This window comes from Petroclostridium xylanilyticum (assembly GCF_002252565.1).
Classification (GTDB): Bacteria; Bacillota; Clostridia; order SK-Y3; family SK-Y3; genus Petroclostridium; species Petroclostridium xylanilyticum.
On the sequence record NZ_NPML01000013.1, the window covers coordinates 288,357 to 346,027 of the forward strand.

46 protein-coding genes, 3 tRNA genes, 2 pseudogenes and 1 riboswitch (2 of these 52 cut by a window edge) are annotated in these 57,671 nt (G+C 37.3%); of the genes and pseudogenes, 6 read left to right on the forward strand and 45 right to left on the reverse strand.

The annotated features are described in order from the left end of the window. The 20 genes from flgK to CIB29_RS09230 form a co-directional block, all read right to left on the reverse strand. Nucleotides 1-648 carry the 5' end (the start) of a flagellar hook-associated protein FlgK gene (gene flgK / locus CIB29_RS09135; protein ID WP_157910260.1) on the reverse strand. It extends 879 nt beyond the left edge of the window, so the window shows 648 of its 1,527 coding nt (coding positions 1-648); the start codon lies at nt 646-648; its stop codon lies off the left edge, out of view. A gap of 57 nt (nt 649-705) precedes the next feature. Continuing rightward, nucleotides 706-1,206: a flagellar protein FlgN gene (locus CIB29_RS09140; RefSeq protein ID WP_094548941.1), complete on the reverse strand. Its 501-nt coding sequence runs from the start codon at nt 1,204-1,206 to the stop codon at nt 706-708. A 131-nt stretch (nt 1,207-1,337) separates the two neighbouring features. Then, nucleotides 1,338-1,625, reverse strand: a complete 288-nt coding sequence (flgM, locus tag CIB29_RS09145) for a flagellar biosynthesis anti-sigma factor FlgM (protein WP_094548943.1) — start codon at nt 1,623-1,625, stop codon at nt 1,338-1,340. Nucleotides 1,626-1,748: 123 nt separating this feature from the next. Continuing rightward, nucleotides 1,749-2,171 carry a hypothetical protein gene (locus CIB29_RS09150; protein ID WP_094548945.1) on the reverse strand — a complete coding sequence of 141 codons (423 nt, stop codon included), beginning with the start codon at nt 2,169-2,171 and terminating at the stop codon, nt 1,749-1,751. 16 nt (nt 2,172-2,187) lie between these two features. After that, nucleotides 2,188-2,937 (reverse strand): ComF family protein, encoded by a 750-nt coding sequence (locus CIB29_RS09155; RefSeq protein WP_157910261.1) that lies wholly within the window; start codon nt 2,935-2,937, stop codon nt 2,188-2,190. Between the two features lie 99 nt (nt 2,938-3,036). Next, nucleotides 3,037-5,241, reverse strand: a complete 2,205-nt coding sequence (gene recD2 / locus CIB29_RS09160; RefSeq protein WP_094548949.1) for an SF1B family DNA helicase RecD2 — start codon at nt 5,239-5,241, stop codon at nt 3,037-3,039. 175 nt (nt 5,242-5,416) lie between these two features. Continuing rightward, nucleotides 5,417-6,631 (reverse strand): RNA-guided endonuclease InsQ/TnpB family protein, encoded by a 1,215-nt coding sequence (locus tag CIB29_RS09165; protein WP_094546563.1) that lies wholly within the window; start codon nt 6,629-6,631, stop codon nt 5,417-5,419. Next, the gene (locus tag CIB29_RS09170; protein WP_094548951.1) at nt 6,615-7,001 is read right to left on the reverse strand and encodes a MerR family DNA-binding transcriptional regulator; all 387 of its coding nucleotides are present in this window, start codon (nt 6,999-7,001) and stop codon (nt 6,615-6,617) included. The genes CIB29_RS09165 and CIB29_RS09170 overlap by 17 nt, the downstream gene beginning before the upstream one ends. Nucleotides 7,002-7,356: 355 nt before the next feature. Further along, nucleotides 7,357-7,710, reverse strand: coding sequence for a glycosyltransferase (locus tag CIB29_RS09175; protein ID WP_094548953.1), 354 nt, complete (start codon nt 7,708-7,710; stop codon nt 7,357-7,359). A 204-nt stretch (nt 7,711-7,914) separates the two neighbouring features. Further along, the gene (metK, locus tag CIB29_RS09180; RefSeq protein ID WP_094548955.1) at nt 7,915-9,105 is read right to left on the reverse strand and encodes a methionine adenosyltransferase; all 1,191 of its coding nucleotides are present in this window, start codon (nt 9,103-9,105) and stop codon (nt 7,915-7,917) included. 75 nt (nt 9,106-9,180) lie between these two features. Then, nucleotides 9,181-9,282: riboswitch (SAM riboswitch) on the reverse strand. 61 nt (nt 9,283-9,343) lie between these two features. Beyond that, nucleotides 9,344-9,814, reverse strand: a complete 471-nt coding sequence (locus tag CIB29_RS09185) for a COG2426 family protein (RefSeq protein ID WP_094548957.1) — start codon at nt 9,812-9,814, stop codon at nt 9,344-9,346. Between the two features lie 268 nt (nt 9,815-10,082). Further along, complete coding sequence (gene phoU, locus CIB29_RS09190) at nt 10,083-10,742, reverse strand: phosphate signaling complex protein PhoU (RefSeq protein ID WP_094548959.1); 660 nt, start codon at nt 10,740-10,742, stop codon at nt 10,083-10,085. 34 nt (nt 10,743-10,776) lie between these two features. Beyond that, a complete protein-coding gene (pnpS, locus tag CIB29_RS09195; protein WP_198543815.1) occupies nt 10,777-12,537 on the reverse strand; it encodes a two-component system histidine kinase PnpS in 1,761 nt (586 codons plus the stop codon). 13 nt (nt 12,538-12,550) lie between these two features. Then, nucleotides 12,551-13,246, reverse strand: a complete 696-nt coding sequence (locus CIB29_RS09200; protein WP_094548962.1) for a response regulator transcription factor — start codon at nt 13,244-13,246, stop codon at nt 12,551-12,553. A gap of 128 nt (nt 13,247-13,374) precedes the next feature. Next, entirely contained in the window at nt 13,375-13,797 is a 423-nt protein-coding gene (locus tag CIB29_RS09205; protein WP_094548964.1) for a GtrA family protein, read from the reverse strand. Further along, on the reverse strand, nt 13,766-14,764 hold the full coding sequence (locus CIB29_RS09210; RefSeq protein WP_094548966.1) for a glycosyltransferase family 2 protein: 999 nt from the start codon (nt 14,762-14,764) through the stop codon (nt 13,766-13,768). Before CIB29_RS09210 ends, CIB29_RS09205 begins: the two co-directional genes overlap by 32 nt. Before the next feature lie 76 nt (nt 14,765-14,840). Then, nucleotides 14,841-17,441 carry a glycosyltransferase family 39 protein gene (locus tag CIB29_RS09215; RefSeq protein ID WP_094548968.1) on the reverse strand — a complete coding sequence of 867 codons (2,601 nt, stop codon included), beginning with the start codon at nt 17,439-17,441 and terminating at the stop codon, nt 14,841-14,843. Between the two features lie 125 nt (nt 17,442-17,566). Continuing rightward, nucleotides 17,567-18,379 carry a sugar phosphate isomerase/epimerase family protein gene (locus CIB29_RS09220; protein WP_094548970.1) on the reverse strand — a complete coding sequence of 271 codons (813 nt, stop codon included), beginning with the start codon at nt 18,377-18,379 and terminating at the stop codon, nt 17,567-17,569. Between the two features lie 593 nt (nt 18,380-18,972). Beyond that, nucleotides 18,973-20,337 carry a DDE-type integrase/transposase/recombinase gene (locus tag CIB29_RS09225; protein ID WP_207653086.1) on the reverse strand — a complete coding sequence of 455 codons (1,365 nt, stop codon included), beginning with the start codon at nt 20,335-20,337 and terminating at the stop codon, nt 18,973-18,975. Between the two features lie 431 nt (nt 20,338-20,768). Then, complete coding sequence (locus CIB29_RS09230) at nt 20,769-22,058, reverse strand: IS110 family RNA-guided transposase (RefSeq protein ID WP_094548431.1); 1,290 nt, start codon at nt 22,056-22,058, stop codon at nt 20,769-20,771. 465 nt (nt 22,059-22,523) lie between these two features. Between CIB29_RS09230 and CIB29_RS09235 the strand changes: the two genes are divergently transcribed. Further along, on the forward strand, nt 22,524-23,681 hold the full coding sequence (locus tag CIB29_RS09235; protein WP_094548974.1) for a copper amine oxidase N-terminal domain-containing protein: 1,158 nt from the start codon (nt 22,524-22,526) through the stop codon (nt 23,679-23,681). Nucleotides 23,682-23,750: 69 nt separating this feature from the next. Here the strand turns inward: CIB29_RS09235 and guaB are convergent, their stop codons facing one another. Next, nucleotides 23,751-25,211 carry an IMP dehydrogenase gene (gene guaB / locus CIB29_RS09240; protein ID WP_094549197.1) on the reverse strand — a complete coding sequence of 487 codons (1,461 nt, stop codon included), beginning with the start codon at nt 25,209-25,211 and terminating at the stop codon, nt 23,751-23,753. Nucleotides 25,212-25,421: 210 nt separating this feature from the next. Beyond that, nucleotides 25,422-26,387, reverse strand: a complete 966-nt coding sequence (gene dusB / locus CIB29_RS09245) for a tRNA dihydrouridine synthase DusB (RefSeq protein ID WP_094548976.1) — start codon at nt 26,385-26,387, stop codon at nt 25,422-25,424. A gap of 157 nt (nt 26,388-26,544) precedes the next feature. On the opposite strand from dusB, the pseudogene CIB29_RS19205 reads away from it, so the two are divergent. Beyond that, nucleotides 26,545-26,640, forward strand: a pseudogene (locus CIB29_RS19205) (CDIF630_02480 family spore surface protein); the annotation flags it as partial. A gap of 1 nt (nt 26,641) precedes the next feature. On the opposite strand, the pseudogene nifJ (CIB29_RS09255) reads toward CIB29_RS19205, so the two are convergent. Both nifJ (CIB29_RS09255) and CIB29_RS09260 read right to left on the reverse strand, forming a co-directional pair. Then, nucleotides 26,642-28,870 (reverse strand): annotated as a pseudogene (gene nifJ / locus CIB29_RS09255) (pyruvate:ferredoxin (flavodoxin) oxidoreductase); the annotation flags it as partial. Between the two features lie 599 nt (nt 28,871-29,469). Beyond that, nucleotides 29,470-29,844 (reverse strand): hypothetical protein, encoded by a 375-nt coding sequence (locus CIB29_RS09260; RefSeq protein ID WP_094548980.1) that lies wholly within the window; start codon nt 29,842-29,844, stop codon nt 29,470-29,472. A gap of 247 nt (nt 29,845-30,091) precedes the next feature. Between CIB29_RS09260 and CIB29_RS09265 the strand changes: the two genes are divergently transcribed. Continuing rightward, nucleotides 30,092-31,336, forward strand: coding sequence for an HlyC/CorC family transporter (locus tag CIB29_RS09265; protein WP_094548982.1), 1,245 nt, complete (start codon nt 30,092-30,094; stop codon nt 31,334-31,336). A 177-nt stretch (nt 31,337-31,513) separates the two neighbouring features. Here CIB29_RS09265 and CIB29_RS09270 read toward each other — a convergent pair whose 3' ends face one another. Then, entirely contained in the window at nt 31,514-32,062 is a 549-nt protein-coding gene (locus CIB29_RS09270) for an NADH peroxidase (RefSeq protein WP_094548984.1), read from the reverse strand. Between the two features lie 321 nt (nt 32,063-32,383). On the opposite strand from CIB29_RS09270, the gene nifJ (CIB29_RS09275) reads away from it, so the two are divergent. Beyond that, nucleotides 32,384-35,923 (forward strand): pyruvate:ferredoxin (flavodoxin) oxidoreductase, encoded by a 3,540-nt coding sequence (nifJ, locus tag CIB29_RS09275; protein ID WP_094548986.1) that lies wholly within the window; start codon nt 32,384-32,386, stop codon nt 35,921-35,923. A gap of 264 nt (nt 35,924-36,187) precedes the next feature. On the opposite strand, the gene CIB29_RS09280 is transcribed toward nifJ (CIB29_RS09275), so the two are convergent. Further along, nucleotides 36,188-36,397 (reverse strand): DUF5317 family protein, encoded by a 210-nt coding sequence (locus tag CIB29_RS09280; protein WP_094548988.1) that lies wholly within the window; start codon nt 36,395-36,397, stop codon nt 36,188-36,190. A 17-nt stretch (nt 36,398-36,414) separates the two neighbouring features. Further along, a complete protein-coding gene (locus CIB29_RS09285; protein ID WP_094548990.1) occupies nt 36,415-36,627 on the reverse strand; it encodes a hypothetical protein in 213 nt (70 codons plus the stop codon). A gap of 499 nt (nt 36,628-37,126) precedes the next feature. Here CIB29_RS09285 and CIB29_RS09295 point away from each other — a divergent pair, with 499 nt between their 5' ends. Next, a complete protein-coding gene (locus tag CIB29_RS09295) occupies nt 37,127-37,504 on the forward strand; it encodes a L,D-transpeptidase (RefSeq protein WP_423241297.1) in 378 nt (125 codons plus the stop codon). A 359-nt stretch (nt 37,505-37,863) separates the two neighbouring features. Here CIB29_RS09295 and CIB29_RS09300 read toward each other — a convergent pair whose 3' ends face one another. The 11 genes from CIB29_RS09300 to garR all read right to left on the reverse strand — a co-directional run bounded on the left by CIB29_RS09300 (nt 37,864) and on the right by garR (nt 51,677). Further along, the gene (locus CIB29_RS09300; RefSeq protein ID WP_094548992.1) at nt 37,864-38,787 is read right to left on the reverse strand and encodes an AEC family transporter; all 924 of its coding nucleotides are present in this window, start codon (nt 38,785-38,787) and stop codon (nt 37,864-37,866) included. A gap of 121 nt (nt 38,788-38,908) precedes the next feature. Then, nucleotides 38,909-40,411, reverse strand: coding sequence for a tripartite tricarboxylate transporter permease (locus CIB29_RS09305; RefSeq protein WP_094549201.1), 1,503 nt, complete (start codon nt 40,409-40,411; stop codon nt 38,909-38,911). A gap of 21 nt (nt 40,412-40,432) precedes the next feature. Continuing rightward, on the reverse strand, nt 40,433-40,918 hold the full coding sequence (locus CIB29_RS09310; protein WP_157910263.1) for a tripartite tricarboxylate transporter TctB family protein: 486 nt from the start codon (nt 40,916-40,918) through the stop codon (nt 40,433-40,435). 337 nt (nt 40,919-41,255) lie between these two features. Then, complete coding sequence (gene dapA / locus CIB29_RS09315; RefSeq protein WP_198543816.1) at nt 41,256-42,146, reverse strand: 4-hydroxy-tetrahydrodipicolinate synthase; 891 nt, start codon at nt 42,144-42,146, stop codon at nt 41,256-41,258. Between the two features lie 180 nt (nt 42,147-42,326). Next, nucleotides 42,327-43,598, reverse strand: a complete 1,272-nt coding sequence (locus CIB29_RS09320; RefSeq protein WP_094548998.1) for a nickel pincer cofactor-dependent isomerase, group 22 — start codon at nt 43,596-43,598, stop codon at nt 42,327-42,329. Nucleotides 43,599-43,616: 18 nt separating this feature from the next. Beyond that, entirely contained in the window at nt 43,617-44,582 is a 966-nt protein-coding gene (locus CIB29_RS09325) for a hydroxyacid dehydrogenase (protein ID WP_094549000.1), read from the reverse strand. Nucleotides 44,583-44,695: 113 nt separating this feature from the next. Then, nucleotides 44,696-45,460: an HpcH/HpaI aldolase family protein gene (locus CIB29_RS09330; protein ID WP_094549002.1), complete on the reverse strand. Its 765-nt coding sequence runs from the start codon at nt 45,458-45,460 to the stop codon at nt 44,696-44,698. Nucleotides 45,461-45,922: 462 nt separating this feature from the next. Further along, nucleotides 45,923-47,872, reverse strand: a complete 1,950-nt coding sequence (locus CIB29_RS09335) for a sigma 54-interacting transcriptional regulator (protein ID WP_094549004.1) — start codon at nt 47,870-47,872, stop codon at nt 45,923-45,925. A gap of 186 nt (nt 47,873-48,058) precedes the next feature. Continuing rightward, nucleotides 48,059-49,153, reverse strand: coding sequence for a uroporphyrinogen decarboxylase/cobalamine-independent methonine synthase family protein (locus tag CIB29_RS09340; protein WP_094549006.1), 1,095 nt, complete (start codon nt 49,151-49,153; stop codon nt 48,059-48,061). 109 nt (nt 49,154-49,262) lie between these two features. Continuing rightward, on the reverse strand, nt 49,263-50,339 hold the full coding sequence (locus CIB29_RS09345; RefSeq protein WP_094549008.1) for a tripartite tricarboxylate transporter substrate binding protein: 1,077 nt from the start codon (nt 50,337-50,339) through the stop codon (nt 49,263-49,265). 441 nt (nt 50,340-50,780) lie between these two features. After that, a complete protein-coding gene (garR, locus tag CIB29_RS09350; protein WP_094549010.1) occupies nt 50,781-51,677 on the reverse strand; it encodes a 2-hydroxy-3-oxopropionate reductase in 897 nt (298 codons plus the stop codon). A gap of 299 nt (nt 51,678-51,976) precedes the next feature. On the opposite strand from garR, the gene CIB29_RS09355 reads away from it, so the two are divergent. Further along, the gene (locus CIB29_RS09355; protein WP_094549203.1) at nt 51,977-52,420 is read left to right on the forward strand and encodes a YaiI/YqxD family protein; all 444 of its coding nucleotides are present in this window, start codon (nt 51,977-51,979) and stop codon (nt 52,418-52,420) included. A 34-nt stretch (nt 52,421-52,454) separates the two neighbouring features. Here the strand turns inward: CIB29_RS09355 and CIB29_RS09360 are convergent, their stop codons facing one another. The 7 genes from CIB29_RS09360 to CIB29_RS09390 all read right to left on the reverse strand — a co-directional run. After that, entirely contained in the window at nt 52,455-52,799 is a 345-nt protein-coding gene (locus CIB29_RS09360) for a hypothetical protein (RefSeq protein ID WP_094549012.1), read from the reverse strand. 78 nt (nt 52,800-52,877) lie between these two features. After that, complete coding sequence (gene spoIIE, locus CIB29_RS09365) at nt 52,878-55,280, reverse strand: stage II sporulation protein E (protein ID WP_094549014.1); 2,403 nt, start codon at nt 55,278-55,280, stop codon at nt 52,878-52,880. Nucleotides 55,281-55,737: 457 nt separating this feature from the next. Continuing rightward, nucleotides 55,738-55,813 (reverse strand) — tRNA-Val (locus CIB29_RS09370). 5 nt (nt 55,814-55,818) lie between these two features. Beyond that, nucleotides 55,819-55,893, reverse strand: a tRNA-Glu gene (locus CIB29_RS09375). Nucleotides 55,894-55,898: 5 nt separating this feature from the next. Continuing rightward, nucleotides 55,899-55,975, reverse strand: a tRNA-Met gene (locus CIB29_RS09380). 240 nt (nt 55,976-56,215) lie between these two features. Then, complete coding sequence (locus CIB29_RS09385) at nt 56,216-56,989, reverse strand: REP-associated tyrosine transposase (RefSeq protein ID WP_094549016.1); 774 nt, start codon at nt 56,987-56,989, stop codon at nt 56,216-56,218. Nucleotides 56,990-57,116: 127 nt separating this feature from the next. Continuing rightward, nucleotides 57,117-57,671: the 3' portion of a copper amine oxidase N-terminal domain-containing protein gene (locus tag CIB29_RS09390; RefSeq protein WP_157910264.1), read on the reverse strand. The gene runs 417 nt beyond the window's last position; only the last 555 of its 972 coding nucleotides appear in the window; its start codon lies off the right edge, out of view — the gene reads right to left on this strand; the stop codon is at nt 57,117-57,119.

Consider the following 57,671-nt stretch of genomic DNA (forward strand, 5'->3'; position numbering starts at 1 on the left):
ATTTACTAATTTTGATAAGTCATCCAACAAGAGATTTCTTTGGTCTCTAAGGTCATTTGCTTTGTCTCCGGTTGCTTCATTTTGAGCAATCTGTACATTTAATTGAGCAATTTGTTGTGCAATGGAGTTAATTTCACCTATCTTAATCTTTATTTCATTGTTAATGTCCTGCTGCAACTTGTCTAATTGGGCAGCTATATGGTTGACAGCATTAGTAAATGCAACTCCTCTCTGTCTTACCATTGCACGGACGGTAAGACTCTCCGGGTCTTTTGACAGTTCCTGCCACGATTGAAAAAACTGGTCTATTACTGCATTAAGCCCCATATCAGAAGGCTCGCCAAAAACTGTTTGTACCTCTTCGATTATTTTATTCTTGGCCTCCGAGTAGCCTAACAGCTGGCTCTCATCCCGATACATATTATCAAGGAATTGATCCCTTATCTGCCTCGTCTGCTGTATATACGCTCCTATTCCTACTTGGAAATTGCCTGACTTCATAGGATTGTATTCGGCAATGATTGACTGCTGCCGGACGTACCCCGGCGTATTGACATTCGATATATTATGTCCGGTAGTAAATAAGCCTCTCTGGCTGACATACATACCGGATCTTGCAATTTCATAGCTTGAAAAAGTAGACCCCATAAATAAACCTCCGGTTTTATGAATTGAGAATTGACACTCTCCATTCTCAATTGCCATCTATAGTTTTACATCAAATATACTCTTCGTCCCTCTAGATTCTCTGGTATTTCCTTTACCCTCGTACACATTTCCAGGCACAGATGCATTTGTGATTACATTCATGGAAAATTCTATATATTCCAATGAGTGTTTTATGAGCTTGGCATTTAGATCATTCGTGTTTTTTAACTCATCTAGAATTTTTGTCATCTTCTGCTCGTAGCTTTTTAAAAATTCTTGCTGGGATTTGTCTAAATGTTTCATTAGGGTTGATATGGTCAAACTTTGCTTATCCAGTTTCAATATGGCAGCAATTTTACCGGCAATTACTTCCCTTTGCTGTTCCAGCCGTCCTATTTGCACCACTAATGCCTGCTCTAACTTTACAAGATTCTCGAGTTCAGCAACCTTTCCGGCAACGATTATTTCGGTCTTATCCTTTGACAATTTTAAGATGTTTTCATATACCCGTACCTGCTGTCCAAGAATATCAAACAATTCATTAAGCATATTTTGCATACATAACCACCATATCCTTTATTCTCATCAAATATTTTTCTTTATATGACATATGATGGTCAGTGAATGGCAGACAGCTTATTCTCGACCCACTACCCACTACCCACTACCCGCTATCCACTACCCACGCTTCATACTTTTTTATCTAGAAATTTACTTACTATTTTATCCGCTACATCTTCACTGGAGATATTGTATGTTCCGCTCGAATACTTTTGCTCCATCTCTCTTACCTTTTCTTCCCTTATATCCGGCACTTGACGTACTGCTTTGAGAGCTAACTGGTAGTCCTTTGCCTGGCTGGATATGGATATAGTATCCTTCTTACCTTCTACTCCTTGTATATTATTTGCCTTTTCAATCTTTTTGTTTTTATTATAGACACCTATTATTTTAGAAAAATCACCGGGTATGCGCATAATTTTTCACCTTCTCCACATTGCTTTTATCATGTCAATATTATTATCGGCAGCTAGAGAGAAATAATTTACACAATAATTGCAAAAAAAGAAAAGCCCTTGGGCTTTCCTTCATTCTTATAATTATCTTATATTATCCCTGCTTAAATATCGCATCTTTTCTGCTTTCTTATATCCATCAGCTTCATCCGGCCGTTTATCCTTTACCTGGCTTGCAACACCCTTTAATTCATCGGCTAATTCCTTGGAACATGCATCACAGTACTGCCCGCTTCTTATAGAAGCCCCACACCTTTCACATTGCAGTACAAAATTTGAATCTTCCATTATTTCTATTCGTCCTTCTTTAAGAAAGCGTTTTAATTTGGATATCGAGATATTCAATGCCTCGGAAACTTCCGTCATGCTGGCTCCCCGATGATCGTATAAATATTCTTTTACTCTTTTAAAGTCCTTTTCATCTTCTTCCCGGCATGCAGGACACAGCGGCGGTCCTGAAAGATGAGCAAACATCTTACCGCACCTTGCACAATTTTTTGCATACATTGATTATCCCCCCGATCTAATATGTACCCTTTCCTATCGCTGCAGTAACAACAAATATTTCTTTTGCGCCTGCTTTTTTTAATAATTTGGAACACTCATTTACCGTCATTCCGGTGGTATATACATCATCTACTAATAGTACTTTCATACCCTGTACTATATTTTTATCACTAATTTGAAAGACATTCTTGATATTTTCTTGTCTTTGCTGCCGGGTTAATTTGCTCTGAGGTAAGGTCTCTTTTACTTTTAAGAGGATATTTTCTCCCAGGCGGCACCCTAACTCCTGTGAAATTATCTCTGCCAGCAGTTTTGCCTGATTGAATCCTCTTTCCGATAATCTTTTCTCATGGAGAGGTGTGTATATAATTATATCAAAAGTCGGTAAATTTGTCATTTGTTTTATTTTTTTCAACATTAATTGACCTAAAGTTTTTGCATAGTGCTTTTTTCCAAAAAATTTGAATTTGACAATTGCCTCTCTTATAATTCCTTTATACTCGCAAGGAGAAATATTCTGCTTGAAATAATGATGTGCATCCCTGCAGTCCATACATTGTTCAGGACCATAGGGAGTATCGATAGGCTGGCTGCATGTATTACAAACTTTTCCCTGGATAAAAGGGATTTTGTCATAGCATTCCATACATATTTCCAGTTCCACACCCGGAGATAGAATAGTATTGCAGAAAATACATTTGGGTGGGAAAATGAGGTCCAAAATAAAGTCAGTAACACGTCTTATGTACGATGCTTCATTCGGCATAGTCTCACACTCCATTTTTTGTGATTGTCCCATCCGCCAGAATTTCAAGGTATAGAATTTCCAAGGCTTGTATCAAATCTTTATCTTTATCTCAAAAAATCAAAGCTGTTTTCTAAGCTTCTCCGCCAACCCCGAATATCTCTTCATCTCTCTATTATTATCTATCATCATCTTGATGGTACCTTCTTTACCCACAAGTACTACAAGCTCCCGGGCCCTGGTGAGGGCGGTGTACAAGAGATTTCTTGACATGAGCATGGGAGGACCTGGGAACATGGGCATTACAACAACCGGGAATTCGCTTCCCTGGCTTTTGTGTACCGTAATTGCATAGGCCAGTTCCAGTTCATCCAGCTGATTGTAGTCGTATTCTACTTTTTTATCATCGTCAAAAATAATGGTCATAGTGCTTTCTTCGTCATTAATCTTCTGGATATACCCTACATCTCCGTTGAATACTCCCGTACCTTCCTCTTGGTCACTTATTCTTTCCCATCTTATATTATAATTGTTTTTAATCTGCATCACCTTGTCGCCTTCACGGAATAGGCAATCACGAAAAACTTTCTCCTTTTTGTCTTTCGACGGAGGATTGAGCACTTTTTGCAGTTCCGCATTTAAATTTATTATGCCCACCGGAGATTTGCGCATAGGAGTAAGTACCTGAATACTCTGGATGGAATCGTAACCGTAAAATGCCGGAAGCCTGTGTTTGCAGAGTTCCACAATGGAAGATACAATTTCCGGTGCAGTATCCCTTGCCATAAAGTAAAAATCCTTGTCTTTTACATTAAGTAGAGGGTAGTCCCCTTTATTAATCCTGTGTGCATTGACAATAATCATGCTTTCCTGGGCCTGCCGGAATATTTCAGTGAGCCTGACAACCTTCACCATACCGCTCTCTATGATATCTCTTAAAACATTTCCAGGTCCAACGGAAGGTAATTGGTCTACATCTCCTACCATGACCAGGCGTGCGCCAGGGGTAATTGCTTTTAAAAGACCATTCATCAAAAGGATATCTACCATGGAAGTTTCATCAATAATCACTACATCTATATCCAGCGGATTGGACTCATCTCTGGCAAACTGCAACTGGTCTCCCTCATCCATATAACCGATCTCCAATAGCCGGTGTATAGTCTTGGCTTCTTTCCCGGTCATTTCTGACATTCTTTTTGATGCTCTCCCTGTGGGAGCTGCCAGCGCAATAGAGTAACCCCTTTTTTCCATCAGTTTAATAATAGTATTAATTGTTGTAGTCTTACCTGTTCCCGGCCCTCCGGTTATTACCAATACACCATTGCACAATGCTTCCTTAACTGCTTCTCTTTGCTGGTCAGCCAGAGTAATACCTATCTCCTGTTCTATATCCGCGATTTCTCTATCAATATCCTGTAATTCTGTTTGCATTTGTGCAAATGCAATATTCATAAGCCGCCGGGCAACACTCATTTCTGCATGATGGAAAGGAGCAAGATATACCGCTTCCATATCCTTCATTTTCTCTACATAAACCGATTTATCCACCATCATGGAAATAATGGCATACTCTATCTCCTGGACTGAGACCTGCAATAACTCTGCCGATAATTGTACAAGGACATTTTTGGGCAGAAATGTGTGGCCTCCAGAGCTATTATTATAGGTAAGTACATACTTTACCCCGGCTTTTACCCGCTCCACATCATTAAGTTCTATTCCCATACTTAATGCAATCTTGTCAGCAGTCTTGAATCCAATCCCGTATATTTCTTCTGATAATATATAGGGGTTCTTTTTGATTTGGTCTATTGCATCGTTACCAAATTTTTTATATACTTTTACCGCATAATTCGGGGTAACCCCATACTGCTGCAAAAACATTACAACCTTGCGGACTTCCCTCTGTTCCCAAAAGCTCTGGCCTATCTCAGCCGCCCTTTTTACACTGATTCCCTTTATCTCCGCCAGACGCTCTGGTTCATTCTCAATAATTTCCAATGTTTTTTCTCCGAACTTGTCCACAATTTTCTGGGCAGTAGCTTCACGAATTCCTTTAATAACCCCGGAAGCCAGATATTTCTGGATCATTGCAACGGTGCACGGCAGCACCCTCTCGTAATATTCTACCTTGAACTGTTCACCATAGTCATGGTGGGTAACCCAGTTTCCTACCAGCTTGACAGTTTCTCCTACACTAAGATAGGGCATATATCCTACAGCAGTGACCAGTTCCTTATTATAGTTAATGTCACACACGGTAAAACCGTTGCCTTCATTTACAAAAACTATCTCTTCTACCGTTGCTTCAATCGTTTCCAATCCTTAGTCCCGTTATAAGAAACTTATAAAAAGTTATAAATTTTATAGCTTTTATGTTCTTTTCCTTATTCCTAGAGTCCGCTTTCGGAATCCTACTTGCGTTTGGTATGACTCTCCAAAGGCTTAAATTCCGATGTAACGACACCGTACATACCAACATAATTCGTTAAGTGAATTATGCTGATTTTCCATATTTCATTAGATTTATAGCTGCATTTATATCTCTGTCATGCATTATTCCACATTCAGGACACACCCATTTTCTTGTTGATAAAGACATCTTATCTAAAATATATCCACATTCACTACATGTCTTGCTTGATGGATAATACCTGTCTGCTACTATAAACCTAATATGATTCCATTTACATTTATATTCCATTATTCTACGAAACTCGCTAAACATTTGTTCTTGTACGGATTTTGCTAATTTATGGTTTTTAACCATACCTTTAATATTTAAATTTTCCATACACACAAACTCTGGCTTGGCTTTCACCAGTTTAGCAGTTTCTTGATGTAAATAATTTGTACGAATGTCTTTTATTTTTTTATGGACTTTACGAATAAGGCACTCCAACTTAATAATGTTTTTAGTTTTCTTATAACGGTTTACACCTCCTTCTTTTTGTTTTTCATATTTTCTTGATAATTTACGTTGGAGTCTTTTTAATTTTTTATTTAATCTTCTTATTTCTTGACTCTTATTAATATTAGGTATTTTTCTACCATCATTAATTACTGCTAAATCTTTAACTCCTAAGTCAATGCCTATTCCATCTGAATACTTTTGGTTGTTGGTAGGTTTATAATCAATACTTACGGTTATAAACCAATTAAAACCATCAAATTTTATTCTTGGATTATAAAATTTTTCCGCTGTTTGTAATTCGATTCTATTTTCAGATAGTTTAATCCATCCTATCTTTTCAAGTTTTACTTTATCACCTTTAAATTTTAAATGTCCTAAATCTTCTCTGTGATAAAACCCTTGTTGTACATCTTTTTTGCTTTTAAATTTTGGATGTCCTTCTAAATCATAAACTGTCAATTGTCTACCTTGTCTTAATGCTTTTTTCTTAGTTTTTTCAGAATAATGTTTATTTTCTATTCTGAAAAAGTTTTTATAAGCTATGCATAAATCCTTTATTGCTTGTTTTGGTATTTGTGCTGAAACTTCATTTAACCAATTATATTCAGGATTTTTCTTTAGTTGTGTTAGTTCCTTTCTTAACTCTTCATCGTTTATAAACTTGCCACCGTTTTTAAAATTTTCTAATTGCTTAGATAAAGCCCAATTATAAGCCCATCGTGCTACATCTGCACATTTCTTTAATAAAGTCTTTTGTTTATTGTTAGGTAATAATTGTACTCTAATTGTCTTTATCATCTTCGGTCAACTCCTCAATCATTTTACGTGCTTTGTTTGCTCTTTTACCTTGAAGTTTACAAGAAAATACAGTTATTATTTGCACTAAATCTTCAACAAGTTCTTGTTGTTCAGTTTTTTCTGTACTATCTATTACTTCAATTTCACATCCATACAGATTAGATATATATTCCACCAATTCAAAACCAAATCTTAACAATCTATCTTTTTTAATATTTAATACTTGTTTTAATTGGTCATGCGAATAATATCTATATCCATTAGCACCTGTATGATGTGGAATAAGTAATCCTTTTTTGTCCCAGTTTCTTAATGTTTGAGGAGTTTTTCCAACTAATTTAGAAAACTCATGTATAGTATAATACTTCACATTAACCACCTCTAATTGTATTAGACTATACTAAATTATAAATGTCAACATTAATTTATGACTTTTTATAACTTTTTATTAACTGTTGTCAATCCCTATAAAACAGGCTTATTTGTTTTAAGTATACATCATTTGAAGGCTGGAGTGAAGGAGTTTTTATATAAATATGAAAATAGTGGGGAGTGAGGAGTAAAACCGAAACCACAAAAAAAGTCCGTTTTAGCAGGAAGAAGGGATGCGACTTGGGGACGGTTCGTCTGTCGAATGCGCTTTTCATGCGACTGAGGAACCGTCCCCATGTCGAAGCCCTGAGCAATCAAGCATATTTTCATCATTATTTGTGCCGTTTACTTTATTAATGTATTATTTTCTGTAGTATTTTCATATACCCTTCACTATCAGTAACCTGAATGAAATCATATTCTCCACAGAGTTTATTCAGTATTTTCAACGTATCGTCGGTTGAACCCATGTCGACTACTAAAATATTGGGTACGGTCCCCCCGTGATGATTATTCAAGCTCCGCCATACAATCGACCGGATGATCCCCTCTATTGTGTCTTGCTGATTTTTAACGGTAACAATTATGTATATATCATCTTTTTTATACTGTATGCCAGTTAAAGTATTATAGATATTAAATCCCATCTGGATTGCACCGTACACAGCAAAGAAACAAACCAGGGATTGAATAAGAATGTCCAGCATGTTGCATCACCCCACTACTACTATATGCGGATGCTGTTGTTTTGGTGAAACCTTGTTTTTTGTACTTTATTTGCAGTATGGGCGTTTGTAAAAAAATAAACAAAAACCTATCATTGGAGTTATCAAAAAAATTCCAATGATAGGCTTAGTTATGTTTCTGAAATTACATGGAACGCACCAAGTATTTTACATATCTCAATTCTATTAAAGGCTTGCTTCCTTCTTAAGTATTTCCGCCTTATCTGTTCTCTCCCATGGAAGATCTACGTCTGTTCTTCCGAAGTGTCCGTAAGCAGCGGTTTGTTTGTATATTGGTCTTCTCAGGTCAAGAGTCTTGATAATGCCGGCAGGTCTCAGGTCAAAATGCTTAACAATGAGCTCTTGGATCTTTTCTTCCGGAATCTTTGCAGTTCCGAAGGTTTCTACCAATACTGAAACAGGCTTTGCTACACCGATAGCATATGCAAGCTGTACTTCACATTTTCTTGCCAATCCGGCAGCTACAACGTTCTTTGCAACATATCTTGCAGCATAGGCAGCAGATCTGTCAACTTTTGTAGGATCTTTTCCTGAGAAAGCGCCGCCTCCGTGACGAGCATATCCACCATAAGTATCTACGATAATCTTTCTTCCTGTTAAGCCTGCATCTCCCTGTGGTCCTCCTACAACAAACCTTCCGGTTGGGTTGATAAAATATTTGGTCTGCGCATCCAATAACTCTGCAGGAACAGAAGGCTTAACTACATGCTCCATGATATCCTTTTCAATTGTATCATGATCCACTTCAGGACTGTGTTGGGTGGATACGACAATTGTATCTATTCTAACAGGTCTGTCATCTTCATATTCAACAGTTACCTGAGTCTTTCCATCCGGACGGAGATATTCAAGAGTACCATTCTTTCTTACTTCAGCCAGTTTTCTTGCCATTCTATGTGCAAGTGCAATAGGCATAGGCATTAATTCAGGGGTTTCATCACAAGCGAAGCCAAACATCATTCCCTGATCTCCTGCACCTATCGCAGCTATCTCTTCTTCACTCATTTCACCTTTTTTAGCTTCCAACGCTCTATCAACCCCCATAGCAATGTCAGGGGATTGCTCGTCTATTGCAGTCAAAACAGCACACGTATCACAGTCAAAGCCATATTTTGCTCTATCATAACCTATTCCACGAATTGTTTCTCTTACGATTTTGGGGATATCTACATAACAGCTGGTGGTAATTTCTCCTGCTACCAATACCAGCCCGGTAGTAACAGATGTTTCGCAGGCTACTCTTGCCATTGGGTCCTTTTCAAATATTGCGTCCAAAACAGCATCAGAAATTTGATCGCAGATTTTATCTGGATGTCCCTCAGTAACAGATTCTGATGTAAATAACTTTCTCGACATATAACGTTCTCTCCTTTTATAAAAATATTAAACCCCTCTTGCTGACAGTAAGAGGGGGTAATTAACCACACTTTCTCCTCATCTCTCAGAACATTTATTCTGAAGGAATTGGCACCTTCGCTGACGCAGGTTGCCGGGTTTCACAGGGCCCTGTCCCTCCACCTCTCTTGATAAGGAAACAATTATTATTAATTTAATTCGAGTATAATATAGCATATATCGACAAAATAGTCAACCATTAAAATATATGATAGCTTATACTCATTACCAAAATACCGGCAGCAATTACCCCTAAGGATATAGCCGGTATCGCATATTTCATTCTCATATCCAGCATCGCTGCTATCATAGCCCCCGTCCATGCCCCGGTACCCGGAAAAGGAATTGCAACAAATATAAACAATCCAAAAGCACTATACTTCATTACCGTTTCAGCTTTCTTCATGGTTCTCTGCTCAATCCGTTGTATTATTCCTTGAAAGTATTTGGTTTTCCTTAAAAATGAGAACAGCGGCCGCATATATATAATAATAAATGGTATTGGTATTAGATTTCCCAACACACTTAATATATATACTACTTTCCAGTCCATATTCATCGCCATACCTACCGGAATGGCTCCTCGCAATTCCAATACAGGCACTGCAGCTATTGCGAGAACTGTTAACTCATTACGTAATTGTCCAAAGATTTCAGAAATAAACTCCATGTACTGTACCTCTTTATAAAATGATAAAAATATTTTTACTATATAAGTATTACTAAGTACTTTACATTGTCTATTTTAGTTCACAGTTCACGGTTCACGGTATTTTCTTGGCTAATTTCTGTGAACTGAGAACTGTGAACCGTGAACAAAATAACAATAATGTAACATACTTAGTGTTATTTATATATTAAACTGTGTAATGATTTCCGCCTATTTTCCCTCACTATTTTAATATATACGCAAATAAAAAGCAAATGTTTATTTAAACTCACGTATTTAAACTCTCATGCCTTCCGGTAATAATATAAATTACCCATTCCCCCAGGTTTGTTGCATGGTCAGCGATTTTTTCTATATATTTGACTATAAATATAAAGGTGGTAGCCTGATTGATATTCTGAGGGTTTTTTCTCATAAGTTCCTGCAAATCGTTAATAATGGACTCAAAATAATTATCTACGGTACTATCCTTGGAACAAACATCCTCTGCCATTTTTATATCATTATTGATGTATGCATCTATAGCGCTCCTAACCATATCACGGGCTACGGATGCCATTTTAGGAATATTTACCAACGGTTTTATATATTCTTCATCTGCAATCTTTAGTATAAGTTCGCTAATATCTGCAGAATGGTCAGCAATTCTCTCCAGGTCAGTGATCATTTTCAATATGGATGTAATCAGTCTTAAATCCTTTGCCAGGGGCTGCTGGGTAGCTATCAACCTGATGCACTTTTTTTCTATGGCTCTTTCCATCTCATCTATTTCGTCATCCTGTTGTATTACCTTTTGTGCCAGTTCTTTATCTTTTTGTTTTAAAGCAAGAATAGCTTCTTCAATAGACTTCTCTACCAAACTTGCCATACGTACAACATCATAGTGCAAATCCCGCAAACTTTCATCAAATCCATGCCTTGTACTCATGCCTTTCCCCCCTTATGCTAAATTTGTTAAATAACTATATCGCAATAGGCAATCTAATTATGAACTCTGTTCCTTTTCCAACTTCACTTTTCACCTGAATATCTCCATTATATAAGTTTACAATATGTTTCACAATCGAAAGACCTAATCCCGTCCCCCCTTGGTTTCTGGAACGCCCTTTGTCTACCCTGTAAAATCTTTCAAACAGTCGTGGAATATGTTCGTTCGCAATTCCTATACCGTTATCACAAACATGAAACTCTATATTTTTGTTGAATCTTTTACATACAATCTGCACTTCGCCACCGGGGTTGTTGTATTTGATTCCATTATCCACAAGGTTAATCAACATTTGTTTTAACCGGTCCCTATTGACATGTACCTGTGAGATGGAGGGTTCCATATCATAATATACCTGTACATTTTTCTTCTCTGCATTCTGCGAAACAATATCAATGACTTCTTTTATAATATCCTCTAAATTGTAATCATCTATGCGTACATCCTGTTTCATTGTTTCTATCTCTGAAAGTTCAAGAATATCCTCAATAAGCACGGTAAGTCTTTCTGCTTCTATGTCAATAATATCAAGAAAGCGCTCTGCAACTTCCTCATCATGTATGGCTCCACTCTTTAAAGTATCAATAAATCCTTTAATAGAAGTGAGAGGAGTTTTTAATTCATGAGTAACGTTAGATACAAATTCACTTCGGATCTGTTCCAATTTTCGGATGTTAGTTACATCCTGTATGATAAAGAGCGTCCCTATAACACTATTTTTTTCTGCTTTGGTTTCTATGGGTGAACGGTAAATCTTATAATATTTATCATCATATTGAATATCAAGAACCTGCTGTTTCTCAGGCGTTAAAACATCACTGTATTCCTTTAGAAATTGATTGAAAGCATGGTTGCGGACTACCAGAAGGATATTTTCTCCTATAATCTTTTTATTTTTAATATTAAACATCTTTATAGCAGTATTGTTTATTAAAATGATGCGATTATCGTTATCTAACGCAATTAATCCACCGATCATGCTGTTAATGATGGTTTCCATTTCAACATTTTTCTGCCATAGTTCCGTAATGGTCTTATCCAGTTCATTCTTCATGTGCATAAAGGAATGCGCAAGTTCACCAATTTCATTGTTGACATCAATGTTTATACTTCCCTTAAAATTTCCCTTTGCAATACTTCTAACAAAGTTTGTTAACTGCTTTACAGGTTTGGTGAATTTATTGGTGAATTGTATTCCCAAAAGACCTGCAATAACAAATGCAACAAAAATTCCCAGGGCAATATAGGAAACCATTTTTTCCCTTATATTGTTGATATCCTCAATAGGAATGGACAACCTAAGCACGATAGGTTCAGGCTCTCCCTCTACTCTTATAGCCACATATTTCAGATAATTTCCTATAGAAGTACTATAGCGGGTACTCTCACCAATGCCATATTCAAAAGCCTCTATAATTTCCGGACGATTTGCATGGTTTTCAAGAGTTGTATAATCTGTAGATGAGTCCCCCAAGACTTCCCCCTGTTTATTAATAAAAGTTACCCGGATTTTTGTTGTTGCTCCATAATCCACAGCAAGCTCATTTAATTTATCTGTATTGCGAGTTCCATTTATCAACTGGACTTCTTTTTTTATCAAATGCCCTACAACCAACAGCTTATTTTCTACTTCGGAGACATAATGTTTTTGGGCTACTTGATAGGAAAATACCCCGGTGATTAGCGTGCCAAGCAATACTATTAGGATATAATTAATCATGATCTTTTTCTGCATGACCATTATTCTCCTATCCCTTCAACTTATAACCAACGCCCCGGACCGTTTCGATATAATTTTCCGCCTCGTCCTCAATCAATTTCCTTAAATGCCTGATATGAACATCTACAGTTCTTGTTTCACCGCAGTAATCATAACCCCAAATCTTATCCAGTAAGACATCCCTGGACAATACATGCCCTTTATTGAGTGCAAGTATTTTCAAAAGTTCAAACTCCTTAAGTGTTAACTGAAGCAGTTTATCCCCTTTGTAAACTTCCCGCTTATTTAGATTAATGGTAATATCCTTTATATGAATGGTTCCCGTTTCAGTCTGCGCCTCCGGTTCATAATTTGTCCTACGAAATACGGCCTTGATTCGTGCGACCAGTTCCCGAACACTAAATGGTTTGGTAATATAATCGTCCGCTCCCATTTCCAGGCCTAAAACCCTGTCAAATTCTTCACTTTTTGCAGTAAGCATAATAATGGGTATGTGCTTGGTTTCATCCATAGAACGCAGTGTCCTGCAAACATCCAACCCGTCCATTCCCGGAAGCATTAGATCCAACAAAATCATATCCGCCGGGCTTTGCTTAAGCTTTTGCAGGAGATCCTCACCCTTTTCAAAGGTAGTTACTTCATAGCCATGCTTTTGAAGATTATATTGAATCAATTCACGAATATGCATTTCATCATCAACTACAAATATTTGTTTTTTATCCATCCTATTCACCTCTAACTTTTAGGTCCCTACTATTTACTTATCATTATTGTAACATAATACCTATACAAACTTAATACTTTTTTTAATAAAACAAGGCTAAGTTCATATTTTCCAGATTCAATACAAACTTAGCCTGAAGGAATACTAAAAACCCAGAACTTACTTCCAAAAAAATTGATTGTCATAGAGAAAAAAGTAGAAATTATTTTGCTGGCTAAAATATTGATACCTGCATAATCCCGAAATATATATAGGAATGCAAGCGATATCCCCAATGATAATAGATTCACTCCTAAAAACTTAAAAATGGTAAAGTGATGTGATATTCCTTTATAATTAAATGTCCAATACCTGTTAAGTATATAGCTGTTCATAATACCGCAGCCGTAAGATATCACCTGGGCATAAATATAAAATACTCCCATTATATTTAAGATAACAAATATTCCAAAATCTACCAATGTATTGGACACACCTACAATATTAAATTTTATAAACTGCCGGATGAATTTTTTGTACTCACTGATGAGTCTCATTATTCCTTTTATCATAATCAAAGCCTACTTTATTTTTTATAATATATAGCGGTCTATCTTTTGATTCATCATAGATTCTCCCTACATATTCACCAATTATTCCTAACACCAATAATATGGCAGCATTAAAAACCAGATTTATCGCTATGGCACCTTTAAAAATCAGGTTTGCCATACCGATAGATACCGATGGCGCCACTGCAGTTTGGACAAATTGCGTCTGATTAAACACAATCATCAGATAAAGAAAACTTGTAATACCCAGCGTTAGCCCTAGATAGGTTGCAGCCTTTAAAGGCTTATAGGAAAAGGATGTTATGGCATCCAGGGCAAACCGTATCATCTTTTTCAGGGGATATTTTGTTTCTCCTGCCCACCTTTCCTCTCTTATATATTCAACTGCTGCCTGGCGAAATCCTACCCAACTTACCAATCCTCGTACATATCTATTTTTTTCTTTTAATCCTTTCATCACATCACATACCCTGCGGTCAATCAATCTAAAGTCACCCGTATCAACAGGAATATCAACATTGGTTAAGCTCCTGAGCAGCCTGTAAAAAACAACTGCTGTAAATTTCTTAAAAAAGCTCTCACCTTTTCTTTTCATTCTCTTGCCATATACAACCTCATAACCCTGTTTCCACTTTTCTGCCATCTTAAGAATCACTTCAGGGGGGTCCTGTAAGTCTGCATCAATTACTACAACAGCCCGCCCTGCTGCATTGTCCATCCCCGCACTAATCGCAATCTGGTGTCCAAAGTTTCTTGAAAAATTTATAAGCTTGACATTTGTGTCTTTCCTGCATAAATCCTGTATGATTTGGGCAGTATCATCCTTGCTGCCGTCATTTATAAAAATCAACTCATAACTTTCACCGGTAGTATCCATGACTTGCTTTAATCTTTTATATGTCTCGTTAACTACCTTCTCTTCATTATACACTGGAATAATGATTGAATATTGTATATCTGATTTCATCTAAATTACCTCCTTTTTTAGTTCATAGTCCGTAGTTTGTAGTTCATGGAATTTGCCGAAACTGCTGAAAAAGTGCCTAATAGAATATCCAACTCGGCAGCCATCTCAAAAATCTTGTTACGTAGGCTTTGTCTACTACTGTACCCGATAGAACGGGATAGAACATGACAAACACACCAAGCACTACAGTCATGTATCCGTAAATTATATATCCATAATGGGGATACCTTTCTTTTATTCTCATAATTACATACGCTATACACAGAATAACAAAAGGCACACTGGCAAAAAAATGATACATAAATGTCAGCCTCGGCACCAGCACCCATGGTATGTATTGTGAAGCAAGCCCTACCAATACAATATACATACGGCTATCCCTATTTTTCATACTCATAACCGCTGCTGCAAATACTGCCGGAATACCTGTCCACCAAATTGCCGGATTTCCCATTGCCACAATACTGGACATCTTATCTGCGCCTAAATGTTCCTGCCCTCCATAATACCATACAGGCCTTATAATAAGCGGCCACTGCCACCATGGGGAAGAAAACGGATGGCTCGCCTTCAGCGTTTTATGATAGTTATACATATGTATCTGGTAGGTTACTACATCCATAGGCCCGTGGCCTGGTCCCGGTACTATCATAAAGGGTATATAGGATAAAAAGTAAATGATGAATGGTATCACGATAAAAAACAACATGCACCATAGTATAGTATTTCTACTATATGATGGAAATATTCTTACGACATATCTTAATCTTTCTACAGCCGGCTTGCCTGCTTTTACAGAAGCATCTCTCAAGCGTCGCTTTGCATAGCTGTATTCTTTATATCTTTTATATAGTGTTGTGAAAAATATGAGCGCCAACCCTACTCCCCCATAAAGACAAATCCATTTACTTGCTATCCCTAAACCAAAAGACAAGCCTGAAAGTCCCAAAGGAATTAAAGTCCTCCTGAATTCAATACTGTAAAAGTTCATATGAAAATAGTGAGGAGTAAATAGTGGGGAGTGGGGAGTAAAACCCGTGAAGCCGCTGCTCAAACTATTTTCATTATTATTTGTGATATATAGAAACAGTTCTTGGCAGTTCATATAATAATATCTGTACATAAAATAATACATTAATATAATAAAAAATACCCCGTATACATCTATAGTCGCAATTCTTGTCTGGGTAAAATGCATAAAATCAAAAGCCATTAAAAATGCTGCAAAAAAGGCATATTCAGTTTTATTAAAAAGTTCTTTTGCAAACACATACATCAGGGGAATCATCCCTATTCCGAATAAGGTACCGACAACCCTCCACCCCAAGGGGGTCATTCCAAACAAAGCGATGCCAATAGCAATAAAAATTTTACCAAGAGGTGGATGGGTTGATTCATAAGGTTCAATTTGATACAGATGCTCATAAGCTGTTCTCGCATGATATATCTCATCAAAATACATCCCGTTCATGAATGATGGTTCATATGTAACTGTATTCTGCTCATCAAATAGTTTTCCAGGATTCCCTGCAGTTGTCGGGTCTGTATCTGTTATTATAATAGACTTAACTTCTAAAGGCTTGCGGCTATTCTTTTCAAAAAAAACAAGCTCATTAAGCCTGGCCCCTGCTTCTGTAACTGTCAACTTTACATATCTTGCACGAAAGCTTTTCTTTAAAATATTCCAAATATATATTTTTGAATCTTCATGATAGATATTCGTAATATTCTCCCATATTCGAGCATCTTCCGAAAAATCAACTTCATACTTTCCCTTTCCAATGCCTCCAAAATAGTAGACCCTTTCAATATTTTTTGTTTCTCCGAAATCAACATAAAAACTCTCTCCCATCCTGGCCGGCTTCCAAAAGGTTTGAGGAGCTCTAAAGGAACCCAGGTTATAAAATGCTATGACTGAATATATTAGAGTGAGAATTCCCAATAATAAAAAATCCTTTCTATTAAGTATCCCTCTTTGTTTTTCTCTCTTTTCTACAAAATTAGTATCCAAAATCAGGTACTTTCGTTTTATATAAATATCTAATCCTACTTTAGCCATGCAGGCCAAAAAAATTACATTCACCGCTGATATAAACATCAGTACACCATCAAACCGTGGAATCTGGTAAACCCCTTTTGCATTGCATAGCAGCACATAAGCTACATTTACAAAATGGGTAAAACTAAGTCCAGCTAGTAAGTATAAAATCCTCTTATCCCTTGTATATATATAGGTTATAACAGCAAGTACTACTGCAGGGAACAGATAGCGTTCGTGCATCTTTGCTATTATGACAAATACAGCAGTAATAATAAACATACTTATAAAATAAAACCTGGATACATCTTCACTTTTGAAATAGATATATAAAGAAAAAGCAACGATTCCTACTATAAATATGTAGCCCCATATCTCATAGGAGAGAAACATCACTTTTGTAGAGCCGGACACCCAGTTTCCACCAAACAACGCAAATAAATTAAACGCATTGACAGTAGCATAGGGATAGGATGCCTTAGATAATCCTACTGATGCTGCATGGTTTGCCCATGATTTAAATTTAAAACAGTAAATATCTGTAGGATGGCCTTGAATAACAGGTGCTATTAATAACCTCAGAAAAAATGCAGATAGAAGGATGTATACCAGTTTCCATTTATTCTTTATTATCTTCATATATTTTCAGCAGCTTCCTTTAAATAGTAATAATATATATACACATCTATATTCATTTTATTAGTATAACCCGTAACCTCTTCTTTTATTGCATAAAAAATGGATGCGCTGCGCGCACCCATTTTTTAGATTTGATTCCACATGTCTCTTATATAGTTTTCAAACTGCATAAATACGATACCCGGTTCTTCAAGGTCTGCATACCATCGCTTTACCCACTCAAGGGAGATAAATCCTCCATACCCGTCTCTCTTCAACAGGGTCAGGCACTCCTTTATAGGGATATCCCCTTGTCCCATCATCTTATACTGTATCTTTCCTTGCCGGACAATGGAATCCTTGATATGTATATGCTTAATATATTCTTTTAACGTATTATAGGTTTGTTCTAAAGGTTCATTCATAAACCTATAGGGGTGATGGATGTCCCACAGTACTCCCACGCCATCGTTATTTACTTTCTGCACAACCTCTTTCAATACATCTGAACTGGCAAAAACACCATTGGTCTCTATGAGTACCATAACCTTCTTTGATAATCCGTACTCTCCAATCTCTTTTAATGCTGCAATAACACCTTGAACATCAACATTTTCTCCCGGCTGAGGGTCTGTGTCGCCTAACACTCTTACATAAGGTGCGCTAAGCTGTGCAGCGAGGTCTATGTATTCCTTTGCTTCATGAATATACTGTTCCCTTTTTTCACTGACGTGCAAATAACAGGACGAGGTAATGCAGGATATACTCAATCCCAGTTCATCAAGATGTTTTTTAGTACCCGCAAGTTCACCGGGTAAAAAAGGTTTTGCTTTAGGAACATAAAGCTCTTTTTCGATACCTCTAACTTCAATACCATCATAGCCAAAATCTTTAGCAGTGGCTACAATATCCTCCCAGGACCACTCAGGACAACCTAATGTAGAAAAACTAATCTTCATGCTCATGCCCCCAATTTATAAAATTGAGAATGCAGAATGGAAAATGCAGAATTTTTAATTCTCTTAAATTAACAATAAAATATATTCTGACTGCCACCATTCTTAATCCTTCATTATCATTATACCTTTTTATGGATAAATAATCTACTGTTTTTTAATAAATATAACCACAGACCTCCAGTTAATAGGTTTAATTTTATTATTGACCACAAATTTTTATTGTGATAAATTGGTATTAATTATATTTGGTAGTGTCAAAAGTTCTATGAAAACATGAAGTTGAGCTACCAATAATAACAAAAATTGTAATGTTGTACATTGAGATTTAAATACTGAAGATTTGCACGAAGAAGGAATGTGCCATGGCATGTTCCTGAATGGCGAGGTACTATCTAATAGACCTATGGAGTTTATGGATAACCCGCCCGGGGCATGGATAACCTGTGCACAAAGCATTGACAACGAAAAGCATGTTGCCAACACTTTGCACACAGGTTACCCACACCCCTAAAAGCAGCGGGTTACCCACAAACTCCACAGGTCCGGTGACTACTGCTATATCATTTTTTGATTTATTTATATAGAGAAAATGATTAAGCTGATTGTTGTGTTTTAATATAGGCCTGTGACATCTTAATAAGTATCTGCCATCTGGCAGGCATATTGGGAAGTGCAGATAGTTCTTCCAATACTACTGGAACTTTACCTTCCAATGTTGAGTGTGGCCTTAGAAAATTAAAATAGGCAACAAATAGGGTTAAGAACGACACAGAACCATCAAAACTATTGAAACCATTGGTAGGCCTGTAATCACGTTTGAAGGTGCGGTTGAGTCTCTCAATAATTTGTTTGAGAGGGCGGTATTCCTCAGAGACAGGATCATCATTAGAAAGGCCGATAACCTGCTTGATATCAAAGTGAATACCGTATTGGGCGAAGTAATGCTGAGCTAGTATATAGATGGGGTTACCATCAAAGATTAGAGTAAGATCATCAGGTATGTTTTCAAATTTGGATAGGGTATCGTCCAATGCCTTGATAGCAGTAACAGTATCTCGATTAGGAGATACCGGATAAGAGAGAATAATCTTTTTTACCGCATCAAAGATGAAGAACACATAATGCCATTTACCATTAACCTTGATATACGTCTCGTCGCCACAGATGGAGCCAGACGGGCTATACTTGTAGTTGTCGATAAAAGGCTTAATATTACGGGCAACAGCATCTGCGTAGTTTAGTACCGATTGGTGGGAAACACTTACACCATGGACTTCACGCATCAATGCAGCAGTCTGCCTTGAAGACATACCGAAGTTTACGTAGTAGGTAAGGATAAGACCAAGAATGTGAGGAGAAACAGATAATCTTGATAAATTCACAGTATTGGGCTGCGAGGCTTTCTTTGCAAGAGGTTCAAAATCAATATTAAACTCTCTATAGATGTAGTGCAGCTTAAAGTCATGGGGATTAGCTTCATAACGTAGCTTTTCTTCAGCAGACATTGAGTTAAGTTTGTTAAGGTAATATGGACATTTAGGATTCTTACACTTATGGATATTAAAGTCCTTACGCTGCTTTTGTTGAGTAAGAACCTTACCACAGTGAGGGCAGCAGAATAAAAGGTTTTTGAGATAGTAGTTCTTCTTATTGAAGGTACACTCACAAACCTTGCATAAATACTGACCTCTGCCACCTGTATTATCGTACAGGTAATCATGAGGGGCATTACATCTGGGGCAGGTTATAGTTTCAGGGACAGTAGAAGGTTTCCTTCTCTTCACTGGGGTAATGAGTTTGCCAGTAGCTTTAAGCTGATCAGCAATAAGCTTTTTGTAATCAAGTTTCTCAAGGGTTTTAATAATAGGCATTTCATCTACCACAAGCTTACGGTAGGGTTTTTTAACAGGCTCATCGTAATACTTGCGGGGAGAGTGTTTGCCAAGAACGCAACACATAAGATATATAATAATTTGATATTGTAATTGAATGTATAGTAGTAAAACTGATATAATGTTGTTCAAAGGTACTTATCTCCTTTCTGGGGTGTTAGTCTTCACAACAACATTATACCAGATAAAAGGGGGAAAGTACCTTTCTCTTTTCAAATCTATACATTCTCAATTTCCAATTTTATAGGGGTAAGATAAATTTTAAATAAAAGTCAATAAAATCAAAGGGTACAGGTCAAAAGTTGATAAAATTTTTGACACTACCTTATATTTTTAGACCAGCTAATTGTTGTCAATAGTTTTTTAAAAAATTTTTTAGAAAGACTTCAAAGCAATGGACATTAAAAAAAGGCATGACAACAAAACCACCTACTATTAGTAAACATAAAATAGCTGGTCGGCTGGACATTGAAAACTAAACATTGAGCATGTACGTATTAAGCTGCCGAATTCTTTGCTACAAGCATTTTTGCATGTTCCTCGGGCTTTCTTAAAACAAACGGCTTTCTGTCTCTTAAAACAGCAAAGATGATTGTAACCAGTTTATGCATTACAGCACCCAGAGCCACCTTTTTAGGCTTGCTAAGGCACTTTTTGCGGTAGAATTCATACAATATCGGATTATGCTCCTGGCCATTGCGTTTCTTACGTACATTTGCCAGGGCGGTTGTGAAAACTACCCTTCTAAGCAGCCTCGGACCCCGTTTGGACATTTTGTTTTCAGTGCCTTCAAATTGGCCTGATTGTGTAACTGACGGGTCTATACCGAAGTAAGCAACCAATTTGTCTGGCTTGGGGAAAGCACTAAAATCTCCGATTTCAGCCACTATAGTAGCTGCAGTCAGAAGTCCGATTCCGGGGATTGAGCACAGTAGTTCGATAGTCAGAGATAGAACCGGCATGTCCTTTGAGGCATCCTTGTCCAAGAGCTCGTGAATAGCCTCAACTGCCTCATCCAGAGATTGCATCAAGGTTTTAATCATTGCGATGTTGGCTTTAAGCATTGCAACATTGGCAATGGAATTAATGCTCAAGGGGTTGAAATTGCTAGCCTTGGAACAAAGCGATTCATATTTACGTGTAGCCCATTTAATGTTTTTCCTGGCGGTCTTCTGTATAAGAGAAATCAGTTCCTGTCTATCGGCTTTGAGGATATCCTCAGGTGTGGGATACTTCTCAAGAATCGCCAGTGCAGTACAGGAAGAAATATCCTTGAAGACATCGGTAAAGCTTAAGAAAAGTTGATCAACAATACCCAAGAGCCTGTTCTTATAGGCAGTAAGCTGGTCAGAAAGCTTGTAGTAGTGGCGGCAAAGACTTCTTAGGCAATCGACATCTTCATGAGGAATATTAGTGGTTTTAAGCTGTTCGAAACGATACAGTAAAGCAATTTTTCTGGCATCCACCTTATCATTTTTTACTTTCCTAACCCTGATATTTTTGATAGAATCAGATTGGATGGGGTTTATGACGCAAACCTCATATCCATTCTTATTAAGGGCTTGGAAAAGGATTTTGTGGTAATGGCCGGTGGATTCCATGACGACGACAGGCTTTGCTGCAAACTCCTTTTCCGCTTTTCTAAGGAGTTCGAAAGCTCTGTCAAAGTTGGAATATGCGTCATGGTTAATCCTAATGCGGGCATAGACTTGGTTGGAAGGCGAGAGAATCGCCATCTCTGAAAATCTCTTACCAACATCGATCCCGGCAACAGGTACTTGATTCATAAAAAGCCTCCTTCATTGTAATAATTTTGGACTTGTGGAGCATCCATTCCTTCTCCAGTAAGTATGCAACCTAGCATGTGACACGAGGAACCAGCTAAAAAGCCGGCCTCAACCAGCCAAATCATGTAAACTTACCGGAATGGATAGATAGTCTAAACTACGGGTAGTCGTCTCCTAAAGGAGCCGTCCCAGGAGGTGGTACATCAACCCTCCGCGTCCGAAAGCTATTATACATGATTGTCAAGGTACAGGCCAGCCAGAAACTGGTACATGGCTAAGGTGGGAAGCCAGTGAAGTGAAGATGATGGCGGGCGCCGCCTTCCCCCTGGGGGAAGGCATATATGATGATATGCTTGATGTTTAGAAAGTGACTAACAATATTATGTAGACTATTAAAAACTGGTAATTACAGTAGCTGTTTGGCTACTGATTGATTACAACTATATTGTACTAGGAGGTCTGTTTATGAAAAAATTTATTCTATGTTTTTCTCTATGTTTACTTGTCCTATTTTTTGCTGCACCCTTTAGTTATGCAGCGGATGACATCCTTGAAAGTCCAAATGTAAAGATAATTATTGATGGAAAAACCGATACATATACAGATGTCCCTATTATACTAAATGGTAGGACATTATTGCCTCTGAGGGCTGTCTTAACCAATCTCGGTGTTCAAAATGATGACCAGCATATTATATGGAATGGTTCTGAACAAAGTGTAACCATCTATAAGAATTCTGCAAAAATATATCTGAAAGTGAACAGTAAAGAGGCATATGTTAATGATGCTCCAGTAATCCTGGATGTCTCCCCTATCCTTTACAAGGGTAGGACCTATATTCCTGCAAGATTCGTTGCCCAGAGCCTTGGTAAAAAGGTTGTTTGGGACGGTTCCCTAAATGCAGTATTAATCAGGGATGAGAGTGAGTTTAATAAAATAAAGGAAATCCTTGATAAATCGGATGCTGCTATGAATTCACTAAAAAAAGCCAAGTTTAATATGGATATGAACATGTCAATGGCTCAAACAGGATTCAATATGAATTTTGATATTGGCATGAGAGGCGAAGTAGATAAGACAAAGAAAGTAATGTACCTCTCCATGAATATGCCTTTCTTTGGCCAGGACAAAAATATAGAATCATACTTCAGCGATAACATGCAATATACAATGAACCCCTTGACCGGTGAGTGGGAGGCTGAAACACTTCCCCCGGAAGAATATGAAGAATTGTTCAACGAAAATGACAATACATCAGTTCTAGATGTCAATGATGCCCTTTGTGCCGGTCTACTCATAGCAAATGGGGCAAATACTGATGAAATCCTGTTAAAAGGTAATGTCTATATGGATGAAATCCTTAATAAAGCTAATAAGGACAAAAATATATCTGAATATAAGATAGTCCAATCCTATATTGAAATCTCTATTAATAAAAATACCTACCTGGTAAACAAATTATACATGGATATGAATGGAACAATGGTTGCTGAAAATGCAGAACTGCAATTTTCAGCAAAGGTTACCTGCACCTACAGTGATTTAAACGGAGATTTTGAGATAATACTTCCTGATTTTGATGGAATAGCAATTCCTGGAGAGACCGAACAAAACACGCTTTAAATAATCAAATATAATAAAAGAGGTTAGATGCTCATACATCTAACCTCTTTTATTATAAACCTTGCCGCATCATGGATTTACACTGTAGTTGGGTGCTTCTTTTGTAATATAAATATCGTGAGGATGACTTTCTTTAAGTCCGGCGCTTGTGATCTTGATAAACTTTCCGTTCTCCTTCAAATCAGCGATGGTTTTAGTGCCACAGTAGCCCATTCCTGCCCTTAGGCCTCCCAGCAGTTGAAATACCGTGTCAGAAACCGGACCTTTATAAGGTACTCTACCTTCTACACCTTCCGGAACAAGCTTTTTGGACTCTTCCTGGAAGTATCTATCTTTACTGCCTTCCTGCATAGCTCCCAGCGAACCCATACCTCTATATACCTTAAATCTTCTTCCCTGGTATATTTCAGAGTCCCCAGGGCTTTCTTCACATCCTGCAAACAGGCTTCCTATCATGATAACATCAGCACCGGCAGCAATAGCTTTAGGCAAATCTCCCGAATATTTTATTCCACCGTCAGCGATTACAGGAATATTATACTGTTTTGCTGCCAATGCGACATCATAGATAGCGGTGATCTGTGGAACTCCGATACCGGCTACAACCCTGGTAGTACAGATGGAACCGGGACCTATTCCTACCTTAACGGCATCTGCACCAGCTTCTATCAAATCCTTTGCCGCCTCTCCGGTAGCTATGTTTCCTGCAATAAGAGGTAAATCAGGGTAAGCTGCCTTAATTTTTTTTATACTTTCAATAATGCCCCTGGAATGACCATGAGCAGAATCCAGTACAATAACATCCACTTTTGCACTTACAAGGGCTTCTACTCTTTCCATCATATCCAGGGTAACACCTACTGCTGCTCCTGCAAGCAGTCTTCCATTCTTATCCCTTGCAGAGTTAGGATACTGAACAGCTTTTTCAATATCTTTGATTGTTATTAAACCTTTAAGGTTACCTTCCTTATCCACAATGGGAAGCTTTTCAATCTTATGATGTCTTAAAATTTCCTGGGCCTGTTCAAGGGTTGTCCCCTCAGGAGCAGTAATAAGATTTTCCTTTGTCATTACTTCACTGATAGGCTTGTCAAAATTTGTTTCAAATCTCAAATCCCTATTGGTTAGAATACCTACGAGCTTACCATTTTCAGTAATTGGGACCCCGGAAATCCTGTATTTTCCCATCAGTTCATTGGCTTCATGGAGTGTATGCTGCGGTGAAAGAAAAAAAGGATCCACAATAACACCATGCTCTGATCTCTTTACTTTATCTACTTCCTGTGCCTGGGCTTCTATAGACATATTCTTGTGTATAATTCCGATTCCGCCTTCCCGCGCAATTGCGATTGCCATCCGGGATTCGGTTACCGTATCCATTGCAGAAGACATTAAAGGAATGTTTAACTTGATTGTCCTGGTAAGATAGGTTGTAAGCTCCACTTCTCTAGGTAATATTTCAGATTTCTGAGGAATAAGCAGTACATCATCAAATGTAAGCCCTTCTTTTATAAACTTATCGTTAAAAATACCAATCACTCCCTATTATTTTTTATTCAAAAATATTAGGTATTAGTATACCAAAGCCGTATTATAGAGTCAATATGAATTTGAAACAACATTTAAATTTACAATATATTTATAATGTGTCATAGTGGGGAGTGGACAGTGGGGAGTATTTTTTGAGCATGATTGCTAATTTACCCACCACTCCCTACTCCCCACTACTTCGCATTTTAATTATTCAACATCACTTCCATATTCCCTAAGCAGATTCTCCATTTCAGATAACGTAGTAATTCTATTCACTGCTTCTTTTACTCTCGCCGCATTTCTCAATCCCTTTATATACCATGCCACATGTTTCCTCGCTTCTCTTATGCCTACATATTCGCCTTTATATTGCACCAGCAGCCGGACATTTTCTATAGCTTTATTGATTTTTTCCTGTGGTGTTGGTTCAGGTAATAATTCTCCCGTATTGAGGTAATGGATAACCCTGCTGAAAATCCAGGGATTGCCCTGCGCACCCCTGCCTATCATAATTCCATCACATCCTGTATACTCCAGCATTTTTTTTGCATCTTCGGGTGTAACGATATCACCATTTCCTATAACAGGAATCTTAACGCTTTGTTTTACCTGCTTAATAATATCCCAGTCCGCTTTTCCGCTGTAAAACTGCTCCCGCGTACGGCCATGGACTGTAACAGCCTTTGCACCATTTTCTTCTGCAATCATTGCTATTTCATCAGCGTTAATACTGCCTTCATCCCATCCTTTGCGTACTTTAACAGTAACGGGCAAATGTACAGCCTGTGAAACTGCTTTTACAATTCTTCCTACCAAATTAGGATTTAGCATTAGTGCAGATCCCTCTCCATTTTTAACAATCTTTGGCGTTGGGCAGCCCATGTTTATATCAACAATACTTGCCCCTGTACTAGCTGCCTCATTTGCAATCTGTGCCATGATATCAGGATCCGAACCGAAAATCTGAACAGCTACCGGCTTTTCGCGCTCATCGATTTGAAGCAGGGTTTCTGTTTTTTTATCTTCATAGTACAGCCCCTTTGCACTTACCATCTCAGTATATACCAAGCCACATCCCTGTTCCTTGCACAACAGGCGGAAAGGAAGATCGGTCACTCCAGCCATGGGAGCAAGAAATACGTTGTTTTGCAGCTGAATATTTCCTATTTGCATAATGGCCTCCTGTAAAACTTGATGTTAGTATTTTAACACATTCATCATTATTTTAACACATAATAGAAAACTTCAAATACAATATTAATCACGCTAAAGAATTTGCATTTATAGATTGCAGTCTCTTTGAAAATAATAATAATTGAGGAGGGATACTATGGCCAAGAATAAATTAAAGGAACATTTTATAGCAAAACCCATTGAAAGGCATGACACCGCTGCATGGGCTAATATCAGCAAAACCAAGCCGGTTTCAGAGGACTCACCTGGATACGGTACTGATATTTTTCCAGACCCCTTCCAACTGCTTTTTTGGTCTTAAATGTATCGGGAGCATTTTTCACTTCTTCTTCATCCAGTAAAAACGGTCTTACTACTGCATGCGGACAGATGTATGAGCATTGGTTGCACTGGATGCACTTATCAATCTGCCACTCGGGAATCATTACGGCAATGCCCCGTTTTTCGTAAGCAGTAGTACCTACCGGGAATGTACCGTCCTCCATACCTATAAAGGCACTTACGGGTAGTTCGTCCCCTTCGTGTCGTGCCATCGGTCTCTGGATCTTCTTAACAAAATCCGGCTCCTCTTTCATTTTTTTTTCTTCATCTGCAGCATCAGCCCAGGAAGCAGGTACATTAACCTTGATTAGCGCTTGTGGAGCTTTATCTACAGCTGCATTATTCATTTCGACAATCTTTTGCCCTTTTTTCCCATATGTCTTTTCAATAGAATTCTTAAGATATTTTACAGCATCTTCAAACGGAATCACATTGGCCAGCTTAAAGAAGACAGTTTGCATCACCATGTTAATTCTATTACCAAGTCCAACCTCCGATGCTATAGCAATTGCATTAATGATATAAAAATCAATATTATTCTTTGCAATATATCTCCTGATGGACGCCGGTATTTTTTCTTCCAGTTCCTCCTCGTTCCACTGGCAATTGAGTACGAATACTCCGTTTTTCTTTAAACCTTTTAATAAATCATAATGATTTACGAATGCCGGATTATGGCATGCGATATAATCGGCAGAGTAGACCAGGTATGGAGATTTTATTGGTTTCTTTCCAAATCGTAAGTGGGAAATGGTGGTTCCACCTGACTTTTTACTGTCATAAGAAAAATACCCCTGAGCATAAAGGTCGGTATTATCACCAATAATTTTAATGGCAGTTTTGTTTGCACCTACCGTACCGTCAGAACCCAAACCCCAGAACTTACAACTTATAGTACCTTCCGGAGCAGTCTGTATGATATCTTCTTCAGGGAGTGACATATCGGTTACATCATCCACTATTCCAATTGTAAAATTGTCCTTTGGATTATCCTTTTTCAAATTATTAAAGACTGCCAGTATTTGCGAAGGTCTGGTATCCTTGGAGCCTAATCCATAACGGCCGCCAACAATGGCCGGGGCATTTTCCTTTTGATAGAACAGTTTAACAACATCCAGGTATAAAGGCTCGCCCAGTGACCCGGGTTCTTTCGTCCTATCAAGTACTGCTATTTTCTTTACCGTCTTTGGAAACACATTAAAGAAGTACTTTGCTGAGAACGGTCTGTATAAATGTACTCTAATGGTACCTGCCTTTTCTCCTTTACCCACCAGGTAGTCTACAACTTCATCAATTGTATCGCACACTGAGCCCATGGCTACAATTGCATATTCAGCATCTTTGGCACCATAATAGGTAAAAGGATGGTACTCACGGCCTGTTAGCTTTTTAATTTCCTGCATATAGTTCTCAACAATATCCGGAACCTGCTCATAAAATCTATTGGAAACTTCTTTCCCCTGGAAATAGATGTCGGGATTCTGGGCTGTTCCCCTTACTACAGGATGTTCAGGATTTAACGCCCTGTTCCTAAATTCCTGGATTGCATTATAGTCTACAAGCTTAGCAAGTTCTTCATAATCAATTACTTCAATCTTTTGGTACTCATGGGATGTCCTGAAGCCATCAAAAAAATGTAAAAACGGTACTCTTGCTTTGATTGCGCATAGGTGGGCAATGCAGCCCAAATCCATTACTTCCTGGACATTGGAAGAAGCTAAAAGGGCAAATCCGGTTTGACGGCACGCCATTACGTCCTGATGGTCTCCAAAGATGGATAGGGCATGGGTTGCCAGTGCGCGGGCACTTACATGAAATACGCCCGGCAGCAGTTCCCCGGCTATTTTATACATGTTGGGAATCATTAAGAGCAGCCCCTGGGATGCAGTATAGGTTGTAGTCAATGCTCCAGCAGCCAGGGAACCGTGTACTGTTCCTGCTGCTCCTGCTTCTGACTGCATCTCTATAACTTTGACCGGTTGCCTAAATATATTTTTCTTTCCATGGGCAGACCATTCATCAACGCCTTCTGCCATGGGTGAAGATGGTGTAATCGGATATATGGCTGCTACTTCTGTAAATGCATAGGACGCATATGCAGCAGCCTCGTTTCCATCCATTGTTTTCATCTCTTTAGGCATAATTTAATCCTCCTTTTATGTATGACTTATAAGGTTCTCAAACATTTATCCTAGATTATTATTTGAACTTAGAAAGTTATCATACCTAAAATCATCAACTATTTTACAATTAAAATCCCCACTTTTTATGTTTCGGCAACCTTGGTTACCGAATTTCTCTCTGAATTCAATTATAATATCATTATAATTAAAAAATGTCCTGCAAAGGCTATATATTCTTCCCTATATAGTTCAGTATTCTTGCTATATCTCTTTATATATTGCAAAAAGGCTCTCTTTTTCTAAAGGTAGTAACGGTACTATTTATATGCCTAAAACCTCTCTCCTCTGAGGTTATGTTAATATCATGTGAATTCTTGACAAACTCACGTGTCAAAGTACCAACTTACCCTTTTGAAAAATAGAGCCTTTTTTAAATTATTCGATATATTCTTAATAGACTTCCATGAAACCCTATATATTTATCTCTTTTCAGAATCTTTGTCAGAAAGCTTGGAAGCTACATGAATTAAATAAAATCCTCCGATAATGAAGAAACCTACCAATACAAGTACCGTAATTTGGCCAACTGTCATATTGTCCACCTCCTTTCTGTTTAATCAGAAAGTAAGGTGAACCCCCTTATACTTACTCCCTTGAAAGTACATACATATGAGGTTTGCAATCCTTTGACGCATATCAATTATATTATATTTTTGTCTCAAATGCCACAATGCTATCCAAACACAACATAGTGGTATAAGAAAATCTCTATACAATTTTCCTGCCAAAGTGGGCAGCTTAATAATTCTTCTACCGCAGTTCTGCAAAGCACCGGAAACAACCTCTCCCATCATTGGAATGATATTGGTTTGCTTCTTGCTTGCATCTTCAAAAGAATTCCTTGAAACTGTCGTAAAAGCAGGCAGTATCCTGAAGACTAACAATAGCACAATAACACATAACAAAACACGGTATATTCTTTTTTTAGTCACAGGCATACACCTCCCTTACAATGCTTATATATTGATTATATGCATTTTATATAATAATTCAAGAGGATTATTTTAAGTATTTACATAATCTGTTATGAGTAAGGAATATTTTTGGAATACTATTAAACATGGATCGTTATTAAGCATGGTAAAAATTTTTAAATATTAACCCTCAAATAATAAGATTATGATATAATTATTATATTGCAACATGGTTTGTTGACTGTTATAAGGAGCGTGATATATTTTGGATCCGGGCAGCGTGGTGCAGTTATTTATTCTAGGGATTCTTTTATGTGTATCGTCATTTTTTTCTGCGTCAGAAACAGCTCTAATGTCGTTAAGTAAAATCAGAATCCGGCATATGTTAGATGAAAAAATTAGCGGGGCAGACCTTGTTCACAAGCTGGTGGACAACCCCAGTAAATTGCTGGGAACCATACTTGTAGGTAACAATGTTGTCAATATAGGTGCTTCCGCTTTAGCAACCTCTCTCGCCCTTGAATTTTTCGGAAATAGCGGTGTAGGTATTGCAACTGGAATGATGACTATTCTTGTTTTAATCTTTGGTGAGATAACTCCTAAAGCTATAGCAGCACAAAACTCAGAAAAAGTCTCTTTAAAAATTGCAAAACCAATCTCTTTAATAGTCATCGTGTTAAGTCCGGTTGTAATAATATTTACACGTATATCAAATGTCCTGGTAAAAGCATTGGGAGGAAAAACAGACAAAGCCCAGCCTTTTGTCACTGAGGAGGAATTAAAAACCATCGTTAATGTAGGACATGAAGAAGGTGTTTTAGAGGTTGAAGAAAAGCAGATGATATATAACGTTTTTGAATTTGGAGATCTATACGCTAAAGATGTTATGATCCAGAGAACTGATATTGTTGCTGTTGATGTAAATTCAACATATCAAGAAATCATTGATACCATTAAAATGGAACAGTTTTCCCGTATGCCGGTTTATAGCGAAACAATTGATAATATTGTAGGTATTTTGAATGTTAAAGACCTGGTTTACCTCGAAAATATTCATAAGAACTTCGATATCAAAAAATTTATGCGGGAACCTTTTTATACTTTTGAATTTCAAAGAATTGCTGTATTATTTAAACAGATGAAGAAAAATAGGGTCCATATGGCTATAGTACTGGATGAATATGGTGGAACCGCAGGTATTGTTACTATTGAAGACCTGATTGAAGAAATAGTAGGCGACATAGAAGATGAATATGATGAAACTGAGAATAAAATAAATGTTATAAGAGAAGATGAATATCTCGTAGCCGGCAATACTAAAATTGAACTTATTAATGAAATGATCGGGGTTAATATTCAATCGGAAGAGTTTGATTCCATAGGAGGCTTTGTAATAGGGCAGCTTGGAAGATTTCCAAGAGAGGGAGAAAAACTGGAATATGACAATATCAAGTTAATTGTCGAAAACATTGAAAAAAATAGAATAAAGAAGATAAGAATTTTTACATAATGTGCTGTCTATGTGGTATTATTTAGAAGTCTTAAAGGAAGCATAATTGCGTGTGCATGGATTAGCTTGTGTTAGCGTTGTAATAATGACTGGAAATAATTACAAAATAATAAAAGTCCTAAATAATTTAGGACTTTTATTATTTTTGTAGCTACTTTAAAAACAAAAACTTTTATATTATTTGCCAAAATATCTCTTAAGCAATCCTGCAAATGCTGCACCGTGGCGAGCTTCATCTTTGCACATTTCATGAACGGTATCATGGATGGCATCATAATTTAATTGTTTAGCTTTTGTAGCCAGATCTTTCTTACCGCTGCAAGCTCCGAATTCAGCTTCTACTCTTAATTGAAGATTCTTCTTGGTATCAGCAAAAACAACTTCACCAAGGAGCTCTGCAAATTTTGCGGCATGTTCAGCTTCTTCAAAAGCAATTCTCTTGTAAGCCTCTGCAATTTCAGGATAGCCTTCTCTATCAGCCTGACGGCTCATGGCAAGATACATGCCTACTTCAGTACATTCTCCCATAAAATTCGCTTTAAGTCCTTCAATCACTTCAGGGTCAATATCCTTTGCTATACCAATTCTGTGCTCGTCAGCCCATTGTAATGCCCCTTCTTTTTTCTCTGTAAATTTCTCGGCAGGAGCCTTACATTGAGGACATTTTTCCGGTGGCTCATTTCCTTCATGTACATATCCACAAATTGAACATACAAATTTTTTCATTCAAAACACCTCACAGTAAAATAATTATTTTTTATGCTTACGTAGAAATTGATACCCCCAAAAATTCTATAACTAACAAACAATTTTTATCAGGATAAAAATTCCGGTTCTAATAATGGCATACATGCCTTTTATCTGCCAGCTTTTAATAAACTCAGGGTATATAAGCTTCAAGTGAAGAATCATGTTTATAGCATGGCAAGCGGAGGTATAATTATTACATCTCGAAAATATTCTCAAGAAATTGCCACGCCTTTGGCTTGCAATAACAGGAACTTTCGAGTTTTTATATTTACTACATAAAAGAAAGGGGAAATTTCAATGAGTAAAGTAATGAAGACCATGGACGGCAACACAGCTGCAGCTCATATTGCTTATGCATTTACTGACGTTGCAGCCATCTATCCAATTACTCCATCCTCAACAATGGCTGAACTTGTTGACCAATGGAGTGCACAGGGCCGTAAAAATATTTTTGGACAGAAAGTAAAACTAACAGAAATGCAGTCAGAGGCAGGAGCTGCCGGTGCAATGCACGGTGCACTTGCTACAGGCGCCCTGGCAACTACCTTTACTGCTTCCCAGGGATTACTGCTAATGATTCCGAATATGTATAAAATCGCCGGCGAACTGTTGCCAGGGGTATTCCATGTGAGTGCCCGCACGGTAGCTACCCATGCTTTGTCCATTTTCGGCGACCATTCGGATGTTATGGCTGCCCGCCAGACCGGTGCAGCAATGCTGGCTTCCGGCAGCGTCCAGGAAGTAATGGATTTGGGTGGTGTTGCCCACCTTGCTGCCATTAAATCAAGGATACCTTTCTTGCATTTCTTTGATGGATTCCGTACTTCCCACGAAGTTCAGAAAATTGAAGTCCTAAGTTACGAGGAATTGGAAAAATTAGTGGATTATGAAGCTATCAGTAGATTTAGACATAATGCGTTGAACCCTGAACATCCCGTCACACGGGGTACAGCTCAAAATCCGGATATCTTCTTCCAGGCCCGCGAAGCTTGTAATAGGTTCTACGATGCTGTTCCCGATATTGTTGAAGAATATATGCAGGAAATCTATAAGTTAACCGGCAGGGAATACCACCCGTTTAACTACTATGGTGCACCCGATGCGGAATATGTGATGGTTGCAATAGGTTCTGTGACTGAAACCATTGAAGAAACGGTAGATTACTTAATAAGTAAGGGCGAAAAAGTTGGTGTTGTTAAAGTTCACCTCTACCGTCCGTTCTCCGATAAATATTTCTTCAAGGTACTGCCGCAAACTGTAAAAAGAATCGCAGTTATGGATCGGACCAAAGAACCGGGCGCAATCGGCGAGCCGCTTTATCAGGATGTAAGAAGTTTATTCTATGGAAAGGAAAATGCTCCATTCATTATTGGCGGAAGATACGGCTTGAGTTCCAAAAACACAACCCCTGCGCAGATTAAAGCGGTATTTGACAACCTTAAATCCGAAGAACCCAAAGATCATTTTACTGTAGGTATCGTGGACGATGTTACACATTTATCGTTGCCTGTTGGAGAAAAAATTAACACCTGTGCGGAAGGAACTGTTAGCTGTAAATTCTGGGGATTTGGTTCCGACGGTACTGTAGGTGCAAACAAGAATGCAATTAAAATTATCGGAGACAATACTGATATGTATGTACAGGCATACTTTTCTTATGATTCCAAAAAGTCTGGTGGTGTAACCGTCTCTCACCTCCGCTTTGGCAAAAAACCAATAAAATCTACCTACCTTGTTGAGGAAGCAGATTTTATTGCCTGCCATAAAGAATCATATGTAAATCAGTTTGAAGTACTGGATGGATTAAAGGATGGCGGGACCTTCCTTCTTAACTGTACATGGCCGGCGGAAGACCTTAAAGAGAAGATACCATACAAGATGAAAAAGTACATGGCTGACCATCATATCAACTTCTATATTATCAATGCTTATGACATTGCATCTAAACTAGGGTTAGGCAATAGGATCAATATGATCATGCAAACAGCCTTCTTTAAGCTGGCAAACATTATTCCGGTAGAGGATGCGGTACAGTATCTCAAGGATGCTATTCAAAAAACCTATGGCAGCAAAGGTGAAAAAATTGTTAAGATAAATTGCGATGCTGTAGACCATGCTCTAGACGCCCTTATAAAGGTAGATACCGCTTCCTTATTGACCAATGCTGAAGAAGAAGCCGCAATGACAATAGAAGAATATAAGCCTGACTTTATCAGAAATATTCTGGAGACAATCAACAGGCAGCAAGGGGATTTACTGCCTGTCAGTGCCTTCGCTGGTACTGAAGACGGGACTTTTCCGCAGGGAACAGCTGCTTATGAAAAACGCGGTATTGCAATTAATGTCCCCGAATGGCAAATAGACAATTGTATTCAATGCAACCAATGTTCACTGGTTTGTCCTCATGCAGTCATCAGACCTTTCTTGCTGGATGATGAGGAACTTGCCAACGCTCCGGAAGGCTTTGCTGTCAAACCGGCGCTTGGAAAAGAATTGAAAGGGCTGCATTACCGTATCCAGATCAGTCCATTGGATTGTACAGGCTGCGGAGTTTGCGCACAGACCTGTCCGGCCAAGGAAAAAGCGCTTATTATGAAACCTTTTGCAACGCAGGTAGAAAAACAGAAGGAATATTTCAACTATGCCATCAATAAAGTTAAAGTCAAAGATAATTTAATAGATAAATTTACCCTTAAAGGCAGCCAGTTTGCCAAACCATTGCTTGAATTTTCCGGAGCCTGCGCCGGTTGTGGAGAAACACCTTATGCCAAGCTGATCACCCAGCTTTTTGGAGATAGAATGTTGATTGCCAATGCAACCGGTTGTTCTTCTATCTGGGGTGGTTCAGCACCTTCTACTCCATATACGGTGAATGATAGAGGCCATGGGCCTGCCTGGGCCAACTCGCTCTTTGAAGATAACGCCGAATACGGTTATGGTATGTATCTTGGAGTAGAACAGATCCGGGATAAGCTTGCCGATATTGCACAGGAAGTTATAAATCTCAATCTTGATGCCGGGCTAAATGCTGCTTTAACTGACTGGCTGCAAAACAAAAATAAAGGCGAGGAATCCAGGCTTGCTGCATCCAAATTACTGCCATTGCTAGAAAAGTACAGTGATCATACGCTCATCCATGAAATATTGGATAGGAAAGAATTCCTGGTCAAAAAGTCCCAGTGGATTTTTGGTGGCGACGGTTGGGCTTATGATATCGGTTTTGGAGGTTTGGACCATGTACTGGCTTCTGGAGATGATGTAAATGTTCTGGTCTTTGATACCGAAGTGTACTCAAATACCGGCGGCCAATCATCAAAAGCTACGCCGACAGCTGCGGTGGCTAAGTTTGCAGCTTCCGGTAAGAAAATCAGAAAAAAAGACCTGGGTAGGATGGCAATGAGCTATGGGTATGTTTATGTCGCTCAGATTGCATTGGGCGCCAACATGAATCAGGCGATAAGAGCTATTAAAGAAGCCGAAGCTTATCCGGGACCATCTTTAATTATTGCCTACGCACCATGCATCGCCCATGGTTTAAAGGGTGGCATGGGGTGCAGTATTATGCAGGAAAAGAAAGCAGTTGAGACCGGGTACTGGCATCTATATAGATTTAATCCTTTATTGAAAGAGGAGGGTAAAAACCCGTTTGTTCTGGATTCAAAAGAACCGGCGGAATCCTTTAAAGACTTCCTGTTAAGTGAAGTCCGCTATACCTCACTGCAAAACACCTTCCCTGAAATTGCTGAAAAATACTTTGAACTGGCTGAACAGGATGCAAAGGAAAAATATAATATCTACAAGCGGTTAGCTGCAGACTTTGAAGACGTTAATAAGTAATATGAAAATAGCTCGGAGTTTGGAGCTCGGAGTATGCGAGACACAATAGAACCGATTCGGATGGGTACCATCATATATGGAATGTTGCAGCCGGAAAATAGCCATGGAGGGCGATTTTAGGCTTATCCCGGCACGGATGCCGGTATAAGCCGACGGCAAGACATGGAATATATGATGGTACTCATCCGAGGGATGTATTTTCATCTTGTTCCACAATTGCGCATCTTTGTCCACAGATTTTTGTGCAAGCTATTTCCTTAAGAGTCAAAAAATGATATTTTTCTCTATCAACCTTCTGCTTAGCATTGCTTCCTGGATAAAAACAAAAACGCCAAAAGCAATAAATATATCACCAATGCTCAATACTTTAGGCAGCGGGTAAGGTTTAGGTATAGCGATAATATCAGCCAAAATGCTCAACCGCGTAGATGATGTTATTAAAGTGTGAGTAATAACCATTTGGCTCTTTAACATTTCCAATTTCTCAGGGTTTACTGCCTGGAGTGCCGTGGGTGAAACCGGTTAAAATAAACGGATACAAATTCAATAAAAGCAGCAATAATTAAAAGATACCATGCCCGCATATCTATTTTTTCAATGTTTTTAAATTTTCCATTCCTTAATTTAGCTACAGCTACTGAAGCTGCTACTGATTCTATAAGTATTTGTATCCTTTTTATTGCATTTTTTAAAAAATTGTTCATTTATATTTTGTTATAATGAATATTTATTTAAAATTCAATAATTTTTCTAAGCTTAGAATGCATTTTTAAAATTTGAAGTGTTATTCCAATAACAGGAATTCCGCTAAGAACCTGTAAATTTGTGCCTACAGGCTCTAAACTATTTTAAGAAATATTTGTTAAGATCGTCTAATAATAAGTTTACAGCTTTTACCCCACCAGCAGTGTTCCAGATATCATCTCTAACCTTGAAAACCTTGTTATTTTTAACAAGGATCCAACAATTTTTAAATCCCTTAAACTGCCCCACCCACACCTTTGATAAGACCGTTCTTATCCATAAATTTTATAAAATTTAGAACTAAAAACTGTTCCATACCAAATTTACTTCTAATATTAACACCATATATGAATAATTTACATAAGAGGTGACTTTAAAGTAAGAGATTTATTTTGAATTTAATCTCATCTGTCACTCTTATTGAATATTATGTACTAAAACATATTGGGAGGGAATAAAATGTATATATGTCCATATGCATATATGATGAACACATATATTACTGTAACTTATAGTATTACCATTAATACTTCTGCTCGGACATTAACCTTATACCGTAACGGAAGTGTATATAAAACTTACCCTGTTGCGGTGGGTAAACCTTCCACTCCTACCCCAAAAGGGACATTTACAATTCTAAACAAAGCCGTCAACCCCGGCGGACCTTTTGGAGCAAGGTGGATGGGTTTCACCAGGCGTGGTCATGGAATTCATGGTACAAACAACCCGGCGTCGATTGGTAAAGCAGTATCACACGGGTGTGTCAGAATGTATAATAAAGATGTAATTGAGCTCTACAATTTAGTTCCTATTGGAACTACTGTAAAGATCATATGATATCTCTTTTTCTTATAATTACATGTTCTTGAAAATTAGCTTTCCTTCAATTATTTTTTTATCAGATAAGAATTAATCATCTACCCATATAGTAATCTTGGGTGGCGATATAATTATGTAAAAATAAAATACCCTAAGAAAAAAAACTGTAGGAAGTTTATATAAACTAAAAATAAAACTTCCTACAGTCTCCAACTTTATTTGCCGTCTTTATTTTTTAGATGATTTCTATACCCATTCTTCAGAAAGAATTTCTCCTTGCAAACTCACAACAATTGCCTTAACAGGTACCTTAGTAAAAAGACATCCTGAAAGCCGGATGTCTTTTTATCTGCTGTTAAGAAATATACTCTCTTTGTCTAAATAACTAACAAAGCTATCAATGGAATAGTTATAATTGATAATAATGTGGAAATAAAAACACACTGGGCACCCAAATACGAATTACCATTATATTTCTCTGCCAATATTGAAGCACTGGCAGCCATTGGCATTGCAGTAATTATAACGGGAATACCGATCATCAGTGATTCAAAACCAAGTACCTTGAGCACTAATAAAACACACAACGGTAAAAAAACTAAACGAATAAAGCTTACCACATATACTTTATAATTAGAAAACATTTCAGAAAACTTTTCATTAGCAAGAATAAGTCCTACAATAATCATCCCGAGTGGCGTTATAGTCGAAGCGATCATGCTGATAGACATCGATATTGGCTTGGGAAAGTCCAATGAAAACAAAAACATGATGAGGCCAATCACTACTGCCACGATAGGCGGGTTTATGATACTTTTAAAATCTATTTTCACAGTATTTTCTTGTCCTCGCTGCATAATTACTACGCCTAAAGTATTGAATAAAAGTCTCAACAAAATAATAAATATGGATGTATAAAACATTCCTTCCTTACCGTATAAAGCGGATGTCACCGGAAAACCCATAAAGCTAAAATTCGAGAATAGAATTCCAAAATGATATACGTTTTCAGATAAACGGTCAACTTTTAGTAGTTTTACGGTGACTATTGAAACCACACCTGAAAATATCACTATACCCAGGCTTATCACTATAAGCCATATACCATCTATTAAAGTTTTGAAAGAAAATGGGTAATCCATTGAATAAATAATCATCGCTGGAAAAACAATATTAAATACAAAATTGGATAAATTTTTACTAAAAGAACTATCCACAAGATTTAACCTACGTACAGTAAAACCAACCATTAGCAAGATAAAAAGCACTAATATTTGATTAAATGTCGTCAAAAAGCTCATATGTCACACTCCCTTTACCTAAAATTATGCTGTTATTAAAAAAGTCAAGGCACGTTTAGTACCTTGACTAATATAAAAACATACTAGAGAATGATATTATCTATTATAAAGTTTAATCAATTTATGCCGCTGCGGCACTTTCTTTAGCTTTTTTAGCATTCTTCAGGTTGCTTCTTACTGACATTACTGCTGAGAACACAGCTATTGCTAAAAATGCTCCAGCAATCGGCTTAGTTAAAAACGGTAAGAAATCCCCGTTAGTGTACATTAAACCTCTACGCAAATTGGTTTCGGCAATTGGTCCTAATATGAAACCAAGAATAATCGGTGCTGATGGGTACTTGAATTTTTCTAATACGTAACCCAATATACCAAAGAATAAAATTGTCCATACGTCAAATACTCTGTTATTTAACCCAAAGGCACCTACAACACACAGAGCCAAAATAATTGGCAGTAGTATGTGTTTTGGTATACTGAGAAGTCTAACAAATAGTCTTAACCCGAAGAATTCCATAATCAACATAACTATATTGGCAACAATCAAAGCAGCAAATATACCGTACACGATATCCCCGCTATCCCGGAAAAGCAATGGGCCCGGAGTAATACCATGGATCATTAATCCTCCAAGAAGCATAGCAGTAACAGTATCCCCTGGTATACCTAATGTTAAAAGCGGAACAAGAGCTCCACCAATTGTAGCATTATTCGCAGCCTCTGACGCTACAATACCGTCTATAATACCTGTACCAAATTTTTCAGGATGCTTGGATTGATTCTTAGCAGCCAAGTATGCCAGAATATTTGAAGTACCTCCGCCAATACCCGGCAGTATACCTATACCTGTACCTATAATACTGGACCTTATGAAATTCAAAATTTGACTTTTAAATTCGGCCATGGTAAAGCCGAAACCTCTGATTGAATAATCTCTAATTTCATCTTTTTTGATATTAGCGCTATTTTCTGCAGTGTTTAGTATTTCAGAAATTGCAAATAGCCCTATTAAAGCTGGTAAAAGGTCGAAACCGGCATCTAATTCGCTAATTCCAAAAGTAAATCTTGGATAAGCATCAATTGGCGCAGTACCTATCAATGCTAAAGCCATACCAATCATTCCACTCGCCAAGCCCTTTGCCAGGGAATTACCCGCCAAGCTTGCAATCATTGTTAATGAGAATATAGCAATTGCAAAGTACTCAAACGGACCAAACTTTAAAGCAACTTCAGCTAACGGTGGTGCTATAAAGAATAAAATGAAAAAACTAAAAAGTCCACCCAGGAATGAGAAGAAAATACCTACTCCCAACGCCTTACCAGCTTCCCCTTTTGCAGCCATGGGATGACCATCAAAGCAAGTAGCAATAGACGAAGGTGTCCCCGGTATCTTTAATAGGATAGCTGAAATCAGACCACCTGAAACTCCACCAATATACAAACCAATCAACAGTGCCATACCATGTACTGGTTCCATTCCAAAAGTAATGGGTAGACACAAAGCTACAGCCATCGTTGCTGTTAAGCCAGGAATTGCTCCGAATATAATACCCACAGCAACACCAACGGCAATTAAAATTATTGCTTTAACAGTAAATATAGCACCAAAGCCGGCTATAAACATCTCTAACACGCAAATCCCTCCTTACCCTAAAATACCTGCTGGCAGCATTAATTGGAAACCGTATACAAATGTATAATAAATAACTGCTGATGCAGCAACTGCCACAGCTGCAAATAACGGAATCTTTCTCTCTGCCTTATTTGCAAGTACATAGAATTGAGCGAAGAGGTAAACAGCGGTCATAATTAAAAATCCAACTTTATCAAGTAAAGCTATATATAGTGCTATAAGAACAAATGTAGCAATAACTGAAATATGATTAATCTGCCCCTCTTCACCAGCGGTCTCTTTAGTGTTAGTTTGTTCCCCTGATTTAAGCTGCCTGATTGCACCTATAATAATAACTACACTGAGAATTGCAAGAAAAATACCGACAAGTTGAGGTACAAATGCTGCGCCTATTCTGGATACCGTAATCTTTTTTATACTAAATGAAGAGATAAAAATCACTGCAGCAACAACAAAAAGAAAGCTGCCCGAAATTATATCTCCGTATTTCTTAATCATACTCCTACCCCCCATTCACATATTTCTAAATAAAAAAACTGTCTTTTTCCCCGTTTATATATTTCCACAAACAGAATGAGAAAGTCCTTTACAATACAGCCTCCGATACCCCCTATTTTTCTGCTGTAGGATGTACCAGAGGCGTCATTCAATAATTTTTACAAACCTTATTGCTTCATTACTTGCTCTTTAAATTTCATAAATTGCTCTTTCATCTTAGCAAGATATTTAACTGAATCTTCAGGATTCATATAAGTTGGAGTTAATTGATATGCTTTAGCAATATCTTCCTCATACTCTTTATTTTCTTTTTTAATATATTTTGCAGATAAATCAATTACTTTAATAATCCCATTTGTATAAGTATCTTTTTCAATTGTTCTTTTTCTTCAGTGCTCATCGGCCCTACCGGGTCCATACACGGACCTGCTTCAATGCCGAGCAATTCTAATGCTTCTTTGATAACTGTCGGGAATGTCCCCAAAGTAAATCCAATTCTTAATGGAGCTAAGGTATATTGGGCTTCTAATGAACCTTTTATATCTCCTGCCATATATTTGTCGTAGATATCTGCACACAATCTTGGTGCTACGTTGGCACAAGCTGCGATAGAACCGGTTCCTCCGTAGCAAAGAGCAGCATGTATCAGTGTATCTCTTCCTGCTAATACGTGGAAGTTCTTTCCTCTTGTCAGCCTGATATATTCTCCTGTTAAAGTGAAATCTCCACTACTGTCTTTAATACCTACGATATTTTCAACGTCTGCAAGTTTTGCTGCTGTTGCTGCAGTGATAGTAACGCCTGTCTTTGGTACATTGTTATATAAAAGGATAGGCAGTTTAGTGTTTGCAGCAATTGTCTTATAGTGTGTGATTAACTGGTCCTGGCTTGGACTGATGAACATAGGTGTTAATACGGATACAGCGTCAACTCCAACTTCTTCAGCAATATTAACAAGTTTTACAACCTGCTTGGTAGTAATAGCTGCTGCACCTGCATAAACAGGAACTCTTCCCTTTGTTTCATCCACTGTTATTTCTAAAACTTCCCTGTGCTCTTCTGGAGTCAAGCCATAGAATTCTCCGGTAGTTCCTACTGCGAAAATACCGTGGATTCCTCCATCAATCAAATAATTCACTAACTTTCTTAATGCTTTTTCATTGATCTTACCTTCTTTGGTAAGCGGTGTAATCATTGCGGGCAATACGCCCTTTGGTACGAAGTTCATATTATAGTCCTCCTTAATTTTTATTTTTATAAATTAATAAAATCTAACACTTCTATCATTGCGGGCGAAGCGTAGCAATCTCCTTTATACTTGTTTTATGAGATCGCTGCCGCTTCTCGCCATGATAACAACGTGTCTCATAAAAAATCTATATTAAAACAGGTAAACCTGTTTAGTCTTTTAAAATAAGTTACCATTTTCATCAAATTCCATTGGCCTCGGTTCTTCCACAATTTCTATCAATGGATTAGCCCGTGCTTCATCAAGTAGATGTTCTGATATATACATGTCATCCACTTTCAAAGTGTTTTTAATCCTTATCATCCTGATTTTATCGTAATCCACATCTAAGCAGGTTTTAATTGCCGCTCTAATGGCCTGGATATCTGTGTTCATAACCATCGGTATTTTTACAGATGCGACCACCCTTGATGTAAGCGGGTTGGCATAGGTTTTTTCGAAGTCAATTTTGGCAAACATTCTTCTGGAGCAAATATCACCCAAACCCATACCATTTGCATTCCCATGGGTCTCTTCTGTAAGGTCCAATATAACAATCTTTTGCACTTTGGGTTCACAGGTGACTGCTGATGACGTATATCTGCCTACAACATTTGTGTCCATGCCGGTACCACTTATGTTTTTGCCTATCTCATCTACGATAAGAACATCGTATTTATTAAACGGGATCTGGGGCAGATAGCTTTTAGCTTCCTGCAGTAGAGCAGGTTCATCTTCCATTATTCTTTCCCGCGGTACAGCTACAATCTTACAGGTTTCGTCATAAGCATTTTCTAAAATTCCTACGCCAAAAATAATGTTTGACTTATCTATAGCCACTCGGGCAATATCCTCTATTCTTGCAGACATATTGGCTAGTCCTGTTGCATGACATATTTCTGCTCCTATTTGCTTGCCCAATCCAATAACAATCATCTTTGCAAGACCACTTTCATAGTTTCCTCTAAAGGAAGTATGCGGCTTTATGCGCCCTACTACTACCGTTGCGTCCGCCTCTGTAGCAGCGTACTTATCAAAGCATACCGGCAACCCGTTTTTTGTTGTTCCCAGTTGGACTACCTCCATTGTTGCACGGATAGGGGCTCCTACTGCCTCCTCAGTAATTCCAAGGCTGTGAAGAACTTCTACCTGTCCTTGAGCTGTTGCTCCGCCATGGCTTCCCATAGTAGGTATGATAAAAGGGTGTGCTCCCACTTCTTTTAAACTGCTGACTATTTCCCGTATAATAACTGCAATATTTGCAATTCCCCTGCTGCCTGCAGTTATAGCAACTCTATCACCTTTTTTTACCCTATCGAGTATACCTTCCTTTTTGAGCTGTTCTCTAACTACCGCTGGAATATCCTCCAAAACAGGTCTTGGAAACTTTTGTCTTATTCTTGCCATTTTAGGCAGTTGAATATCTCGAACAAGTTGCTCTAAAATACTCACGTAATTTCCCCTTTTCTCTTATCCCTTAATCACCGGGTTATTTACAGGCCAGCTAGGTTTTTTACCGCTGAGAACTTCGTCTATACCTATTGCTGCATGCAAGCCCATTCTGTCCATAGCTTCTTGTGTAAGTGCAGCGTTATGCGGTGTTAATATTACATTATGTAACTCAAAGAGCGGGTTATCTTTTGCAGGAGGTTCTTGTTCGAATACATCCAAGCCAGCTCCAGCGATTTTTTTTGTTTTTAGTGCTTCAATTAATTCAGCTTCATTTACAACTTCACCTCTAGCAGCATTGATTAAATATGCTGTAGGTTTCATAATTTCAAATTCTTTTTTGCCCACAATACCCTTTGTCTTTTCAGTTGCAGGCATATGCAAGCTAACAAAGTCAGCATTTTTGAATATATATTCCCAATCATTTATTAACTCTATTTCCGGAGCAACCTTATCTTGAGTTATGTATGGATCATATCCGATAACCTTCATACCAAGCCCTAAAGCAGCTTTTTTAGCTACCATAGTACCAATTCTTCCAAGTCCTACCAAACCTAAAATCTTTCCTTCTATATCCATACCTTTTAACTGATTTCTAATTTCAAAATTGCCATTTCTAAATTCTTTATCCACCCTTACCATATTTCTTGCACAAGCAATAATTAAGCCTATGGTATGCTCAGCAACAGAATTCGCGTTGGATAAAGGAGCATTAGTAACATAGATTCCTAATTCTTCAGCAGTTTTTACATCTATATTATCTACTCCAACACCGTGTCTTGCGATTACCTTCAATTTCTTGCCTGCTTTTAACACTTCTGCAGGAAATGGTGCAGTTCTTGCTAAAATTGCATCACAATCTTCTACATCTTTTTTAATTGCATCTACAGTTGCACCGGATCCCATTTTTATTTCATAACCTCTTTCGAGGAGATATTTTTTTCCTGCTTCTGTGATATCCTGTGGAATTAAAACTTTAAAAGCCATATTGAATTCCTCCTTATTTATAGCTCGAAGTTCGGAGAAAAAGTTTAAAAATATTACGAACTACGAACAATAATGATTATTATTTTGCTTATTTTATGATCTGTTCAGGCTTCTTACTTTTTAAGCTGGCTTAATCCTTCTCTTGCTGCATTCATTAACATTACAACATCGTTCGCCCACAGATTCAAAGTCATTCCTTTATTGATCCATGGTTCCAAAGCCGCAGCAGACATCATGTGAATACCTGAGAACTTATTTCTTTCCTTTGCAGCTGTAATAACCTTATCCACTGCTTCAATGAACATAGGATTATCTGTTTGTCCCATAATTCCCATGCTCTGAGATAAATCATTAGGTCCTATGAAAGCAGCATCTATACCTTCAATATCTAAGATCTTACCGACATTTTCAACGCCTTTAGGTGATTCAATCTGAACCATTAATATAGTTTCTTCATTGGCTTTTTTCATATATTCAACAGCACTTGGTATTTTTTCATAGCTGGTATGGGCTCTTAGCAAGGAAACTCCTCTGTTACCCATTGGGTAATATTTTGCATATTCTACTAAAGCTCGAGCCTGTTCAACAGTTTCAGTATTTGGAAGCAGTATACCGTCCGCCCCCATTTCCATATACTTTAATACAACTTCTCTTTTCACTTCAGGTATTCTAACTAACCCGGCAATACCTATTGCTCTTGCAATTCCAAACAGTCCTGCTACTTTACTGTAGTCCATATAACCATGTTCGCTGTCAACAATAAATAAGTCGAATCCGCACACTTTTAACATTTTTACAATATCCGGATTGTCAAATACTGTTACCATGGTTCCTATAATAGACTCACCTTTTTTTAATCTTTCTTTTACGTTATTCAATACTACTCCCCCTTTTCCTTATTATTAGAATATTTCAGTTATCTTTTTATTATGTTCACTTCCATTTATTCGTTGCACACTGTTACTTTTTAGTTAGAAGGAACATTTTTTTATTTTTGCACCTATATATACAAGCAATATCCATGCCAACTTTCAAAAGTCAGATAATTATTAAGGAAATCTCACCCCTGCATATATTATGAACTTACGTCAAATCCTTAATATTTATGGAATCGATAAATATATTCTCTTAGATAATAAAAAAATAACAGAATTAATTCTGTTATTTTTTTATTTTAGAGTCTTATTCATTTAGTAAAGACAAACGTTCAAAACGTTTCATCTAATGTTTCAACAATAAAATTACATTACATATATGAAACATGATTGAAAAATCTTTCACAAATTCACTCTGTGAACACTAATATAAATTATTCCCCATACTCTACGTATTACATCAAATCAAATAATATCTAACTCTTTCATACGCCTCCACAATGTTGTACGACTAATGCCCAGGCTTTCAGCTGCCTTAATTTTGTTATAACCTACACGTTCAAGTACAGCTTTTATCCTTTCTCTTTCAAACTTTTTCAATTCCTCTGTGTAATTGTATTTTATATTCATTGAATCAATAGCCTCTTCATCGTTAAAGGGGATTCTTAAATTACATCTGTCCGGCAAAACAGCCTCAACGTCTTTCTCGCTTATTATATTTCCTTGATTTAGCACTACTAATCTCTCACATATATTTCTTAACTCCCTTATATTGCCAGACCAATCATAATCTTGCAGCCTCTCCTTTGCCTTTTGAGTAATAGTTATATCTCCCTTTCTAAATTGCAAGCAATAATTTTTTATAAAATACTCTACAATAATAAGTATGTCTTCTCTCCTATCCCTAAGTGGCGGTAAATTAATTTTCAATATATCCAGCCTATAATACAAATCTTCCCTAAAGTCTCCTTTTTGAGCCAGAGTATATAAATCTTTATTGGTTGCTGAGATAATTCTTACATCTACGGGTATGACCCTATCGTGTCCAAGGCGCATAATCTCTTTTTCCTGTATTACTCTTAGCAGACGCCCTTGCAATTTTAATGAAATTTCAGAGATCTCATCCAAAAAGATAGTGCCCCTGTGCGCCAGTTCAAAAAGCCCCGGCTTTCCACCTTTTGCAGCGCCAGTGAACGCTCCCTCTACATATCCAAACAACTCACTCTCCAATAAATTTTCAGGAAGAGCCGCACAGTTAACGGCTACAAAGGGACCTCTTTTTCTAGGACTGTAATTATGAATACTTTGAGCAAAAAGCTCTTTCCCCGTTCCTGTTTCGCCAACTATCAAAATATTTGAATCGACCTGACTAAATCTTTTAGCCATTTTTATCACATCTTTAATTTTCTTACTTTCACCAATAATATCTTCAAAGGTGTGTTTCGCAACATGCCCACGGGTATATATCTTCTCCCTTATTTTCCCTTCCATCTCCTGAATCTTTGTAACATTCTGAAAAGTAAGAACAGTTCCCAGATTTTCCCCTTTTAATACGATAGGCACTTTATTTACTGCCAGTTGTATATCGTTATGCTTTATGATTTCATCAATGCATTCGTCTTTGGTATTTACCAAATCTGTCAGCTTCGATTTTGGTATTATCTCTTCAAATTTCTTACCAATTGCTTTCTGCGCATTAATGCCAAGGGTTTTTTCAGAGGAAGAATTAAAAACAGATATTGTATTTTTATTATCAACAGCAATAATACCTTCATAAGCATAGTCAAGAATAGTCTTAAAGCGCAGCGCTTTTTCCTGCTCTATCCTACTAATGTAAGCTACCCTTTTAGCCTCCGTGATTGCTTGCCATATAGACTCTTTACCGGTTTTGATCAGTATGGTATCTAATCCCAGCTTGATTGCATACTCACATGTTGGAATTCCTCCAATAATAACCTGAATACCTTGATTTACTGCGGCATTTACCAATCTTTTAACTTCTTCTCTATTGGACATAACAAAAGGCTTTATATCTAACCCAACAATATCGGACAGACTTTCAACTCCATATATCATATTTCTTGAACCAATGACAGCAACCGGTTTAGTCCCAAAACGCGTTTTACTCTCATGCAGACAGCGTATAAGATCATTACCTGCTACAGGTATCTCTACAACCGGTATATAGTAGTCTCTATTTCTCAGTTCATAAGCAGTAACGCCCCGCGCAACTACCACATCGGAATCTAGTTTTAGGCACCTTACTTCATCAGCCCCATAAGCAAGAATTACTTCCAACTCATATTGGTTTAGTTCATATTCAAGTTTATGAGGATATTCATTATGCTCTCTGAAAGTCTTTTCCGCCAGGTCGACGAAATCTGCATACGGAGCTACAATTGTTATCTTTATCATTAGACACCCCTCACAAAATTTAGCAGTAAAAGTGTAATATTATATTAAGCACCAAACTTAGAATCATTTTGGATATATAGTTATACGATTGTCCACATCAAACTTATACTACTAATGTTATATTATTGCAACATTTTTTTCAACTATTAAACAAGTAGTAGTAAATAATAGTAAAGCACAAGACGATTAATCGTCTTGTGCTTTACTATTATTTACTATATATTCCATCCAGAATTTTGCTTCATCAACTGTCTCGGTTAGTTGATACAAATGCAGTCCCCTATAAGACAAATTATTCAATGCCGTATCTATATCTTCTTTATCCATTATCCCCCGGATAATAAGCGGTTTACTTTCCTGTATCTTTTTTAATGCAGGTAACATCTCCTTGACCGACGGACCTCCTACATCCCGGTTTACTTCAATTGCCTTGAGTTCTTCTATCCCTAACCAATAATTCAGCAGGTGGAATGACGCGGGGTGCAGGTGTATGGTATTATATTTACAGGCCTTGCTTATTTGAACGTTAGAGCGGTGAATAAATTCCCTGTAGAGCTGCGGTGAGAATAGACACGAAATATCATCCTGAAACCACATACTTTTTTCTCGGGCCCATATATTATAAAAACCTATGGAATAGCCGCCATAAAAATCAGGCAGCATCTCTTCCTGTTTTTTAATAAATTTTATAAAGAAGTCTGTTGCCCTTTCTACAAATCTTTTTATGCTATCAGGATGGTCATATAGAGAATAGATCAGTTTTTCCTGTCCCATTACAGCCCCTATTAGATCAGATATACCCCTTAATATCGGCTGTCCCACGGGATATCTCCCTTTAGATGCTTTGATCAGCACTTCTAAAAATTCAAAATACTTCTGATACCACGGATTCGCTTCGCTTAAAACAATGTTATCAAGGTCATCTGCATCGTTTATATACTCTCTTGAGCGAAAACTTGCTTTAGAGCCGACTATTGGGCATCCAGCAATTCCTTCCAGCCAGGGTATACCGTTATAAGGTTCTGCTGTCCAAAATGAATCTTGCTCTACCTGCAAAGAAATTTCGTAGTTTTTTTCATAGCTCTCAATAAACTCTTCAACATTTAACATATCAGGAGTAACAGGCATATTTTCAACAAGAAGTTTACGTCCTGCTTCTAGCCGGCAAGCAACAAAAGGGCTTCCTATCTGAAATCCGACGGTTGGCCTTTCTGTCTGTTCTCTGTTCCAAAATTTATTAAATCTTTCTATTCTTTCTTTAATATTTTTAATTTCATTCATCTTTCTTCGACCCCCTATTGCAAAATTAATCCAAAAGCTTCTCTAAGAAATTAAAGTAGGGAAAACCCCTACTTTAATTTATATGCTATTCACTTGTTTCCACTAACCTTTATTTCTTTTCTTCTTTCTTTTCACTGTTTTTAACATCCATAATCTTGTCTTTAAATGTGTTGTAATAGTCTTCTTTTTCCTTAATGTACTTCATGGCATCGACAGGTGCCATATAGGTTGGCGTAACCAGGAATTTCTTAGCATCTGCCTTATATTCTTCATTGGTTGTTACCACTTTTTCTACTGCCTTACTGAACTTTTCTATAACTTCCTTTGGTGTTCCTTTAGGGAAGGAGTAGAAGAAGAACTTCGTGAATGCAATATCAATCCCCTGTTCCTTAAAGGTTGGTACATCAGGAATTAAAGGATTTCTTTCGTTAGAAAGAACACCCAATGCCCTAAACTTTCCTGCTGTAATATGATCTTTAACCAATCCATACTGAGTTCCAATGATATCAATTTGCTTTCCTAACAGTGCAGCTGTCTTTTGAGCAGCTGCACCAACATCGACTACGTTCAGTTGAACATCAGCAGCATCCTGAAATGCAAGCACCTGTAAGTGGGTGAAAGCTCCAACTTCTGTAGCGAACCTAATCTTTCCTGGATTTTTCTTCGCATCATCAATTAAATCTTTAAGGTTTTTGTATGGCGACTCGGCATTTACAACAAATACGTTAGTGTCATCCAATACAGCCACGCCGGCATTTTCAAAATCAGAGTAAGTGTAGTCTACAAGCCCTAGCAGCTTATTTAACAGCATGGAAGGATGGTAGAACAATACAGTGTAACCATCCGGGGCTGAATCCTTAACCTTTTTTGAACCGAGGGTTCCGCCTGCACCATTTACATTTACGATTACCACAGGCTGGCCTAATTCTTTTTCAAGGTATTTACCTAATGTTCTTGCGTTTAGGTCAGTATCTCCACCTGCTCCGGCCGGAACAACAACCTGGATAGGTTTGGTTGGGTATTTAACATCATCTTGCTTGGATTCTTCTTTTTTAGGCTCTTCTTTCTTTGCTTCTTGTGCTGCAGGCTCGGTTTCTTCCTGCTTCTTGGCGCATCCCACTGCAAACACAGAAGCTAACATTAGTACTGCTACTAATAACGCAGCTACTTTTAAAAACTTTTTCATCAAAACTCCTCCTTAAATATATTTATAAATTTTTCTTACGTCAATTATAAAAAGCAATATTTATGCCAAATTTGGAATTATTATACTATCATCAAGAAAATATTATTTTCGGACATTAGCAAGAAAGGTCTTTAAATACACTTGTTGCTGCTTAAACAGGTAATACAGCAGTTTCCCCTGCCTTTATTAAAAAGTTTCAGCACTACCCTACAATCTTTTTCATACAATCTTTTTTTATAACATAACGGCTTAGCTAAGTGTAAAAAGTTGTAAAGTTTAGTTGCATTTTTGAGACACCAACGTTTCACTTTCCAAATAATGAAACACACTTGTTTGTTGTTTATCAATCAATCCCTATGCTTTTGGCCAATTAAAAAATGCTGCTCCTGCCTTTACAGGAACAGCCTCTACCTGTTTTCTATTTATAATGAATGTATTCCATTAATTATTTTTCTTAACTTCCACTTGGGCTAATTTTTCATAAAACTGGATAACTCCCCCATGGTCGTCTTTTGCTTTTCCATCCACTTTGAGCGCCTGCATAATCTCCATGATCTGACTGGTTAAAGGTAAAGGCACACCAACCTCATGAGCCGTATCCAGGGCATTCATTAAGTCTTTGATATGTAGTTCAATTCTGAAGCCAGGATTAAAGTTTCTTTGTAAAACCAGAGGAACTTTTGCATCCAACACTGTACTGCCTGCCAGTCCGCCCCGAATAGCCTGGTATACCTTTTCAGGGTCAACTCCTGCCTTGGTGGCCAGAACCATTGCCTCGGACATGGCAGCAATATTTAATGCCACAATGATTTGATTTGCAAGCTTGGTAGTATTTCCGCTGCCAACATCCCCAACTCTAACTGCCGAGGCGCCCATAACCAATAAAATATCTTTCACCTGTTCAAAAGCGTCTTCGGGACCGCCTACCATGATGGATAATGTCCCGTCAATCGCTTTAGGTTCTCCTCCACTTACAGGGGCATCCAGCATAATCACTCCCTTTTGTGCAACTTTAGCTGCAATTTCCTGAGAAACCAGAGGAGCAATAGAACTCATATCTACTAATATTGTACCAGGCTTTGCACCCTCTAAAACTCCATTCTCACCCAATACAACCTGTTTAACATGAGGAGAGTTAGGTAACATAGTGATGATAATTTCACTTTTTTCTGCTACGTCTTTTGCGGATTCTCCCTGTTCAGCCCCGGCTGCTGCAACTTCTTTAACAGCTTCCATATTAATATCGTACACTCTTAGGGAATACCCTGCCTTCAATAAGTTCTTAGCCATCGGCTTTCCCATAATTCCCAGACCAATAAATCCTATTTTTTTGCTCATTAGCTTCGCCTCCATTTTATAAAAATGTAAAATGAGTACACAAAATCATATTATATATTTTATTCATTTTAATTAGCAATATCTATGCCAACTTTTTACGAATGGATAATAAATACCCTGTCCCTCACTATTTTATTAATGCTCAGGAATGATTAGCACATTAAAAATTGTTAAAAATACTGTATAATGTTCATTTCAAGCAAAAATCGTTTCTCATTGTTTCTAATATGAAACAATCAAAATTTGAATTGAAAACAACGCTTATATATTTTATACTTAAGGTGAAAGTGGTGATGAATATGAAAATTCTTGTAGATGCAGACGCATGTCCTGTAAAGAATATTATTACAAAAATAGCTAAAGAATACAAGCTGCGCGTCTTAATGTTTATAGATACCAGTCATTTTCTTGACGATGGATATTCGGATGTTATAATGGTTGACAAAGGACGTGATTCGGTAGATATTGCCTTGATTAACAAAGTAGAAAAAGGTGATATTGTAGTAACGCAAGATTACGGTGTTGCTGCCATGGCATTTTCCAAACAGGCATATGGCATTAATCAGAACGGATTTATTTATACTAAAGACAATATTGACAAACTCTTGTTTGAGAGACATCTGTCTCAAAAAATCCGCCGCGCAGGAGGCAGGACCTCCAACCCCCGCAAGAGAACAAAAGAAGATGATGAAAAGTTCGAAAGGGCATTTAGAAACCTGTGCTGCAAAAAAGAAGATAGCTAACAAATTTAGCTATCTTTAAGAAAATAGATCTATATCAAAATGCCCTCGATAACAAAAATATAAAGAGTGCAATGGACAAAACCAATGCGATATTAAGAATAGTACCTACCGAAATATTCCACTTTTTTAATTTATTTACTTTGGGTGTGGAGGTAATATAACCATAACCTGAAGAATACTGCTGTATGTAATTATCAATAATACTCTGTGCTTCCTTTACTATGTAATCACTGTTTTTAGGATCATATTTATATCCGGTTTCTTTCTTTTTGCCTCTTGCATAACTATCATTACTTTTTAAAATAAATATGGCTTCCTCTATAATGTTGGATTTAATATCTCTTATGATTACTACTTGTTTAGCATTTTCATGTTCCATAAACTACCTCCGGCTCTTGTTGTACAAACACCTGGTAATAGTTTAAACATGTTAATGCATTTATATACATATTTTATCTCAAATTTTTTTCCACACCTTTGCAACCAGTACGGTCATATCATCATTTATACAGTTTCCGCTGTTTTCTACTGCCATTTTCAATAATTGATCCGCCATTTCCTGAGGATTGGTGGTGTCCATTCTACCCAAAGCCTCTTTTACCCAATCCTCCTTCTTGATAGCTTTTTCTTTTGAATCCAGAACTCCATCTGTCATCATAATAATATAATCACCTTCTCCAACAGTTTTATTCGAAAGCTCCATATCTATGTTATTTAGTATTCCTATTGGTAGAGATGTGGATTTCACCACTTCGATTTTGTTCTGTTTTTTTATAAACGTCGACGCCGCGCCAATTTTCACAAATTCAATATTACCCGTATATAGGTCCAATACCGACAAATCTATTGTGGCAAAGGATTCATCCGGAGATTTGAGAACCAATACGGAATTTATCAGCTTTACTGCTGTATCTTTATCAAACCCCGAGTCTAAAAACTGCTCAAGCAAAGCTATGGTAGCACTGCTTTCTCTGGAAGCCCTCCTACCGCTTCCCATTCCATCACTTAAAGCCAAAACATATTTACCATCTTTTAATTGGATAAATGAATAATTATCACCGCATTCAGTTTGCCCTTCTTTTTTTACCCGGGCAATTCCGGTAGATACCTGGTAAGTTTCTTCTTCAATATATTTTACGGTGCATTTTGACTCCCCACTGCTAAGGCTGCACACTGAATCCTGTTTAGTCATTTTTCGTCCAAGAACCCTGGAAAGTACCGGAGTAACATTTTTAATACACTTTCTAGCACCACCACAAGCTTTAAATGATATTTCCACCTCATATTTATGATTTGAATTTTCTAAAACAGTAATGTCTTTAGCAGTCATTCCCACTTTATCCAGTTCTATCATTAACTCTCTTTCCAGTTCTTCATCAAACTGCAGATCTATAGTAATTTCATTTGCCAGGTTAGCTATAATCCTGGATACACCTTGGAGCTGCTGAGAGATCAATCCCCGGCTTTCCCCTACCTTACTAGCCCATACAAGATTTACCTTATAAACTTCAAAGGCATTATTTACTGCATTTATAAAATCTTCTATTCTTATACAGCGATGTGCAAAAAATTCCGGCATATCTCTTTGGTCAACATGCCCTTTTTCTTCCAACTTTTCTAAAACTTTGAACATAACCTGATACGTATTATGGAATTCTCTCTCCCAACAGGAGAGGCATAACCCACAGTCTTTACATACCCGTTCAGCTACCTGGTCAAAAAGTGTCGCTACATCGTTATTATTTACCGTTGTCTTTTTTTCAGCGATATTATCAAATGTATTTGCAAGTTGTTCAAAGGATTTTGATATGCTGTTAAGCTTATCCACAGTAATTTCCTTAATCCTGCGGCTATATGCTTTCCTATCAATGAACCTTTCAGAATTCTTGCTTAAAAATTCGCCTACATAATCCAGGGCTTTTGTAGGAGTAACGCCAAATAGCGCGACAGCAATAAAAATATCATATATATTAATGAGCACTTCAGTAGAACCATTGATATAAATGGTTAATATGGCATTCGCCAGAATGAACCCAAGGCTTACGCCAATTTTTCCAAACGTCCTAAATATGCCTGCTACCAATCCACAAAAAGCATAACTTCCTATGACATAAGATACAGCTTCCGAAGCCATACTGTTAATAAGCCCTATGGTTACACCCGCTGAAGCAGCTACACCTACCCCATGTTTTAAACTGAACATGAGAAGTATAAAAATGCACAATGTATTTCTGAGGGAAATTCCTCCCGGAAACTGTACTTCCGTAAATCCTAAAATAAGAAGACCCAACAGGATAGAAAGACTGATTATTTCTTCATTGGATAAAACCCTTCTCTCTCCCCTTTGCTTCAAAACCGGAATGCTTGTCCTAAAAATATATACCATTACAAAACCGATAAAGGATTCAAATATTAACATAAATAAATCATATAACAAAAAACCTTGGATAATAATAAAAATCAATCCGGAAATAAATAAACTTAAAAAAGCAAGTAGTGCTGTAAAAAATGTTTTATTAAGCAATGTATTTTTACACAATAAAGCAAATCCTGTATATACTACCATAGCCATAATATATTTGATTGACGCTACACCCATGCCAATAGTCATAAAACCAATGATTATACTTATGGCAACAAATATGGAGTTAACTTCTCCTGTAAAAGATGCAGCATAAAAAGGCAAGCCGAAAGGTGTAATTCCTGATAGAATAGCTGCCCGTCCCAACATAAAGCCCATCAAGTCAATCATAATATCCCTTACTGAAAAAATTCTGGAGTTTGTCCTTATATCCTTATTTCCTTTCTCCATTTTTCTGTTTTTGATTCGCTGATAAGGAAATAGTTCTGTCCTCTCCATTATTATCAACCCCCATTTATTTGAATAAATATTACATAGTGTTTAAGAGTAAAGCTGTAGTATTAAGATTTGTTACAAGTTGAACACAGATTTTAAGTGTGTGCAGGGTTAATTATACAGCATGTCCAATAAAATATTTGTCACTTCAGGTTGATGGTTACAAAAAGTTTTTGACAGCAAATTCAAATATTTGGTAATTATTTGCAATTGGTGACATCGTTTTAATAAATAGCAGGGAGTAAGGAGTAGAGAATGTAGAGTGGAAAATTCATATATATAGGTAGGTGAACTAAAGTTTGAGATAAAGCAGGCAAGTAAAATTTTGTAGAAAGATTTTTGGAATATTTCCGGTACAGCCAGAATATATATTATATTTATTACCTCTTACATTCTTCGTTTACTATTCAACATATAAACATACAAAAAACCACATGGTTACTAAACCATGTGGTTTTTATGGTGGGCACAATAGGGCTCGAACCTATGACCCCCTGCTTGTAAGGCAGGTGCTCTCCCAGCTGAGCTATGCGCCCTTAAATGGTGACCCATAGGGGACTCGAACCCCTGTTACCGCCGTGAAAGGGCGGTGTCTTAACCGCTTGACCAATGGGCCATATATGGTAGCGGCAGACGGATTTGAACCATCGACACTACGGGTATGAACCGTATGCTCTAGCCAACTGAGCTATGCCGCCATATTATTTTTATATTTTGTGAGTCAGAACATTATCTATTTTACCATAAATTCTTTATAAATCAAGTATCAATTTATGGCAATTTAGCAGTTCATCAACTCTTAAAGCCGCTCTCACAAGCGACATGTTAAATTTTAATATAAATCGACAAAAAAGTCAATAGGGAATTTAAAATTTTTTGCGTATATCAAAGGTACGTATATCAAAGGGACGGTTCTTGTGATATATTCTTGTGATATATTATGCTCTAATTATTATGTTATACCCTATTCCTGTTATCCTCGCAATTTGTCTTATACTGCTTCCATCAATATCTTTAGCTTCACGTAGTATTCTATCCCGTTCCATTCTTTCCATCTGTTGCAAAGTACTAATTGGCTTTCCTTTTAACATTTTTGTAATTTCTTTATATACTTCTTCATCACTAGCTCTTACATTTTTTTCATCTTCAAGACATCTGTCATCGTTTTCCTTCTCATTGAACTGACGAAATTTTTTTATGGCAGCCTTGTTATTTTCAGATAACAATCCCAGAGCAAAACTTGTTTGTGTTAAGCCCGGTAAATAATCTTTCTCCCCATAATATGCACGGCAGCTGCTCCATTTGTACAGTTCCGGTTTTTTTACCATTCCCGCTTTTACTGGATTATTATGTATATAACGAATAACTGTCATTAAATATCCATCGCTATTCACACACTCACTTTTATATCTATCCTGAAATACATGTCCAAAATGTTCATATTTCCAATTATACCAATATGCATAGCTTATTCCAATCCGCTTCATTATTTGCTCTATATGTTCTTTTCCTTCTCTTATTAATAAATGTAGATGATTTCCCATTAAACAGTAAGCATATATTTCACAACTACTTTCCTTTTTTATCTTCTCCAAGGTTTCCAGGTATTTTTGACAGTCTTCATCATCATGAAAAATCTCCTGCCGGTTAATGCCTCTTACCATAACATGATAAATTCCGGTCTCGCTTCGCTTCCTTGCACTTCTTGGCATATTCTCCCACTCTTTCATTTTTCTCTGATTATATCATAAGTCTATGTATATATCAACAGAACCGTCCCCTTGATATCTATATCAACAGAACCGTCCCCTTGATATCTTGGTCCCCTTGATATCTTCTTTATTGATTTTTTTCCACATTTAATTCAGGAATATCCTCTATCACATTTTCAGCATCCACAGTCTGTTCCTCTTCAATTTCTATGGTTCCAGTTTCCTCATCCCAATTAATTTTTAATCCTAAACTTTCAACAATAAATCTTAGTGGAACAACAGTTCTATTGTTAAGTGTTTCTGAAGGCACATCAATTTCAATTTCAACCTTATTTACGTATGCCAACTTACTTCCTATCTGAAGGACTATTTCTTTTCCTTCTTTAGTTATAGTTACCTTTTGTTCTTCTGCATTCCATTTGACATCTGCTCCAAATGCTTCAGATATAGCTCTAACAGGTACCAATGTTCTTCCTGCTTTTATAACTGGCGGTGTATCAAATTTGATATTTACACCTTTAGTTATAATATTTTCTACTGGTATAACCCTAATATCCTGGCCACTTGTTTGCAATTCTTCTGCTGTAAGCTCTAATTGTTTGAGTTCTTCACTTGTATATTTATTTTTTATAACTTCCTTCATTTGTTCTTTAGTTTGCTTCATTTGCTGTTTTAATGAATT

What these genes read in the sequence shown, in the direction of transcription:
- CIB29_RS09140 (WP_094548941.1), bottom strand. Translation starts at nt 1,206, where the DNA reads ATGCAAAATATGCTTAATGAATTGTTTGATATTCTTGGACAGCAGGTA.
- flgM (WP_094548943.1), bottom strand. Translation starts at nt 1,625, where the DNA reads ATGCGCATACCCGGTGATTTTTCTAAAATAATAGGTGTCTATAATAAA.
- CIB29_RS09150 (WP_094548945.1), bottom strand. Translation starts at nt 2,171, where the DNA reads ATGTATGCAAAAAATTGTGCAAGGTGCGGTAAGATGTTTGCTCATCTT.
- CIB29_RS09155 (WP_157910261.1), bottom strand. Translation starts at nt 2,937, where the DNA reads ATGCCGAATGAAGCATCGTACATAAGACGTGTTACTGACTTTATTTTG.
- CIB29_RS09165 (WP_094546563.1), bottom strand. Translation starts at nt 6,631, where the DNA reads ATGATAAAGACAATTAGAGTACAATTATTACCTAACAATAAACAAAAG.
- CIB29_RS09175 (WP_094548953.1), bottom strand. Translation starts at nt 7,710, where the DNA reads ATGCTGGACATTCTTATTCAATCCCTGGTTTGTTTCTTTGCTGTGTAC.
- metK (WP_094548955.1), bottom strand. Translation starts at nt 9,105, where the DNA reads ATGTCGAGAAAGTTATTTACATCAGAATCTGTTACTGAGGGACATCCA.
- CIB29_RS09185 (WP_094548957.1), bottom strand. Translation starts at nt 9,814, where the DNA reads ATGGAGTTTATTTCTGAAATCTTTGGACAATTACGTAATGAGTTAACA.
- phoU (WP_094548959.1), bottom strand. Translation starts at nt 10,742, where the DNA reads ATGAGTACAAGGCATGGATTTGATGAAAGTTTGCGGGATTTGCACTAT.
- pnpS (WP_198543815.1), bottom strand. Translation starts at nt 12,537, where the DNA reads ATGCAGAAAAAGATCATGATTAATTATATCCTAATAGTATTGCTTGGC.
- CIB29_RS09200 (WP_094548962.1), bottom strand. Translation starts at nt 13,246, where the DNA reads ATGGATAAAAAACAAATATTTGTAGTTGATGATGAAATGCATATTCGT.
- CIB29_RS09205 (WP_094548964.1), bottom strand. Translation starts at nt 13,797, where the DNA reads ATGATAAAAGGAATAATGAGACTCATCAGTGAGTACAAAAAATTCATC.
- CIB29_RS09210 (WP_094548966.1), bottom strand. Translation starts at nt 14,764, where the DNA reads ATGAAATCAGATATACAATATTCAATCATTATTCCAGTGTATAATGAA.
- CIB29_RS09215 (WP_094548968.1), bottom strand. Translation starts at nt 17,441, where the DNA reads ATGAAGATAATAAAGAATAAATGGAAACTGGTATACATCCTTCTATCT.
- CIB29_RS09220 (WP_094548970.1), bottom strand. Translation starts at nt 18,379, where the DNA reads ATGAAGATTAGTTTTTCTACATTAGGTTGTCCTGAGTGGTCCTGGGAG.
- CIB29_RS09225 (WP_207653086.1), bottom strand. Translation starts at nt 20,337, where the DNA reads ATGTGTTGCGTTCTTGGCAAACACTCTCCCCGCAAGTATTACGATGAG.
- CIB29_RS09230 (WP_094548431.1), bottom strand. Translation starts at nt 22,058, where the DNA reads ATGAATCAAGTACCTGTTGCCGGGATCGATGTTGGTAAGAGATTTTCA.
- CIB29_RS09235 (WP_094548974.1), top strand. Translation starts at nt 22,524, where the DNA reads ATGAAAAAATTTATTCTATGTTTTTCTCTATGTTTACTTGTCCTATTT.
- dusB (WP_094548976.1), bottom strand. Translation starts at nt 26,387, where the DNA reads ATGCAAATAGGAAATATTCAGCTGCAAAACAACGTATTTCTTGCTCCC.
- CIB29_RS09270 (WP_094548984.1), bottom strand. Translation starts at nt 32,062, where the DNA reads ATGAAAAAATTTGTATGTTCAATTTGTGGATATGTACATGAAGGAAAT.
- nifJ (WP_094548986.1), top strand. Translation starts at nt 32,384, where the DNA reads ATGAGTAAAGTAATGAAGACCATGGACGGCAACACAGCTGCAGCTCAT.
- CIB29_RS09280 (WP_094548988.1), bottom strand. Translation starts at nt 36,397, where the DNA reads ATGTTAAAGAGCCAAATGGTTATTACTCACACTTTAATAACATCATCT.
- CIB29_RS09285 (WP_094548990.1), bottom strand. Translation starts at nt 36,627, where the DNA reads ATGAACAATTTTTTAAAAAATGCAATAAAAAGGATACAAATACTTATA.
- CIB29_RS09295 (WP_423241297.1), top strand. Translation starts at nt 37,127, where the DNA reads ATGTATATATGTCCATATGCATATATGATGAACACATATATTACTGTA.
- CIB29_RS09300 (WP_094548992.1), bottom strand. Translation starts at nt 38,787, where the DNA reads ATGAGCTTTTTGACGACATTTAATCAAATATTAGTGCTTTTTATCTTG.
- CIB29_RS09305 (WP_094549201.1), bottom strand. Translation starts at nt 40,411, where the DNA reads ATGTTTATAGCCGGCTTTGGTGCTATATTTACTGTTAAAGCAATAATT.
- CIB29_RS09310 (WP_157910263.1), bottom strand. Translation starts at nt 40,918, where the DNA reads ATGATTAAGAAATACGGAGATATAATTTCGGGCAGCTTTCTTTTTGTT.
- dapA (WP_198543816.1), bottom strand. Translation starts at nt 42,146, where the DNA reads ATGAACTTCGTACCAAAGGGCGTATTGCCCGCAATGATTACACCGCTT.
- CIB29_RS09325 (WP_094549000.1), bottom strand. Translation starts at nt 44,582, where the DNA reads ATGGCTTTTAAAGTTTTAATTCCACAGGATATCACAGAAGCAGGAAAA.
- CIB29_RS09335 (WP_094549004.1), bottom strand. Translation starts at nt 47,872, where the DNA reads ATGATAAAGATAACAATTGTAGCTCCGTATGCAGATTTCGTCGACCTG.
- CIB29_RS09340 (WP_094549006.1), bottom strand. Translation starts at nt 49,153, where the DNA reads ATGAATGAAATTAAAAATATTAAAGAAAGAATAGAAAGATTTAATAAA.
- CIB29_RS09345 (WP_094549008.1), bottom strand. Translation starts at nt 50,339, where the DNA reads ATGAAAAAGTTTTTAAAAGTAGCTGCGTTATTAGTAGCAGTACTAATG.
- garR (WP_094549010.1), bottom strand. Translation starts at nt 51,677, where the DNA reads ATGAGCAAAAAAATAGGATTTATTGGTCTGGGAATTATGGGAAAGCCG.
- CIB29_RS09355 (WP_094549203.1), top strand. Translation starts at nt 51,977, where the DNA reads ATGAAAATTCTTGTAGATGCAGACGCATGTCCTGTAAAGAATATTATT.
- CIB29_RS09360 (WP_094549012.1), bottom strand. Translation starts at nt 52,799, where the DNA reads ATGGAACATGAAAATGCTAAACAAGTAGTAATCATAAGAGATATTAAA.
- spoIIE (WP_094549014.1), bottom strand. Translation starts at nt 55,280, where the DNA reads ATGGAGAGGACAGAACTATTTCCTTATCAGCGAATCAAAAACAGAAAA.
- CIB29_RS09385 (WP_094549016.1), bottom strand. Translation starts at nt 56,989, where the DNA reads ATGCCAAGAAGTGCAAGGAAGCGAAGCGAGACCGGAATTTATCATGTT.